Raw genomic sequence first — 57,671 nt, forward strand, 5'->3', positions numbered from 1 at the left:
AGGATCTGAACGAACAAGCTGACGCGGAGATTCGCCGCTTATCGCAAGCCGATAGTCCGAACACGGAAGTTAAGCTCTTGCGCCGATGGTAGTTGGGGGTTTCCTCCTGTGAGAGTAGGACGTCGCCAAGTAAGATGTAGAAAAGATCAGTAGAGATACTGGTCTTTTTTTGTGTGGTTAAAGGTAGTTAAACCGAAGGTTTGAATATAAGAAGAGACAAAGTAAAACTACTAGCCTAAGGCTTGGGAGAAGCAAGAAGGTCAAGGAAGCGCAGAGAGTGAAGACCGGAGTGTGCGGTCTTGGCACATGAGGATCTGAACGAACAAGCTGACGCGGAGATTCGCCGCTTATCGCAAGCCGATAGTCCGAACACGGAAGTTAAGCTCTTGCGCCGATGGTAGTTGGGGGTTTCCCCCTGTGAGAGTAGGACGTCGCCAAGTAAGAAGAAGAAAAGATCAGTAGAGATACTGGTCTTTTTTTTGTGCAGCATTTTAGAGTAGGATTCAGAATTCGAGAAATTTTTCAGAATCGTAGATGATTCCTTCAAAATCGTAGATAAAACAATTTAATCCGTTTTAGTTCAACATTTTTAAATCTTCGTGCCTTTTCTTCCAACTTCTAGAGTTAGATAAGAAGGACCAAAATAAACCATCTTCTAACATTTTACATAGATATGCTATATTAACTAGTATGGAAGTTCAAAGTAAATGATGATGAGGGAAAATTAATGATGAAAGAAATCAATCACTTTCTGTTTTCAGTTTCCGATTTAAATCAATCAATACAATTTTATCAAAATGTATTTGGTGCGAAATTGTTAGTAAAAGGTCGGAGTACTGCTTATTTTGATTTGAATGGATATTGGGTAGCTTTGAATGAGGAGAAATATATTCTAAGGAATGAAATTGTACACTCGTATACACATATTGCTTTTTCTGTAGAAGAAAAGGATTTTGATCAAGTTTACAACAAACTAAGTGAATTAAATGTAACAATTCTTTCGGGACGTCCAAGAGATGAAAAAGATAAAAAATCGATCTATTTTACTGATCCAGATGGACATAAATTTGAATTTCACACGGGAACATTACAGGATCGTTTGAATTATTATAAGAAGGAAAAGAAGCATATGGAGTTTTTTGATTAAATGTACCAATAAATTTAAAAGAAGCAGTATTGAAATATAGAAAACATTGAATGAAGAAGCTCAGAGCTTTAGGTTTTGAGCTTCTTCTTAAGAGTATTAAATGATAAATCCACTTAATACCATTCCAATATTAATGATGATATGAAAGACAATACTAGGATAGATGCTATTGGTTTTAAGTGTAATTAATGCGTAAATTACTCCTGCAACTGAAATGAATAAACTAAGATAAATAGAAAATCCGATTGATAGATGGAGAAGTCCAAAGCCGACACTTGTAACAAAAATAGCAAACCTCGTAGATGTATATTCCTTAAGACTGGAAAGCAGGATCCCTCTCCAAATAACTTCCTCAAAAACAGCATTGATTAGTGAAAAAATTAAGCAAAACAATAGAAGCGATTGGATATATTCAATATCTTTTTGAATGATAAAAAATAAATATATTAACCCATTAACAGCTATTCCGATTATCCAAAACCAAAATGTATGAACTTTATGAAATGGTAGGATAATTGGATTTTGCCAATCTGGCTTATTATTGTACCAAGAAATGGTTTTATTGAAAAAAAGATGATTTAAAATGATTCCTATTATGATAAAAACAAGGAAAAAACGATTAAGGATAATTTTTATGTCCTTTGGTAAATTTATTGTTTCAATGAAATTATTAGTAACCATAGATACAACAAAGCCAATTAGAAATGATAACAGTAGAGAGATAACAAACTTTCTTTTCTTATTAGTTAATAACATAATTAATAATCCAATAATAACAATTGCGGAGAACACGGTTTGTTGATAAGCAATAGAGATAATGCCTGACAAAAAGAAAACGGCAATCATGATTAACAAAGAAAAGTCCTCCTTTAAATTGAGTGAACAAAACCTCCTATAATTCAGGAATAATAATTTTCGAAAATTTTTACTAGCACAGTAATCTTACCATAAATAACCAACTTGTATGATCAAAGGTTGTGCCCCATTTATTATGAATACACGCATGATAATTACTCAAAATGGTACCCTGTTAGCCCTCATCCCCTTTTTTCTTCTTTTAAATGGTATATGTGTATTAAAATTACCCGAAAATAATAAGTAGAGGTATTAAAAAAGTGGTAAAATGAGAGTACTTTTTTTGAAAATGGGATTGTACTTTATGGAGGTTGAAGAATGACAAGTAAGCCAAAAAAGAAAAAATTTATAGTAGAAGAAAATGAAACGATTGATGATTGTTTAGATAGAATGAGTAAGGAAGGGTACTTTCCTGTTAGAAGAACGGAGCAGCCTATCTTTAAGGAAGAAAAACGAGATAATGTTGTTGAACATGTTCCTTGTGGTAGAAGTATTACATTTGAAGGGAAATTAATGTAAAACACGAACATTAATGTGTCAATAAAATAAATCGTTCGATTTTACGTTGACATCGAAAAGCTTCATTGTTAATATAAAACATGTAAATAATTGATGAACGATAAACCTCATATATAATTGGGAATATGGCCCAGAAGTTTCTACCCGATGACCGTAAATCACCGGACTATGAGGGAAAGTCATGTATATACGATTCGGAAATAGACCAATAATCCGAGCTCGATATACTGAACTTTCTCTATGGATTAGAGAGAGTTTAGATATCGAGCTTTTTTAGTATCAGAGTTTATTTAAAATAGGGCTTTCGCCGATGTACTTAGCGACAAGCCAAGTTTTCTAGTTTTGTAAAGGTGGGGAAAAGATGGAGCCGGTTGTAGGAGTTATCATGGGAAGTACGTCTGACTGGGAAACAATGAAAGCTGCATGTGATATTCTTGATGAGTTGAATGTTCCTTATGAAAAGAAGGTTGTTTCAGCGCATCGTACACCAGATTACATGTTTGAGTATGCTGAAAATGCTAGAAAAAGAGGTTTAAAGGTTATTATAGCTGGTGCAGGAGGCGCTGCACATTTACCAGGTATGGTAGCAGCAAAAACATCTTTACCAGTCATTGGAGTTCCAGTACAGTCAAAGGCTCTAAATGGTCTTGATTCATTGTTATCGATTGTTCAAATGCCAGGAGGGGTTCCAGTTGCAACGGTTGCGATAGGAAAAGCAGGAGCAACGAATGCGGGTTTATTAGCCGCTGAGATTCTTTCAACAGGTGATCAATCTCTAGCAGATAAATTAGATACAAGAAGAGAAGAGCTTCGACTAAAGGTGTTAGAAAGCAGTGATGAACTTGAGTAACCAAACGATATTGCCAGGAGGAACAATTGGGATAATTGGTGGAGGTCAGCTTGGCAGAATGATGGCCATTGCAGCTAGACAGCTTGGTTATCGTATCGCGGTATTGGATCCAACAGAAGATTGTCCTTGTGGTCAAATTGCAGATATAGAGATTACAGCAGGTTATGATGATTTAGAGGCAATTAAGAGACTTGCTGAGGTTAGTGATGTTATAACCTATGAATTCGAGAACATCGATTACACAGCACTGCGTTGGTTGGAAGAAAATGCGGCATTACCACAAAAAAGCTCATTGCTTCTTTTAACACAGGATCGTGAAACAGAAAAAGCAGCCATAGAGAAAGCGGGTTGTGAGGTAGCTCCTTATCAAATTATCCATAACGATGAAGAGTTATATAAGGGAGTTGCAAAGCTTGAATATCCGAGTGTGTTAAAAACATGCAGAGGTGGTTATGACGGTAAAGGACAAAGAGTCCTGCGTAGTGATCAAGATCTTGAGGAAGCGAAACAATTACTTTCTCATGGAACATGTATATTAGAAAAATGGGTACCTTTTGAAAAGGAAATATCGGTTATTGTGACAAGATCTGTTAGTGGCGAGACAAAGACGTTTCCAGTGGCTGAAAATGTTCATAAAGACAATATTCTTTATCAAAGCATTGTACCTGCAAGAGTGTCAGATGAGGTTATTCAAAAAGCAGAACAGTTAGCTATTAAACTATCAAATAGTTTTGAGCTTGTCGGAACACTTGCTGTAGAAATGTTTTTAACGAAAAATGGAGATATCTATATTAATGAGCTTGCACCTCGCCCGCATAATTCAGGTCATTATACAATCGACTTATGTGAAACAGATCAATTTGAACAACATATCCGTGCTGTCTGTGATTTGCCTTTAGGGCGAACAACATTACTTCAAAGCGGTATGATGGTGAATTTGTTAGGAGAAGATTTATCGATAGTGAGTGATCATCTCTCATTACTAAAAGATGCAAAGCTTCACCTATATGGGAAGAAGGAACCTGCTGTAAAACGCAAAATGGGACATATCACGTTTATTAGTGAAACAATAGAAAAAGATATAGATAAAGTAAATCAAATTTGGGGTTATAAATAGAACGGAGGCAAAAACATGATTGAACGTTATACAAGACCAGAGATGGGTGCGATTTGGACGGAAGAAAATAAATTTAAAGCTTGGTTAGAGGTAGAAATTTTAGCGTGTGAAGCATGGGCAGAGCTTGGAGTTATTCCAAAAGAAGATGTTGCACTTCTTCGTAAGAATGCATCATTTGATGTGAACCGCATTAACGAAATTGAATTAGAAACTCGTCATGATGTTGTTGCGTTCACTAGAGCGGTTTCGGAAACTCTTGGTGAAGAACGTAAATGGGTACATTATGGCTTAACGTCAACTGATGTAGTAGATACTGCTTTATCTTATATACTTAAACAAGCAAACGATATTCTATTAAAAGATATTGAAAACTTTATTCAAATTTTAAAAGAAAAAGCACAAGAGCATAAATACACAGTCATGATGGGACGTACTCATGGTGTACATGCTGAACCAACAACTTTTGGTTTAAAGCTTGGATTATGGTATGAAGAAATGAAACGTAATTTAGATCGCTTTAAGCGTGCTGCAGAAGGTGTTGAATACGGAAAGATCTCTGGTGCTGTTGGAACTTATGCAAACATTGATCCTTTTGTTGAATCATATGTGTGTGAAAAGCTAGGAACAAAACCTGCTCCAATTTCAACACAAACTTTACAACGTGACCGTCATGCAGATTATATGGCTTCTATTGCACTAGTTGCAACGTCAATTGAGAAGTTCGCTGTAGAAATTCGTGGTCTACAAAAGAGTGAAACACGTGAAGTGGAAGAATCGTTTGCAAAGGGTCAAAAAGGATCTTCAGCAATGCCTCATAAACGTAACCCGATCGGTTCAGAAAATATGACAGGCCTTGCACGTGTTATTCGTGGATATATGTTAACAGCTTACGAAAATGTTCCTTTATGGCATGAAAGAGATATTTCTCACTCTTCAGCTGAACGTATTATCTTACCAGATGCTACGATTGCTCTTAACTATATGTTAAATCGCTTCGGTAATATCGTGAAAAACTTAACAGTATTCCCTGAAAACATGAAGCGTAATATGGATCGTACACAAGGTCTTATCTACTCTCAACGCGTGTTATTAGCGCTAATTGATACGGGTATGACAAGAGAAGAAGCGTATGATCTTGTTCAACCTAAAGCAATGGAAGCTTGGGAAAAACAAGTACCTTTCCGTGGATTAGTAGAAGCCGAAGAAAAAATTACTTCTCGTCTTTCAGCGGAAACAATTGCAGATTGCTTCGATTATAACTACCACTTAAAAGGTGTAGATGCAATTTTCGAACGTCTAGGATTATAAAAAGCAAATAGCAAGGGCTAAAAAGTCCCTTGCTATCTATTTGATAAAAAAATATGGTTAGAAAATCTAACAAATAGTTTGTATATACTTAAGGTTCCCAATATTCAGTTTAGGAGGGCTTTCATTGAGTACAGAAAAGCTTGAATTACTATATGAAGGTAAAGCAAAAAGAATTTATAAAACAAACGAACCTACTATTTTATGGGTCTCATACAAAGATTCTGCAACAGCCTTTAATGGTGTGAAAAAGGAAGAGATCACAGGTAAAGGTCGTTTAAATAATGAGATTTCTACATTGATTTTTGAAAAGCTAACAGCAAACAACATTGAAAATCATTTTGTTAAAAGACTTTCAGCTACTGAGCAACTTGTCAAAAAGGTAGAAATTATTCCTTTAGAAGTAGTGGTAAGAAATGTTGTGGCAGGCAGCCTTTCTAAACGTATTGGAATTGAAGAGGGAACAGAAATTAAACATCCACTAGTAGAGTTTTATTACAAAGATGATGATTTAGGTGATCCATTAATTACCGAAGATCATATCGCTCTATTAGAAGTTGCAACACCAGAACAAGTTGAAACATTAAAAACTCTAGCTAAAAAGGTGAATGAAGTGCTTAAAGCTCATTTCCTTGCATGTGACATCCGCCTAATTGACTTTAAATTGGAATTTGGCTTAACAGAGGATGGGAACATTATACTTGCTGATGAAGTATCACCAGATACATGTCGTTTATGGGATATCAACACAAACGAGAAGTTCGATAAAGATGTTTTTCGTCGAGAAATTGGTAGTTTAACAGATGCATATGAAGTTATTTTAACTAGACTTGGAGGCCAATCAACATGTACAAAGTAAAAGTTTATGTCACGTTAAGAGAAAGTGTATTAGATCCACAAGGAAGCGCAGTGAAAAGTGCTTTACACAGCATGGATTATAAAGAAGTTCAAGATGTACGTATCGGAAAGTATATGGAACTTACAATTGAAAAATCAGACCGTGATTTAGATGTAGCTGTTCGTGAAATGTGTGAAAAATTACTTGCTAATACAGTGATTGAAGACTTTAGCTACGAGGTACAGGAGGTTGTCACAAAGTGAAATTCGCTGTGATCGTTTTCCCGGGGTCTAACTGTGATGTTGATATGTACCATGCAATTAAAGATGAGCTTGGTGAAGAAGTAGAATATGTTTGGCATGATGAAACTGACTTAAGCGGGTTTGATGGCATTCTTCTACCAGGTGGCTTTTCTTACGGAGACTACTTACGCTCAGGTGCGATTGCGCGCTTTTCAAATGTCATGAAAGAAGTTGTTAAAGCAGCTGAAGCTGGAAAGCCTGTTCTTGGTGTATGTAATGGATTCCAAATTTTATTAGAAGTTGGTTTACTGCCAGGTGCAATGAAGAGAAATGAAAATTTAAAGTTTATGTGTCGACCAGTTAATTTAAAGGTTGAGAACAATGAAACAGCCTTTACTTCAGCTTATGAAAAGGATGAGGTTATCTCAATTCCGATTGCACATGGAGAAGGGAACTATTATTGTGATGAGCAAACACTTCAAACGCTTAAAGAAAACAATCAAATCGTGTTTACGTACGAAAAAAATCCAAATGGCAGCTTAGTTGATATTGCAGGCATTACAAACGAGCGCGGAAATGTATTAGGGATGATGCCTCACCCTGAGCGTGCAGTTGATGAATTATTAGGAAGTGCTGACGGATTAAAATTATTTCAATCGATCGTAAAAAACTGGAGGGAATCTCATGTCACTACTGCTTGAACCAACAAACCAGATGATAAAAGATGAAAAGATCTACAGACAAATGGGTGTAAGTGATGACGAGTTTACCCTGATTGAAAAAATTATTGGACGTCTTCCAAATTACACAGAAATCGGTATTTTTTCGGTTATGTGGTCGGAGCACTGCAGCTACAAAAACTCTAAACCAATTCTAAAGAAGTTTCCTGTTACAGGTGAAAAAGTACTACAAGGTCCTGGTGAGGGAGCTGGGATCGTTGATATTGGAGACAATCAAGCGGTTGTATTCAAGATTGAGAGTCATAACCATCCTTCAGCAATTGAGCCTTACCAAGGTGCAGCAACTGGTGTAGGTGGAATCATCCGTGATGTATTCTCTATGGGAGCTAGACCTATTGCGATTTTAAATTCTTTACGTTTTGGAGAACTAAAAACTCCTCGTGTGAAATATTTATTTGAAGAGGTTGTTGCAGGTATCGCTGGTTACGGTAACTGTATTGGTATTCCAACTGTAGGTGGAGAAATCCAATTTGATGATTCTTATGAAGGAAATCCACTTGTTAATGCAATGTGTGTTGGGTTAATTAACCATGAAGATATTAAAAAGGGTCAGGCAAAAGGTGTTGGCAACACAGTTATGTATGTTGGTGCCAAAACTGGCCGTGACGGAATTCATGGTGCAACTTTTTCTTCTGAAGAATTAACTGACGATTCTGGTGCAGATCGTTCTGCTGTGCAAGTAGGCGATCCATTCATGGAAAAACTTTTATTAGAAGCTTGCTTAGAAGTAATTAAGAATGACGCTTTAGTTGGAATTCAAGACATGGGTGCAGCTGGATTAACAAGTTCATCAGCAGAGATGGCAAGTAAAGCTGGTTCTGGTATTGAAATGGACTTAGATCTCATTCCACAACGTGAAACAGGAATGTCCGCTTATGAAATGATGCTTTCTGAATCACAAGAAAGAATGCTGCTTGTTATTGAAAAAGGAAGAGAGCAAGAAATCGTTGATCTTTTTGAGAAATATGATTTAGAAGCTGTTTCAGTTGGTAAAGTAACAGATGATAAAATGCTTCGTCTTTTCCATAAAGGTGAAGTGGTATGTGAGCTTCCAGTTGACGCTTTAGCAGAAGAAGCACCTGTTTACCACAAACCATCTAAAGTACCTGCTTATTATGAAGAGTTCCAACAAATGAACGTAGCACCTCTTCAAGTAGATAACTATAAAGAAACACTTGTGAATCTATTAAAGCAACCAACGATTGCATCTAAAGAATGGGTTTACGATCAATATGATTATATGGTTCGTACAAATACAGTTGTAGCACCAGGTTCTGATGCAGCAGTAGTACGTATTCGTGATACGAAAAAAGCTTTAGCGATGACAACTGACTGTAACTCTCGTTATCTTTATTTAGATCCTGAAGTTGGTGGGAAAATTGCGGTAGCAGAAGCAGCTCGTAACATCGTATGTTCTGGTGCAACTCCACTTGCGATTACAGATAACTTGAACTTCGGTAACCCGGAGAAACCAGAAATTTTCTGGCAAATTGAAAAAGCGGCTGATGGAATTAGTGAAGCTTGCCGTGTATTAAATACACCAGTTATCGGCGGTAACGTGTCTTTATATAACGAAACAAATGGAACAGCGATCTATCCAACACCTGTTATCGGTATGGTTGGATTAATTGAAGATACAGATCATATTACAACTCAAGACTTTAAAGCAGCTGGAGATCTAATCTATCTTGTTGGTGAAACAAAGCCGGAGTTTGGTGGTAGTGAGCTTCAAAAGTTAACACAAGGCGAAATCTTTGGTCAATCACCGGAGCTAGATTTAGAGAAAGAAAGCAAAGTTTTAGGACAAATTTCTGCTGCGATTCGTGCGAAGTCAGTAGCATCTGCTCATGATGTATCTGAAGGTGGTGTAGCGGTTGCGCTAGCTGAACCATTATTTGGTCATGAAGGACTAGGAGCTACTGTTACTCTTCAAGGTGATGCAACGGCAGCATTATTTAGTGAATCTCAAACAAGATTTATCCTTTCTGTGAAAAAAGAAAACAAAGAAGCCTTTGAAAGTTTAGTAGATGCAGTTTGTATTGGAGAAGTAACGGATTCTGGCAAACTTATCATTTCAAATGAGAAGAACGAAACACTTGTCGATGCATCTGTTGAAGAATTAAAGGATGCATGGAAAGGAGCAATCCCATGCTTGCTGAAATCAAGGGATTAAACGAAGAATGTGGCGTCTTTGGAATTTGGGGTCATCCTGAAGCAGCACAAATCACTTATTATGGTCTTCACAGCTTACAGCACCGTGGACAAGAAGGCGCTGGGATTGTAACAAGTGATGGCGAGAAGCTTACAGGAATGAAGGGGTTAGGCCTCATTAACGAAGTATTTGCGGGCGGAAAATTAAATGAACTGTCAGGTAAAGCAGCAATCGGTCACGTTCGTTATGCAACAGCTGGTGGAGGCGGATATGAAAATGTCCAGCCTTTGCTTTTCAAATCACATAGTGGCGGATTAGCTCTTGCTCATAACGGTAACTTAGTAAATGCGACACAGCTTAAGCATCAGCTTGAGAGCCAAGGAAGTATTTTTCAAACAACTTCTGACACAGAGGTGCTTGCCCACCTTATTAGAAGAAGTGGTTATCAAGATTTGAAAGAAGCTGTGAAAAACGCATTAACGATGATTAAAGGAGCGTACGCCTTTTTAATCATGACAGAAACAGAAATGATGGTTGCTTTAGATCCTAATGGTTTACGTCCATTATCGATCGGAGTTATGGGTGATGCATATGTAATTGCATCTGAAACTTGTGCGTTTGATGTTGTCGGAGCGAAATATGAAAGAGATGTTCAGCCTGGTGAACTGCTTATTATCAATGATGAAGGTATTCGTTCTGAACGTTTTTCAATGAATATTAATCGTTCTATATGCAGTATGGAATATATTTATTTCTCTCGTCCGGATAGTAATATTGATGGAATTAATGTTCATACTGCCCGTAAAAATTTAGGAAAACGATTAGCTGTTGAGTCTGAGGTAGATGCAGATGTTGTAACAGGTGTACCTGATTCAAGTATTTCAGCTGCGATTGGTTTTGCAGAGTTAACAGGTATTCCTTACGAATTAGGGTTAATTAAAAACCGTTATGTAGGTCGTACGTTTATTCAGCCATCTCAATCTCTTCGTGAACAAGGGGTTAAAATGAAGCTTTCTGCTGTACGTGGTGTTGTTGAAGGAAAGCGCGTTGTAATGGTTGATGATTCGATCGTTCGAGGAACAACAAGTCGACGTATTGTTAATATGCTTCGTGAAGCAGGTGCAACTGAGGTTCACGTGCGAATTAGTTCACCACCTATTGCAAATCCATGTTTCTATGGAATTGATACGTCAACACATGAAGAGCTCATTGCCTCTAACCATTCAGTCGAAGAAATCCGTCAAATCATTGGAGCAGACAGCTTAGCATTCCTAAGTGTCGAAGGTTTACTCGAAGGACTAGGCCGCCCATATGAAGGTGAAACAAGAGGTCAATGCTTAGCTTGTTTCACAGGACGCTACCCAACTGAAATTTACGCGGACACGGTACTGCCGCATGAGAAGGCGTAAATAGAAAATGCTGATAGGAATCGAGTGGTCGATTCCTGTCTTGTTTTCGGTACGTGTTTTTGTGGTGCCTGGCACCACCCGAAATTTGTCGAATTAATAAGGAGGATCACACACATGTCTGACGTTTATAAGCAAGCTGGTGTTGATATAGAAGCAGGATATGAAGCTGTTTCAAGAATGAAAAAGCATGTTGCCAAAACAATGCGCACAGGTGTATTAGGTGGCCTTGGTGGCTTTGGTGGGATGTTTGATTTAAGTGAACTAAATTATAAAAAGCCTGTACTTGTTTCAGGTACAGATGGTGTTGGGACAAAATTAAAGCTTGCTTTTATGGCTGATAAGCATGATTCAATTGGAATTGATGCAGTTGCAATGTGTGTGAATGACATCTTAGCTCAAGGAGCTGAGCCTTTATTTTTCTTAGATTATTTAGCCCTTGGCAAAGCAAAGCCTGAAAAAATTGAACAAATTGTAAAAGGGATCGCTGATGGCTGTGAACAATCTGGCTGTGCATTAGTCGGTGGAGAAACAGCGGAAATGCCTGGTCTATATGAAGAAGATGAATATGATGTTGCTGGTTTCTCTGTGGGTGTTGTTGAAAAAGACAACATTGTAACAGGAGAGAACATTAAGCCAGGGCATGTGTTAATCGGACTCGCATCAAGCGGTATTCATAGTAACGGGTTTTCTTTAGTTCGTAAAATTCTCCTTGAAGATCAAAAACTTGATTTGAATGGGGTATATGCACCGTTTACACAAAGCTTAGGAGATGTATTATTAACTCCAACAAAAATTTACGTAAAGCCTGTTCTTGAAGTAATTAAGAAATATCAAGTAGATGGAATGGCTCATATTACTGGTGGTGGATTTATTGAAAACATTCCTAGAATGCTGCCGGAAGAAACAGCTGTTGAAATCGACCTTGGTGCTTGGCCAATGCTTGATATTTTTAACTTCCTGAAGGAAAAAGGACAATTAAGCAGTGACGATATGTATAATGTGTTCAATATGGGAATTGGTTTTGTACTTGCTGTAAAAGAAGAGCTTTTACAAGATGTTATGCAAGAGTTAGAAGCTAACAATGAAAAAGGTTATGTCATTGGGCGTGTTGTAGAAGGTTCTGGTGTTACGTTTAATGGAGGAGCACGTTAATGAAGAAAATAGCCGTATTTGCGTCAGGGAATGGCAGTAATTTTCAAGCAATCCTTGATCAAGTTAAGCTTGGTGCAGTAGATGCAGAGATTGGTTTTGTTTTTTGTGATAAGCTTAAAGCAGGTGTCATTGAGCGTGCAAAATCAGCTAACATTCCTGTTTTTAGTTTTGTACAAAAAGACTTCGAAAACAAAGCGCAATTCGAAGAGGAAATTTTGACTCATTTGCGTGATCACCAAATAGATTTCGTTATCCTAGCAGGTTATATGAGATTAATTGGGGATACGTTATTACAGGCTTACGAAAATAAAATTGTGAATATACATCCATCTTTACTACCAGCTTTTCCAGGTAAAGATGCGATAGGACAAGCTTATCGTGCAGGAGTGAAGGTAACTGGTGTTACCGTACATTATGTGGATGCAGGAATGGATACAGGCCCGATTATTGCTCAACAAGCAGTCGAGGTTGCTTATGGTGATACAGAAGATATGATTGCAGAAAAAATCCATAAAGTTGAACATCTTTTATATCCGAAAGTCATTCAAGAATTAGTATCAAAATAATGTGTAGAGGTGAAAATTGATGGCAGTGAAACGTGCGCTAGTTAGTGTGTCAGATAAAGAGAATCTTGTCCCATTTGTAAAGGAATTAATTGAATTAGGCGTTGAAGTTATTTCAACTGGAGGAACAAAGAAATTACTTGAGGAAAACGGCTTAAATGTTATTGGGATTTCTGAAGTAACTGGATTTCCGGAAATCATGGATGGTCGTGTAAAAACTCTTCATCCAAACATTCATGGTGGTTTACTAGCGGTACGTAATAACCCTAGTCATATGGATCAATTAAAAGAAAATAACATTGAAACAATCGATATGGTTGTTGTAAACCTTTATCCTTTTAAAGAAACAATTTCTAAGCCGGACGTTCAATTTCAAGATGCGATTGAAAATATCGATATTGGCGGACCATCAATGCTTCGTTCTGCAGCAAAAAATCATGAAGATGTAACAGTTCTTGTTGATCCACAAGATTACAGTACTGTTTTAGAAGAGCTAAAAGCTTCAGGTGAAGTATCACTAGCTCAAAAACAACGTTTAGCTGCAAAAGTTTTCAGACACACAGCTGCTTATGATGCTTTAATTGCAGAATTTTTAACAAAAACAGTTGGTGAAGAAGATCCTGAAACAGTTACTTATACATTTGAGAAAAAGCAATCTCTTCGTTATGGGGAAAACCCTCATCAAAATGCTACTTTCTATCAAAAACCATTCGTTCCAGTAGCATCTATTGCAAACGCGGAGCAGCTTCATGGAAAAGAGCTTTCTTTTAACAATATTAAAGATGCCGATGCAGCTCTTCAAATTGTTCGTGAATTTACAGAGCCAGCTGCAGTAGCAGTTAAACATATGAACCCATGTGGAGTAGGGGTAGGTACTTCAACATTAGAAGCCTTCACTCGTTGCTTCGAAGCAGATCCAACGTCAATTTTCGGTGGTATTGTTGCACTGAATCATGAAGTTGATGTAGAAACAGCTAAAAAGCTACACGAAATCTTCCTTGAGATTGTCATTGCCCCATCATTCAGTCAAGAGGCATTAGATGTTTTAACAGCTAAGAAAAACCTACGTTTATTAACAATTGATGTGTCAGCTGCTTCTAAGCCTGAAAAAGTTCTTCAATCTGTTCACGGTGGCTTACTAGTTCAAGATGAAGACACACTATCTTTAGATGATGTGGAAGTAACAATCCCAACAAAACGTGAACCATCAGAAGATGAATGGAAAGACTTAAAATTAGCTTGGAAAGTTGTTAAACATGTAAAATCAAACGCCATTGTATTAGCAAAAGATGAAATGACAGTTGGAGTTGGTGCAGGGCAAATGAATCGTGTTGGCGCTGCTAAAATTGCAATCGAGCAGGCTGGTGAAAAAGCACAAGGTAGCGCAATGGGCTCTGATGCTTTCTTCCCAATGTCAGACACAGTTGAAGCCGCTGCAAAAGCAGGTGTAACAGCAATCATCCAACCTGGTGGCTCAATCCGTGACGAAGATTCAATCCGCATGGCTGATGAATATGGAATTACAATGGTGTTCACAGGAGTACGTCATTTTAAACATTAAAATACTTAATCTAGCAATTGGCTGTTTGCCAATTGCTTCTATTCTAACCTCTGATATCTAACTTCTGTAGAACAAGATATTAACAAGAGGATAATAGCTTTTAGCAGATAAACATAAATCAAAGTGCAATAAAATATATGTGGGGTGTATTCATGAAGGTACTGATTATCGGACAAGGCGGACGTGAGCATGCGTTAGTTTGGAAGGCAGCACAAAGCAATCTTGTAGAAGAGGTCTTTGTTGCACCTGGCAATGATGGAATGAATGAGTTTGCAACAAGAGTAGCTATTAGTGAAAATGATAATGAAGCACTAGTTGCCTTTGCAAAAGAGCAAAATATCGATTTAACAATCGTAGGCCCAGAAGTTCCATTACTAAACGGAATTGTGAATGACTTTGAACGTGAAGGCTTAAAAATATTTGGTCCAAGAAAAGAAGCTGCACTTATTGAAGGTAGCAAGAATTTCGCCAAAGAACTTATGATTAAATATAGAATTCCTACAGCGGAGTATCAAACGTTTACGAATGTAGATGAAGCAAAATCTTACGTTGAACAAAAAGGTGCACCTATTGTTATTAAAGCTGACGGGTTAGCAGCTGGAAAAGGTGTAACTGTTGCTGAAACACTAGATGTTGCTTTAGACAGTGTGACAGATATGCTTGAAAATGCAAAATTTGGTGATGCTTCAAGCTCTGTTGTTATTGAGGAATTTCTTGCTGGGGAAGAATTTTCATTAATGGCATTTGTGAAGGGTGAAAATGTTTATCCAATGGTCATTGCTCAAGATCATAAACGTGCTTATGACAATGATGAAGGGCCAAACACTGGTGGAATGGGTGCATATTCTCCTGTACCACAAATTTCAGATGAAGTAGTAAATACCGCAGTTGAAACAATATTGAAGCCTGCTGCAAAGGCTCTTGTAAGTGAAGGTCGTTCATTTACAGGAATTTTATATGCTGGTCTTATTTTAACAAATGATGGCCCTAAAGTGATTGAATTTAATGCTCGCTTTGGTGATCCGGAAACTCAGGTTGTTTTACCAAGGTTGAAATCGGATTTAGTATCATCATTATTATCAATTTTGAATGAAGAACCTGTGGAATTAGAATGGTCAGAAGAAGCTGTTCTTGGTGTCGTACTAGCTTCAAAAGGCTACCCTAATGATTATGAAAAAGGTCTTCCAATTGGACAACTTTCTGAGAAGCATGAAAAGGCAGTCATTTTCCATGCGGGAACAAAGAAAGTTGATGATCAGTTTGTGAATAACGGTGGACGTGTGCTTGTTGTTTCTGGATATGGTGAAACAATTAGTGACGCACAAGAGCAAGCATATGCGTTAGTTGAAAAGATTTCTGTACCAGCTTTATTCTATCGTAAAGATATTGGCAATAAAGCGATTAAGCACGGCGTTTCTTAATAAAGACGAAAAGTAATGCAACAATCCCGCCGATTAGTGCAATAAGAATAAAAGACATATCTGTTAAATATTCTAAAAACATTTTATACACCTCCTGTTTAAATAAGGGACTGGCTACTAATGGCCAGTCCCATTTTTCATTTTTCAAAGTCGTTATGAAGGGTTGTACGTAACAGCATCTTCTTCATCGTCAAAGTAATCTTCTTCATCATCATCAAAGAAGAAAGTTGATGATGAATTTTCAAATAAATAGGTGATCGGACAGAAGCGTAAAATACCTTCACCAACCTTCATTGCACCTAGGATGATGGCAATAAGGTAGGAATCTCTCCATGGCTTTTTACAATATTTAGAAGTAGCCCATGATAAAACAGAAAGGCCACATGTTATACGAATTAAAGCATTAACGATACCTATATTTGGTCGCACCATAATAAATCATTACCTCCCATATTTGTCATTAAATTGAAATAAAACTTTAATGCGTTAATAAGTTTCCTGTGTTAACATAGAATTTATATAGTCTTACAAAAATTGGAGGGATTTTTTATGCCCGAACAAAAATTTCTATGGAAAAACAGTCAAATACGAAAGCAGATAGATGTATTATCGAACAAATTATCATCTACAACAATTTTGAAAAACGTCACATATCTTAACTCATATTTAAGACAATGGATTAAAGCTAATATCTGGATCTACGATGATCGTATCGTCTATGTGGGAGACAATTTACCTGAACAAACAACAGAAACAGAAGTAATTGATTGTTCTGCTAAAGTGGTAGTACCAGGATATATTGAGCCACACGCTCATCCATTTCAGTTATATAATCCCCACACATTAGCAAAGTATGTGTCACAAACGGGTACAACAACCTTAATAAGTGATAACCTTTTTCTGCTATTACGTTGCAACAAAAAGAAAGCGCTTACTTTTATTGATGATATGGATAAGTTGCCTTACCATTTTTATTGGTGGGCAAGATTTGATCTACAAACAGAAGTACATTCTGAAGAAAAAATCTTTTCACATGATTTTGTGAAAAAATGGTTAGAGCATCATTCAGTCTTACAGGGTGGTGAATTAACGGGCTGGCCTAAGCTTAGAGATGGTGATGATTGGATTCTTTATTGGCTACAGGAAACAAAGCGAAAAGGTAAAAGGCTCGAAGGACATTTTCCTGGTGCCTCGGAAAATACATTAACAAAAATGAAATTATTTGGTGTTGATAGTGACCATGAATCAATGACCGGAAAGGATGTTATGAACCGGTTAAAAATGGGGTACACAGCAGCGTTAAGGCAATCATCTATAAGACCAGACTTAAGTAAGCTGATAAAAGAGGTTCAGGATGAAGGTCTCACAACTTACGATCATTTATACTACACAACAGATGGAGCCAACCCTGACTTTTATGAAAAAGGTATGATTAACCGTTGTATAGAAATAGCGCTTGATAGCAATGTTCCTGCAATTGATGCTTATAATATGGCGGCCTTTAATGTTGCAAAATATTATCAAATAGAAGACAGAATCGGGGTTATTGCCCCAGGAAGGGTAGCAACGCTTAATATTCTTGAATCAATAGACCGTCCTGACCCAATAGCGGTCATGACAAAAGGAAAATGGATCATGCAAGATGGAATTCCTCAACAAGAGGACCATGAAGTCGATTGGAATCAATATGGTCTTGAACCGGTTGATTTTAAATGGGATTTAACAATGGACGATCTACAATTTTCTATGCCACTAGGTATGAAAATGCGAAATGCGGTCATCATGGAACCATACTCTGTTACTATTGATAGTTCAGCAAATGATTTGTCCGAAAAACATGATGAAAGCTTTTTAGCTTTAATTGACCGTAATGGTGAGTGGCGAATTAATACGGTGATAAAGGGCTTTGCCAACCATGTTCAAGGCTTTGCAAGCTCCTATTCAACAACTGGAGATATTATTATCATTGGAAAACAAAAAACAGAAATGCTTGCTGCTTTTGAAAGAATGAAGGAAATGGGTGGAGGTATTGTCCTGACAGAAAACAATGAAGTGATTTTTGAAATGCCTCTTCAATTAAACGGGGGAGCTTCAAATGAAGAGCTTACACATGTTATTGATAAGCAAGCAAAATTGACCTCTTTATTACAAGAAAGGGGATACAGTTTTGATGATCCTATTCATTCATTGCTATTTCTGTCATCCACTCATTTACCATATATACGAATTACACCAAGAGGGATTTTTGATGTGATGAAAAAAACGGTACTCTTTCCATCTATAATGCGTTAAAATATAAAAGTGTAATAATAAGATAAGGTTGTGTTAGTTTGATTAAGGGTAAGTATTCATTGGTTATCGTATCATTACTTGTTTTCTTAAGTGCATGTAATCAAAACGAGGACCAAGCCGAAAGCATTGTTAAAAAAGATGATGTTGTTCAGCAAGAAGATGAACCAGTCGTTGCAGAGGTTGAAGTTGAAGAAAGCGTTATCTATCCTCTAACCGGAATAGCAACAGAAGAGCAGAATATTACACAACGTCCAGTTGCTGTGATGATTAATAATCATCCTAAAGCGAGGCCGCAATCCGGATTAACGAAAGCAGACGTTGTATATGAAGTACTTGCAGAAGGGAATATTACAAGGTTTTTAGCTGTATTTCAAAGTGAAGTACCTGATATAATAGGACCGGTTAGAAGTGCTAGGGATTATTATATTGATATAAGCAAAGGATTTCATGCCCTATATATTAGCCATGGATGGAGTCCTTCGGCAAAAGAGAGGCTTGTAAGTAATGAGGTTGATCATATAAACGGCATGTTACACGATGGCACTCTTTTTTGGAGGGCAGATCATCGTAACGCGCCTCATAATTCATATATCTCAAAGGACAATATCTTACAAGGTGCAGAGTTAAAACAATATACAATGACGGAAGATGTTATCCCATTCAATTTTCTTACTGAGGAAGAAATGAAGGAGATAAAGGGAGAGCAGGTAAACAAGTTTGTTATAAAATATGACAAATCTGAAACATGGCAAAGCACATACGAGTATAATCAAACTGAACAAACCTATAAAAGATATAGTGGAAATGAAGAAACGGTTGACTTAGAAAGTGGAGATTCTCTAGAACTAACAAATATCTTTGTTGTTCAAATGGAACATAAGGTGATTGATAAAGAAGGCAGGCGTACAATCGACATAACATCAGGAGGAAAAGCTCTACTACTGCAAAAGGGTATGATGCAGGAGGTAGAATGGGAGAATCATGATGGTCGAATTCTACCGGTAAAAGATGGGGAAATTGTAAAGATGGTGCCGGGAAGAACATGGGTAAATGTCGTCCCATCTTTGGATCAATTTCTAATTCAATCGTAATAGTAAAAGGAGAATGAATAGATTATGCAAATAGAAAAGCTTCGTGGAAAAGAATTAGATCAACTTTTTCAATCTATTTTGTCATTAAAAGATTTAGAGGAATGCTATCGTTTCTTTGATGATTTATGTACTGTAAACGAAATCCAATCACTTGCACAACGACTTGAAGTAGCTAGAATGCTGCGTGATGGATATACGTATCATAAAATTGAAACAGAGACTGGAGCAAGTACAGCAACGATTTCCCGCGTTAAACGTTGCTTAAATTATGGAAATGATGCTTACACAATGGCTCTTGAACGTGTTCATGGAGAAAAGGAAATAGAAGAAGAATAAAGTGAAAGCACCGATTATAACGGTGCTTTTATTTTTTACTAAAAATTAAGGCTTTCGCCATTAGACTTGGTGAAAGCCTTAGTTTTCTAATCTTCAAGTATCTTCCTCCCCTTTTAAGTTTTTTGCCTTCATGTAATTTGTTATAATAGGGAAATGGATGTTTTTGAATGGAGGAGTCCTGTAATGTATGATATTACCGAGTGGAAACATGTTTTTAAACTCGATCCTGATAAAGATATAAGTGATGAAGATTTAGAAAAAATATGTGAGTCTGGAACAGATGCGATTTTAGTTGGTGGAAGTGATAATATATCAGAAGAAAATGTGTTAAACCTAATGTCCCGGGTTCGCCGTTATCTTATTCCTTGTGTGTTGGAGGTTTCCACAACAGAATCTATTATTCCTGGTTTTGATCTATATTTTATTCCAACAGTCTTAAATAGTCGTAAAACGAAATGGATGATGGACCTTCATCAAGAAGCTGTGAAGGAATATGGAGATGTCATGAACTGGGATGAAATTATTGTAGAAGGATATTGCATCCTAAATCAAGATTGTAAGGCTGCAGCTTTAACAGATGCTAATACTGAGCTTTCGATTGAAGATGTAAAAGCTTATGCCCGTGTAGCGGAAAATCTGTTTCATCTTCCAATCTTTTACCTGGAATACAGTGGGATGTTAGGGGACCTTGCTGTTGTTGAAGCAACAAAAAAGGTACTTACCAATACAAAGCTATTTTATGGTGGAGGAATTACCTCACCGGAAGAAGCTAAAAACTTTGCTAAATATGCTGATGTAGTGGTTGTAGGGAATGTTATCTATGATGACTTAAAGTCAGCACTAAAAACGGTTGATGCAGTGAAAGAAGCAAAATAAAATTCTCCTTTAGCATTATTGAATGATAATAGAAATGACGATAAAATAGAACATATGTTTTAGAATAGGGTGGTGGATTGGTTGCAATTTTTATCAAATCAGTTACTTGAAGGTTTGAATGATAGGCAACAACAAGCGGTAAAAACAACAGATGGTCCTTTATTGATTATGGCTGGAGCCGGGAGTGGAAAAACAAGAGTACTAACTCATCGAATTGCTTATTTAATGACAGAAAAGCAAATAGCTCCGTGGAATATACTAGCGATTACGTTTACAAATAAAGCAGCAAGAGAAATGAGAGAGAGAATTCAAGGAATTCTTGGTTCTGGCGGAGATGAAATCTGGATTTCAACGTTTCACTCCATGTGTGTAAGAATTTTACGTCGAGATAGTGACAGAATGGGAATTAATCGTAACTTTTCTATTCTTGATACGACAGATCAATTGTCGGTTATTAAAACCATTTTAAAAGAGAAAAACCTTGATCCGAAAAAACATGATCCTAGAAGCTTACTAGGGTCCATTAGTAGTGCCAAAAATGAACTGATTACACCTGAGGAATTTGAAAAACAAGCGGGAAGTCATTATGAACAAATTGTTAGTGATATTTATAAAGATTATCAAAAGAAGCTACGTAAAAACCAGTCACTAGATTTTGATGACCTCATTATGACCACTATTCAATTATTTCAACGTGTACCAGAAGTACTGGAATCGTATCAACGAAAGTTTCAATATATTCATGTTGATGAGTATCAAGATACGAATAGAGCCCAATATATGCTTGTAAAGCTATTAGCTGCTCGTTTTCAAAATCTTTGTGTTGTTGGTGACTCGGATCAATCGATTTATCGCTGGCGTGGTGCTGACATTGCGAACATCCTTTCATTTGAAAAAGATTATCCTCAAGCAAATGTGATTTTACTGGAACAAAACTATCGTTCTACACAGTTAATCCTACAAGCAGCAAATGAAGTGATCAAACAAAACTCAAACCGTAAAGCAAAAAATCTATGGACTGAGAATCAGCCTGGCTCCAAAATTACCTATTATCGTGCTGACAGTGAATCGGCAGAAGGTCAGTTCGTTGCAGGAAAGATTAAGCAGTTAGTTGATTCAGGTCAAAGAAAGCTTTCTGACATTGCCATTTTATATCGTACGAATGCTCAATCTCGTATTATTGAGGAAGTTCTGCTGAAGTCAAACTTGAATTATACAATTGTTGGAGGCATTAAGTTCTACGATCGTAAAGAGATTAAAGATTTACTAGCATACCTTCGATTAATTGCTAATCCAGATGATGACATAAGCTTAGCTCGTGTTATAAATGTGCCAAAACGTGGTGTAGGTTCAACTTCATTTGATAAAATCGCAAATTACGCGATCGCTCATGATTTATCGATTTTTCAGGCTTTAGATGAAATTGAACAAATTGGTGTGAGTGCTAGAGTGATCAATGCTCTTACAGATTTCCGGGAAATGATCCGTAATCTTGGGAATATGCAGGATTATCTATCAGTAACAGAGCTTGCAGAAGAAATCATTGAGAAGAGCGAATATAGAGAAATGCTGAAGCAGGAAAAAACGTTAGAGGCACAAAGTCGCTTAGAGAATATCGATGAGTTCTTATCTGTTACCCAAACATTCGAAAAGCAAAATGAAGATAAAAGTCTTGTTGCTTTTTTAACTGATTTAGCACTTGTTTCAGATATTGATAAACTAGATGAAGATGAGCAAGAACAAAGTGATGCCCTTGTCTTAATGACGCTTCACTCTGCAAAAGGTCTTGAATTTCCTGTTGTCTTTTTAATCGGTCTTGAAGAAGGTGTTTTCCCACATAGTCGTTCCTTAATGGAAGAAGATGAGATGGAAGAGGAGCGCCGTCTCGCCTATGTTGGAATTACAAGAGCAGAGCAGGAACTTTTCCTTTCGAATGCCCAAATGCGTACGTTATTTGGTAAAACAAATATGAATCCAGAATCTCGTTTTATTAGAGAAATTCCAAGTGAATTAATTGAAAACTTGAATGAACAAGCAAAGAAATCTGTTTCTTCCTTTAGTGCAGCTCGTCGCCAAGAACGTCAAGAAAAGCGACCACCGGTATCTCGACCTGTAGTCACACCTTCATCAACAGGAGGAGAAGCTATTTCTTGGGCTGTTGGTGATAAAGCTGAACATAAAAAATGGGGAATTGGTACAGTTGTAAGTGTAAAAGGCTCGGGAGAAGGAAAGGAATTAGATATTGCTTTTCCAAGCCCAGTCGGCATAAAACGACTATTAGCTGCATTTGCACCTATTAATCGGGTTTAATAATATAGAACCTAGAAACCAATTTCCGGTAGAAAGGATTGGATATCTTAATGGATAAACAATCAGCACAAGAGAGAGCTCATGCGCTTCATGAGTTATTAAACACATATAATTATGAATACTATATACTTGATCAACCAAGCGTTTCAGATGCAGAATATGATCGGCTTATTCAGGAACTTTCAAAACTTGAGGAAGAGTACCCAGAACTGAAAACGCCAGATTCACCAACACAGAGAGTAGGCGGTGGTGTGCTTGAGTCTTTTCAAAAGGTTGAGCACAGAACACCAATGCTTAGCCTTGGAAATGCCTTCAATGACCAAGACTTACGTGATTTTGACCGCAGAGTAAGACAAGCTGTTGGTGGTGATGTTCAATATGTTGTGGAATTGAAGATTGACGGCTTGGCCGTTTCTCTTCGCTATGAAAATGGGCTGTTCATTCAAGGAGCAACACGAGGAGATGGAACAACAGGTGAGGATATTACAGAAAACTTAAAAACAGTTCGATCTATCCCACTAAGACTTAAAACAGATGTTTCTCTTGAGGCTCGTGGAGAAGTATTTATGCCAAAGGCTTCCTTTGAACGATTAAATGAGCTCCGTTTACAGCTTGAAGAGGAGCCGTTTGCGAATCCGAGAAATGCAGCTGCTGGATCTATCCGACAGCTTGATCCTAAAATTGCTGCGAAAAGAAATTTGGACATCTTTGTTTATAGCATTGCGGACTTAGGTGGAACAGGTATTGACAGACATAGCGAAGCGTTAGATTTTCTAGAAAAAGAAGGGTTTAAAACAAATAAAGAGCGAAGAAAATGTGAAAGCATTGATGAAGTTATCACTCTTATTGAAAACCTTCAAGAAAAAAGAGCATCTTTACCTTATGATATTGATGGTATTGTGATAAAGGTGGACTCTCTAGCGCAGCAAGATGAATTAGGATTCACAGCAAAAAGTCCTCGTTGGGCTGTTGCTTATAAGTTTCCTGCAGAAGAAGTCACAACGAAGCTGTTAGATATTGAATTGAGTGTAGGAAGAACAGGTGTGATCACACCAACTGCTATTTTAGAACCTGTCCGAGTTGCGGGCACAACGGTTCAACGTGCTTCTCTTCATAACGAGGATTTGATTAGAGAAAAAGATATCAAAATTGGTGATACAGTTGTTGTGAAAAAAGCAGGTGATATTATTCCTGAGGTTGTTAATGTGTTAGTAGAACAACGTACCGGAGAAGAACAAACTTTTACTATGCCAACGAATTGTCCTGCTTGTGAAAGTGAGCTTGTTCGAATTGAAGGAGAAGTTGCTCTACGTTGCATTAACCCGCAATGTCCAGCTCAAATCCAAGAAGGCCTAATTCACTTTGTTTCTAGAAATGCGATGAATATTGACGGTCTTGGAGAACGTGTTGTTGCTCAGCTGTTCCAAGAAGGGTTAATTAAAGATGTTGCTGATTTATACCGTCTAACAAGAGAACAATTACTTGAGCTTGAAAGAATGGGTGAAAAATCAACAGACAACTTATTACATGCGATTGAACAATCGAAGGAGAATTCTCTTGAACGACTGCTTTTTGGGTTAGGAATTCGTCATGTTGGGGCGAAAGCAGCTAAAACTTTAGCGCAGCAATATGAGACAATTGAAAATCTTCAACAAACGACTTTGGAAGAATTAGTAGCCATAAATGAAATTGGTGAAAAAATGGCAGATGCCATTACAACATACTTCCAAAATCCTGATGTGCAGCATCTTATTAGTGAGCTTCAGTCACTAGGTGTTAATACAGCCTATAAAGGACCAAAGCTAGTGAAGCCCGAGGATAGTGACTCATATTTTGCTGGAAAAACAATTGTCCTAACAGGGAAGCTAGAGCAATTATCAAGAAATGAAGCAAAAGAAAGAATTGAAGCCTTAGGTGGTAAAGTTACAGGAAGTGTTAGTAAAAGCACTGATCTTGTCATTGCAGGCGAAGCAGCAGGAAGCAAGCTCAAGAAAGCAGAAGATTTAAAGATAGAAGTATGGGATGAAAACAGACTAGTAGAAGAATTAGATAACGAGAGTCAGTCATCATAACAAACAGTCCTAACGAAATGTATAAAATAAGAGGTGTGGACTTAAATTGAAAAAGAAACTATTTATGGTGTTAACAAGCATGTTTCTATTAACTGCCTGTGCACCTAACTTTGGAGAGCAAGAGGAAATCGTGCAGGAAACAGAGGATGAATCAAAGGAAAAAGCGATCATCCCTAAATATAATATTTCAGATTCGTACTACAAAATGATACTGCCTTTCAAGTCAGGGGAAGCGAGAGGACTAGTTTCACAGCAGTTAAACACACGCTTGGATATAGATGAATTTGAAACGGGATTAATGAGAGTAGCGCAGGATACATTCCCAACTGAAAAGGAATATCTATACCAAGAGGGACAGTATTTAAAAGGTGATGTAATAAACAGCTGGTTAAAAAGAAAGCTAACCGGAAAAGCACTAGAAGAAGCACAAGCTGCAGCCAAAGAAGATGAAAAAGAATATGTGGAGCTTGGCTTAAACCCAGCACTTCCTGAGGGAAATGACAATCTGGAACAAAAAAATAAAGAAAACCCAATTTATTTAGCTCATATGCTTGAGCATAACTACTTAATTCGTAATGATGATACAGTTGAATTAGGAGGTGTTGTGATCGGATTAGCGATGAATTCTGTTTACTATTTTAAACAAGAAGACGGATATGCTAGAGAGCACAAAATAAGTAGAGAAGAAATTCTATCTAAAGGAAACGAAATAGCGCAGGAAGTTATTAATCGAGTGAGAAAAACAAAAGGATTAGAAAATGTTCCAATTGTGTTTGCTTTATATGAACAAGAAGAAAAATCCTCGATTGTACCTGGTAACTTTGTTGCTAAAAACGTCGTAAAACAAGGTAGTAATTCTTTAGCGAAATGGGAAGAAATAGATGAAGAATACTACTTTTTCCCATCAACAGAGGGAACGAAAGCTTACCGTGATGATGCGCAAATGTTTAATCGATTTAAACAGGATATTGAAGAGTTTTTCCCTAATTACACTGGGGTTATCGGAAAAGCTTTCTATAAAAATGGGGAGTTAAACTACCTGGATATTGAAATTCCAATGCAATTTTATGGAAAAGCCGAGGTTGTTGCTTTTACTCAATTTGTTACAGGAAAGGTCATGGATTACTTCCCAGATTACATTTCTCTTGAAGTGAATATCATGTCCAACTCTGGACAAGAAGCTCTTGTTCTAAAAGAACCAAATCAGGAAACTCCAACAGTTCATATATATAAATAAAAAAACAAGCTAAGATTCGTTCTTAGCTTGTTTTTTTCTGCTTAACATTAGATTTGAGGTATTAATCATTTCTATATATTTGGCTGCATACGAATGAAGCATGAATGGTTAAAGACATGGAAATGTTTTTAACTATTCTTTTTTGGTCTAAGAGATTTCAAATATTTCCCCTAGGAGGCGAAGGAATATGGTAGTACCTTACAAGCACGAACCGTTTACTGATTTTTCTGTGGAAGAAAATAAACAGGCGCTAGAGGAAGGCCTTAATGTTGTTCAATCTTATTTGAATCATGATTATGATTTAGTGATTGGTGGAAAGCGCTATTCTACAAACGATAAGATCGTTTCAGTGAATCCGGCCAATAAGCAAGAAGTAATAGGTACCGTCTCAAAGGCAACGAGGGAACATGCAGAGAAAGCGATGCAAATTGCGGATCAAACATTTAACACATGGCGTAAAACAAAGCCTGAAATGAGAGCGGATATTTTATTTCGTGCAGCAGCTATTGTTCGCAGACGTAAGCATGAGTTTTCCGCATTATTAATAAAAGAAGTAGGAAAACCATGGAATGAAGCGGATGCTGATACAGCTGAAGCCATTGATTTTATGGAATATTACGGACGGCAAATGCTAGATTTAAAAGATGGTATTTCTGTAGAAAGTCGCCCAATTGAATACAACCGATTTAATTACATACCACTTGGTGTTGGTATCGTGATTTCACCATGGAATTTTGCCTTTGCTATTATGGCAGGAATGACAGCAGCAGCTCTTGTTTCTGGTAACACAGTATTATTGAAGCCTGCAAGTACAACACCTGTTGTTGCAGCAAAGTTTATTGAGGTTCTAGAGGAAGCTGGTTTACCTGCTGGTGTTGTTAACTATGTACCTGGAAGTGGTTCAGAAGTTGGTGACTATTTAGTGGATCATCCTTGTACTAGATTCATTAGCTTTACAGGCTCTAGAGATGTAGGTGTGAGAATTTATGAACGAGCGGCCAAAGTACATGAAGGGCAGAAATGGCTCAAGCGTGTGATCGCCGAGATGGGTGGTAAAGATACAATAGTTGTTGATCAGTCAGCTGATTTAGAATTGGCTGCACAATCCATTGTGGCATCTGCATTTGGCTTTTCCGGACAAAAATGTTCTGCATGTTCTCGTGCAGTCATTCTTGAAGATGTATACCAACCTGTATTAGATCGAGTGATTGAACTAACTAAAAATCTATCAGTAGGCGAAACAAAAGATCGTTCCGTGTATATGGGACCTGTTATTGATCAAGCAGCCTACGATAAGATAATGAGTTATATTGAGATTGGAAAAGAAGAAGGACGTTTAGTAGCCGGAGGAAAAGGTGATGATTCAAAGGGCTATTTCATTGAGCCGACAGTGTTTGCCGACGTAGATGAAAATGCGCGGCTTATGAAGGAAGAAATCTTTGGCCCTGTTGTTGCTTTCTGTAAGGCTAAGGATTTTGATCATGCCCTTGAAATTGCTAATAACACTGATTATGGTCTTACAGGTGCAGTGCTTACAAATAATCGAGAGCACATTGAAAAGGCGCGAGAAGATTTTCATGTTGGCAATCTTTATTTTAACCGTGGCTGTACAGGAGCCATTGTTGGTTATCAACCGTTCGGTGGATTTAATATGTCTGGAACAGATTCTAAAGCAGGTGGACCAGATTATTTACTTCTTCATATGCAAGCAAAAACAACTTCTGAAATGTTATAAAAACAAAGGGGCTGTCCACTTCTACTGGACGCCCCTTGTTATTTTCTATATTATTATCCATTCCAATAAAGTCGTTCTTCTCGGCTCTCTTGTTGGGGATAGAGTTCATATTCCTCAGTCTCATCTTTTTGCTCTTTAGCCTGTGGCTGTAATTCTTTGTTGGTCGTTCTTGTTTCTTCTATAGGGGCTAGTCTTTGTGTTGAAAGAGTTCTAATAAGTTCAGAGGTAAGCTCACTACGCTTTTGGTACTCAATAATAAACGCAGCAAGGGCAATAATGATCCCGCCACCAACTAAACAAGTTAAATATGGTCCAAGGGAGCCGATCAATTGTAACAGCATAAATTGAACAGAGCCACCGTACATCTCTCTTTCTTCCTCTACAGCTTTAAATGCCATGGATACATGATTTATGATGCCGCCTGCTCCAAGCAGGATTAATAACCCACCAAAGCCAATTAAAAATTTTTTCAATGCTATCACTCCTGACGGAAATTATCCTTGTCCAATTTTATCACGAATGGAGAGTTTCCTCCAGAAATTCAAAAAAGTCCCATTTAGAAATAAGAAAAAAATGAAAAAATTTCTTCTATAAATCTAACTAAATTAGAAATAGGATAGACAATTCTCATCAAAAATCATGTGCAAAACCTCGAGTTTTGCGAACTTAATTTTATAAATTTTTATGAATAGATATAATCTATAGTAGGATATTTTGCCTATTTGATACGTTTTTGTGAATATTTATTCATTTTCCATTTTTGTTACAATCGGAAAATTTGTTCGGTTTGTCAAACTATGTTACGATATTATACGAGTTTTGCGTTTGGTTGTCCTATTAAACTATTTTATTCATTCATCATGAAATTGCATAAGCCTGCATAAGGATTTGGTGATAGCTCATTTAGGAGGTGAAGCATTCATGGAACATGCATTATCTGGAGCAACGTGGTTTTGGTTATTTGTCCCAATGTTAGCATTAGTGGCACTATCAATCATTACAAACTTTACTGAAAGGGAGTGAGGAATTAGTGGAAACAGGTGTTTTAGTAACATTTATTATTTATTTAGTTGGTATGTTAGGAATCGGGATCGCTGCGTACAAAATGACTAGTGATCTGTCAGACTATGTTTTAGGTGGAAGACGACTTGGACCTGGTGTTGCTGCGCTTAGTGCCGGTGCATCGGATATGAGTAGTTGGTTACTACTAGGTTTACCTGGTGCAGTGTATGCATCTGGTGGTATGAATCAAATTTGGATTGCAGTAGGTTTAGCAATTGGTGCCTATTTAAACTGGCAATTCGTTGCGAAACGTCTTCGTTCGTATACAGAAGTTGCGAATGACTCAATTACGATTCCAGATTTCTTTGAAAATCGTTTTAAAGATGGCTCTAAGCTATTACGTGTTATTTCTGCATTAGTTATTTTGTTATTCTTTACGTTCTATACTTCATCAGGCATGGTTGGGGGAGCGAAGTTGTTTGAAGCTTCATTCGGCCTATCATATACACAAGCACTTTGGATTGGTGCAATTGTTATCATTTCTTACACATTCCTTGGAGGTTTCTTAGCAGTAAGTTGGACTGATTTTATTCAAGGAATTCTAATGTTCTTAGCATTAATTATTGTTCCAATTGTTGCAGTTAACAAACTAGGTGGCTGGGGTGAAACAGTAAACTCAGTTGGTGAAATTGATCCAATTTATCTTGATGCATTTTCTGGTATGTCAGCATTAGCGATTATTTCTTTACTTGCATGGGGATTAGGATACTTTGGTCAGCCTCATATCTTAACTCGTTTTATGGCATTACGTTCTAAAAAAGATGTACCAAAAGCACGTATGATCGGTACAGTTTGGATGGTATTTGCTTTATTCGGAGCGATCTTCACAGGATTTGCTGGTATTGCTTACTTTGCAGATGCACCAATTGCAGATGGAGAGCAAGTATTTATCATGTTCACACAAGTTCTATTTGATCCGTGGGTATCTGGTATTCTATTAGCTGCGATCTTAGCTGCTATTATGAGTACAATTGATTCTCAGCTATTAGTATCATCAAGTGCTGTAGCAGAGGATTTCTATAAAGCTATTTTAAGAAAAGAAGCTTCTGAAAAAGAACTAGTATGGGTTGGTCGTATCTCAGTTGCGGCTATTGCATTGATTGCTATTTTACTAGCTTCAAATCCAGACAGCTCTGTATTAGATTTAGTAAGTTATGCTTGGGCAGGATTTGGCGCTGCATTTGGTCCTGTAATCATTCTCTCCCTTTTCTGGAAACGAATGAATCGTTGGGGAGCATTGGCTGGAATGATCGTAGGAGCAGTTACAGTTGTAGTATGGAAACAATTAACGACTTCAGGGGCTATTTCATTTAGTCTTTATGAAATCGTACCAGGTTTCATCTTAGCATGGATTGCTGTCCTAATTGTCAGCTTAGCGACAGGAGCTCCTTCTAAAGATATTGAAGAAGAGTTCGAACAAGCAAAAGCATAAATTTTTTGAAAAAGTAGGGGCCTCAGTCAGGCTCCTACTTTTTGTTATTGTTTAATAGGGGCAAATTCCTCAATTCTTCATAAGATATAGTAATGATGATTTGAGGAGGGGTGTGCCATGAGGAATAATGATCCGATGAGGATGATCAATGAGTTTTTTCAAAGTCGTCCAAAGCGTACACTTTTAGATTCCATTGATGATGCGTTTCGTAAAACAGCATCAACAGCATGTTTTTCAGTTGATGTAAAAGAAACATCTGAACACTTCAACATTCTTGCTGAATTACCTGGTGTGCCAAAGGAAGATATTAATGTAGAAATCCGGGGTGACGATGTGGTAATTGAAGTAAAAGAACAAAGTCACCAAGACAGGAACGTCGGTGGAGTTCAGAGTGTATCATTGCCTCATTATGTATTGAGACGAAATATGAAGGCTAGTTATAAACATGGCTTGCTGAAGATTCAGCTAGATAAAAAGAAGCCGAAGAAGATTGAGATTGAATAATTGAGGAGCCGCTAGTATGGTGCTAGCGGTTTGTTTGTGACGTGGCGACTTTGTCGAAAAACTATTATATATAGGAATTTGACTAATAAAAGTAATAAAACAGCAAATAAAACTCTTAAGAAACGTCAAATAAAACATTTAAAGAAACAGCAAATAAATCGTATAAATTGGCAAATAAAAATACGGGGAGACAACTTTGCCTCAACTGTGGTTGCTTTTCACTACAATTGTTGATTAACTATATGTTCATTTGGTATCATCAGAGTATTGTGATTGTACGATTTTGTGGAGGTGAGAGGAAAGATGTCTAGAATTTCGACAGATCAAGTAAAACACGTTGCAAATTTAGCTCGTTTAGCCATTACTGAAGATGATGCAGAGCTTTTTGCCAAGCAATTAGATGCCATTATTACGTTTGCTGAGCAGTTAAACGAAGTAGATACAGATAATGTGAAACCAACATCACATGTGTTGGACATGAAAAATGTGATGAGAGAAGATGTTCCGAAAAAAGGTTTAGACAATGAAGAAGTTGTTAAAAATGCGCCAGATCATGAAGATGGATATATTCGTGTACCATCTATCTTAGAATAAGGGAGGGACAAGCATGGCACTTTTTGATCACAAAATATCAGAATTAAAAGAACTTTTACATAAAAAAGAAATCACTGTTTCTGATTTAGTTGACGAATCTTATAAACGAATTCAAGAAGTTGACGATAAAGTTGGTGCGTTTCTTGCGTTAAATGAAGATCAAGCACGTACATATGCAAAAGAATTAGATGAAGCATTAAATAGCCGAAATGAGTTCGGGTTATTATTTGGTATGCCAATTGGTGTAAAAGATAATATCGTTACGAAAGGCCTACGCACAACCTGTGCAAGTAAAATCTTAGAAAACTTTGATCCTATTTATGATGCAACAGTTGTTAAGCATCTTCAAAATGCTGAAGCTGTTACAATTGGTAAATTAAATATGGACGAGTTTGCAATGGGCTCTTCAACAGAAAACTCTAGTATAAAGCCAACACGAAATCCATGGAATCTTGAAACTGTTCCAGGCGGATCAAGTGGTGGTTCTGCGGCGGCGGTTGCAGCAGGGGAAGTTCCGTTTTCATTAGGATCTGATACAGGTGGTTCCATTCGTCAACCTGCAGCATTTTGTGGGGTTGTTGGCTTAAAACCTACATATGGACGTGTGTCTCGTTTTGGGTTAGTAGCATTTGCGTCATCACTAGACCAAATTGGACCTGTAACACGTTCTGTTGAAGACAACGCATTCCTTTTACAAGCCATCTCTGGAGTTGATGAAATGGACTCCACATCAGCAAATGTTGAAGTACCAGATTTTCTTTCATCTTTAACAGGTGATGTAAAAGGCTTAAAAATCGCTGTACCGAAAGAATATCTAGGTGAAGGTGTAAATGAAGAAGTAAAGCAGTCTGTTCTTGATGCTCTAAAAGTATTAGAAGGACTTGGTGCAACATGGGAAGAGGTATCGTTACCACATTCTAAATATGCACTTGCGACTTATTATTTATTATCTTCATCAGAAGCATCTGCCAACTTAGCTCGTTTTGATGGTGTTCGTTATGGTCATCGTTCAGATAATGCAGAGAACTTAATTGAATTATATAAGCAAAGCCGTGCAGAAGGCTTCGGTAATGAAGTAAAGCGTCGTATTATGCTTGGGACATATGCATTAAGCTCTGGTTACTATGATGCTTATTATAAAAAGGCACAAAAAGTTCGTACATTAATTAAAAAAGACTTTGAAGATGTGTTTGAAAAATATGATGTAATTATTGGACCTACTACTCCAACACCTGCGTTTAAAATTGGTGAAAACGTCAAAGATCCAATGACAATGTATGCAAACGATATTTTAACCATACCAGTTAACTTAGCAGGTGTGCCAGGAATCTCTGTTCCATGTGGCTTATCAAACGGATTACCACTTGGATTACAAATTATCGGAAAGCATTTTGATGAAAGCACAGTTTACCGCGTTGCACATGCATTTGAGCAAGCAACAGATCATCATAAAGCAAAACCTGAACTGTAAGGGGTGAGAAAATAATGGATTATGAAACGGTCATAGGACTTGAAGTTCACGTTGAGTTAAAAACAGATTCAAAAATCTTTTCAAGTGCACCTAACCACTTTGGTGCAGAACCAAATACAAACACGACGGTTGTCGAGCTAGGATATCCTGGTGTTTTACCTGTTTTAAATAAAAAAGTAGTTGATTTCGCAATGAAGGCTTGTATGGCCTTAAACTGTGAGGTTGCGACTGAAACAAAATTTGATCGTAAAAACTACTTTTATCCTGATAACCCAAAAGCTTATCAAATCTCTCAATTTGATAAACCGATCGGTGAAAATGGCTGGATTGATATTGAAGTAAACGGTGAAACGAAACGTATCGGGATTACTCGTATTCATATGGAAGAAGATGCTGGTAAATTGATTCACTCAAACGATGGTTATTCTTTGGTTGACTTAAACCGTCAAGGAACACCACTTATTGAGATCGTATCTGAGCCAGATATCCGTACACCAGAGGAAGCATATGCTTATTTAGAGAAGCTAAAAGCAATCATCCAGTATACGGAGGTTTCTGATTGTAAAATGGAGGAAGGCTCACTTCGTTGTGATGCAAACATTTCCTTGCGTCCTGTTGGTCAGGAAGAATTCGGAACAAAAACGGAGCTTAAAAACCTAAACTCCTTTGCGTTCGTTCAAAAAGGATTAGAATATGAAGAAAAGCGTCAAGAAAAGGTTCTTCGTTCAGGTGGTGTGATTGAACAAGAAACACGCCGTTATGATGAAGCAACAAAGAAAACAATCTTAATGCGTGTGAAAGAAGGTTCTGATGATTATCGTTACTTCCCAGAACCAGATCTTGTTGAGCTTTACATCGATGATGAGTGGAAGGAAAGAATTCGTGCTTCCATTCCTGAGCTTCCAGATGCACGTCGTAAACGTTATATTGATGAGCTAGGATTACCTGAATATGATGCTCAAGTATTAACGATGACAAAAGAAATGTCCGATTTCTTTGAAGCAACATTAGCTGCTGGTGCTGAAGCAAAACAAGCCTCAAACTGGGTAATGGGTGAAGTATCTGCTTATCTAAATGCTGAAGGAAAAGAGCTAAACGATGTAGCTCTTACACCAGAAGGTTTAGCTGGGATGATTAAACTCATTGAAAATGGAACAATTTCTTCAAAAATTGCGAAACAAGTTTTCAAAGAGCTAATCGAGAACGGTGGAGATCCGGAGCAGATTGTAAAAGATAAAGGCTTAGTACAAATTTCTGATGATGAAACTCTACGTAAATTTGTAAACGAAGCAATCGATGCAAACCCACAATCTGTTGATGACTTCAAAAACGGTAAACAAAAAGCAATTGGCTTCTTAGTTGGACAAATTATGAAAGCAACTAAAGGTCAAGCAAACCCACCAATGGTAAACAAACTGTTGATGGAAGAAATGCAAAAAAGATAAGAAGAAAGAGAGATCTACAACAAAGTAGATCTCTCTTTTAATTGGAATCATCATGAAATAAGTGGTGAAGAAGTCTTTCTTTATTTGTGAAAAATTGCTTCATGATTGAATAATGATGTGTGTTTTCAAGTGTTGTCTCATGGATTCCGTCTTCGGTTAATTCAAGAATTTTTGCTGAAGGATAAGCCATGATTAACGGTGAATGGGTGGCAATAATAAATTGAGATTGATCTTTGACGAGCTCATCAATTCGTGTGATCATAGATAGCTGACGTAATGGAGAAAGGGCGGCTTCTGGTTCATCCAACAAATAAATGCCTTGTCCGCGAAATCGATTCATAAAGGTAGCGAAAAAGGATTCGCCATGTGATTGCTCATGAAGTGAAACACCACCAAAGGAATCAATAATATGGGGGCCACGACCTTCTCTATCCAGTTCTTCAATACTTGAAGCAACGTTGTAAAAGCTTTCAGCACGAAGGAAGAAGCTATCTTTAGGTTTGACAGTTCCTTTAATTAGCTTAAGGTAGTGATCTAGTTCAGAGTGAGAATCATAAGTAGAAAAGTTAAAGTTAAGCGAACCACCCTCAGCATTAAACCCAATTGCAAGGGCAATGGCTTCTAATAGAGTGGATTTGCCCATTCCATTTTCTCCAACTAAAAAAGTAACATGAGGATGAAGCTCTAACTCATCAAGAGATTTTACACTAGGAAGGTTGAATGGATACTTTCTAAATGAAGGAACTTCCTCTCTTTTTAGTTGAATCCGACGTATATATTGATCATTTAATCCATCCATAGATTTCCCTTCTTTCCGGCTTTAATTGCTTTATATTGTAACAAGTTTAAAATGATTTAGCATGAAAAACTTTACTTTTTATATAAAACATGGTGATAATGGTAGTTGGGTTATCATGTTTCGATAGCATAGAAATGGGAGACAATGATAACAGAACATAATCATAAATGAATTTAACTTATATAAATATCGATACATTTCTTTGAAAATAGGATGATGTGTGAATGAAAAGAGCAAGAATTATTTATAACCCTACCTCAGGCAGAGAGCTGTTTAAAAAACATTTGCCAGAGGTGCTACAAAAATTTGAACAAGCTGGCTATGAAACCTCTTGTCATGCAACAACAGGTGAAGGTGACGCGATACAAGCGGCAAAGGCAGCGACTGAACGTGGCTTTGACTTAATTGTTGCAGCAGGTGGAGATGGGACAATCAACGAGGTTGTGAATGGGATCGCTGAATTAGATAATCGCCCACAGCTTGCTGTAATTCCGGTAGGAACAACTAATGACTTTGCAAGAGCAATTGGTATTCCATTAAATAATGTGATTGCAGCAGTAGATGTTATCTTAGAGGGTGCGCCTATGAAGATTGATATCGGAAAGGTTAATGACCATTACTTTATCAATATTGCCGGTGGAGGTCGTCTTACTGAGTTAACATACGAGGTGCCTAGTAAGCTGAAAACAATGGTTGGACAGCTGGCTTATTATTTAAAAGGAATGGAAATGTTACCATCCATACGCCCTGCTGAGGTAGAAATTGAATATGATGGTAAGCTTTTTCAAGGTGAAATCATGTTATTTCTTGTTTCACTAACGAACTCAGTCGGTGGCTTTGAAAAGCTTGCACCTGATTCAAAATTAGATGACGGGATGTTTGACCTTCTTATTTTGAAAAAGGCAAATCTAGCAGAGTTCATCCGTATTGCAAGCCTAGCTCTAAGAGGCGACCATATAAACGATGAACATATTATCTACACAAAAGCAAATCGAGTAAAAGTAATAAACAAAGATAAAATGCAATTGAATTTAGATGGTGAATACGGTGGCATGCTACCGGGTGAATTCGTCAACATGTATCAGCATATTGACGTAATCATGTCGGCTGAAAAAGTAAGACAAATGGAAGAATAGGAACTTGGCAGAACATAATAGCCAAGTTTTTTTTATTGAAATTGTTATGGTAAAATGAATGAAATAATTTGTACGAAAAGGAAGAACAACATGGCGAAAATTCAAGCACCTGTTATGAAAAATGAATATTACGATGTGACCTTTGAGGACTTAACGCATGAAGGTGCGGGTGTCGCAAAGGTGGAAGGCTTTCCGATCTTTGTTGAAAATGCACTGCCGGATGAACGAGCAAAAATAAAAGTAATCAAAGTAAACAAAGGCTTCGCGTTCGGACGACTAATTGAGCTCCATGAACAAAGTAAAAACCGAATTGATGCACCTTGCCCAATCTATTCTCAATGCGGGGGCTGCCAGCTTCAGCATCTTAGCTATGAAGGACAGCTTGATTTTAAACGAAAACAAGTGGAGCAGGTCCTTGCTAGAATAGGCAAACTAGATTTAAACCAAGTAACTGTACATCCGACTCTAGGAATGGAGAATCCTTGGAATTACCGAAACAAAGCTCAGGTTCCAGTAGGTGAACGTGAGGGCGGTCTAGTAGCTGGCTTTTATCAAAAAAGAAGCCATGACATCATTGATATGGAAAGATGTCTCATTCAGCAAGCTGAGAACGATGACGTTGTTCAAGCGGTGAAAACCATTTGTGAAAAACATGGCATTCGTGCTTATAACGAAGAAAAGCATAAAGGCTGGCTTCGTCATATTATGGTTCGGTATGGACTTGTGACAAAGGAAATCATGGTTGTATTTGTAACAAGAACGGCTGACTTTCCACATAAAAATGAGGTTATCACTGAAATAACAAATCAACTACCGCAAGTGAAGTCAGTTGTGCAAAATATTAATAACAAAAAAACAAATGTTATCTTTGGCGATGAAACAAATGTGCTTTGGGGAGAAGAGTATATTTACGACAAAATTGGCGACGTAAAATTTGCCATATCTGCACGCTCTTTTTATCAAGTAAACCCAGAGCAAACAAAGGTGCTATATGAAAAAGCATTAGAATACGCTGAATTAACAGGTGAAGAATTTGTAATCGATGCTTACTGCGGAATTGGGACGATTTCTTTGTTTCTTGCCCAAAAAGCCAAGAGAGTTTTTGGTGTGGAAATAGTTCCAGAAGCAATAGAAGATGCTAAGCGAAATGCAGAGCTAAACGGCATTTCTAATGCAGAGTTTGCAGTTGGTGAAGCAGAAGTTGTTATTCCTGAATGGTACAAGCAAGGCAATCAGGCAGACGTGATTGTCGTGGATCCTCCGCGTAAGGGCTGTGATGAAGCATTGTTGAAAACAATCTTGGATATGAAACCAAAGAAGGTTGTTTATGTTTCATGTAATCCTGGAACGCTTGCGAGGGATTTGCAGGTGTTGGAGTTAGGTGGATATAAGACGGTTGAGGTGCAGCCAGTGGATATGTTTCCGCATACGACGCATGTGGAGTGTGTGACGCAACTTGTTTTGAATATGTAAACCAATAATAACCTGTGCGACATAACAAGCGATAGAAATATCAAAACAAAGTTCTAATTTGCTTGTGGAAGATGTGTGGATATAAGCAGGAAGAAAAGAAAGAACAAAGAGGGTGGGAATAAGAATCCCATCCTTTTTGCCCGATTGAAAATAAGTGGAAAAAGCCTGATAGAAGCTTGGCCCTATCAATGCTTGAATAAAAGTGTGAGGGGTTCCTAAGAAGCCCAAAAGCCTGAAAAAGAGTGAGAAAAAAGGAAGAAAAGCAAGAAGTAGCACGACATTATTTTGATGGGGCGGCAAATCGGTAATGTATAACCGGAGTGCCGTCTTCTCTTATATCAATTCGATTGATTAGTACCAAAGGGATAAAACATTTTTCCATTAGAAGTTTGCAATACTAAGTATTACGGTTACCTTGATATCATCATTTTAAAATCAGTTTATTATTTAAATTGAATCAAATTCAATCAAGTGTTTTCCGGCGCTCACCAGATATAAAGGTAATGCATAGATATTAGTCGAAATTGCTCCGAAAATTATAGCTAGAACCCAAAATGCAATTTTAGAACCTAAATCTAAATCTGTAAAGCTCATCGCAATTGCAGAAAAAAATAAAAATGCAGTAATAATATACATTAACCAACCGGCAACTGATGTAATTACTATTATACCTTGACCTAAGATTATTAATAAAATACCAACAATTTTAAGTGGGATATTTATTATTGTTTTCATATCATGTTCATCCTTTTAGAAAGTTTAGCTTTCTGCTAGAACTGCCAGATTCAATAAATTATCATTGACCGGTAACAAATAGCAGAATACTGAAAATATTTACTCGGAAATTATTCATTGATTTAATAGCACACACAACTTGATAAAAATTATTAATTTGGTATAAAAATCTTTGTAAATATTCTTGAACTACTTCACAGTATATCATTTGTCCAGATGTTAAGAATGGGACTAACATCTTATTTTATGTATAAATATGTAATATTTGTTAATTATTTCATAAGATGACCAAAGAGTAATTGAATATAGAAACTAAGGCAACACCTCACTGTTTTTCCCTTATTATGGATAACTTTACAGGCGGCATGATGTAATCCTGCCTGCATGCAACGTTCTTCTTTGAAATGTAACTAAAAGTGATGATTTAATAAGTTGTCAATAAAATGTTATTTTCATTAGATTTGTCTCATCCTCATCAACGGGTCTTTACGGATATGAACGATACATTCCTCTTTCGATATATGGTAAACAATATTTCCAGGTTCTACATTGAAAAATTCTTAGATAGCAAAGAGTTTATTATCATAAAAAGTAGGTGATAGATTGGATTATATAATGAATATGGTGGAATCTATTAGAAGTAAAAAAGTGAAAGTAATAGAAATACCTAAGTGGGGAGTATATTTAAGAAAGCAGTGGGAAGAAAGCTTTGCCAATCATCTCAGTAATAAGGAAAAGGAATCTATTTATCTTTATGACGAAGATGGCCTTTGTGGTTACTTATGGCATTTATTTAGTTATGAAAGAAGGAAATGCTTAAAGGAGGAACAGGCTGATATAGCGTTTAATAAAGAGATGAAAAAGTCTTGTTATGTTTTTTATCAGCATTTAGATGATGCTTTTATCCTTGAGAATGCTACATTTATTACAGCTGAAGACTTTGTAAATGAAGAGGATATTTACGTAGTAGATAAAGAGTTTAGTTGGACTTATGTAAAAACTCATGAAACAGGATGGTGCGGTCCATATTTCAGTAAAAAAGACAAAGCTCAATAGATTCCATTAGTAGGCAATTATGATGACAGTGCTTTAGAAATTCGGGATGTTAACACCAAACTTTGATAAAAGGAAATTAACATAAACAACTAAAACCTAGCGGATAGACTAAATAATAAAGAAGCAAAAATTAACAAGTCAAATCAATTTGATAAAAAGTACCCAAGCATGGTATAAGTGTTAAAGGAGCAGAACCATTTGCTTTTTTAATTTTGGGATAAGAGGTTAATCAAACATCCCATTATGAGAGGATTTGAGTTTAAGATGACCGACAATTTTTGGCGTGACTTACCACGACCATTTTTTATATTAGCACCAATGGAAGAAGTGACAGATGTTGTTTTTCGTCATGTAGTGAGTGAAGCAGCAAGGCCGGATGTGTTTTTTACCGAGTTTACGAATTCGGAGAGTTATTGTCACCCAGAGGGGAAAAAAAGTGTTCGTGGGCGTTTGACTTTTACAGAGGATGAACAACCGATTGTAGCCCATATATGGGGGGACAAGCCTGAGTACTTTAGGCAAATGAGTATTGGTATGGCGGAACTTGGATTTAAGGGAATCGATATCAATATGGGTTGTCCAGTACCTAATGTGACACAGCACGGAAAGGGAAGTGGCCTGATTCGTCGTCCAGATGTTGCAGCAGAATTAATACAAGCTGCAAAAGCAGGGGGATTGCCTGTAAGTGTAAAGACAAGGCTTGGATTCTCGGAATTAGACGAATGGCGCGAATGGCTGACACATATTTTAAAACAAGATATTGCCAATCTTTCCATTCATCTGCGTACAAGAGACGAAATGAGCAAAGTACCTGCTCATTGGGAACTAATCCCGGAAATTAAGAAGCTTCGTGATGAGGTGGCTCCAGATACACTCTTGACGATTAATGGAGATATCACAGACTATCAAACTGGCTTAAAGCTTGCTCAGGAATATGGTATTGATGGTGTTATGATTGGACGAGGTATATTCCATAATCCATTTGCCTTCGAGAAAGAACCGAGAGAACATAGTAGTGAGGAATTGCTGGATCTCTTAAGGTTGCATATGGATCTTCATGATAAATATTCAGGTTTAGAGCTTCGTCCGTTCACGGCTCTTCATCGCTTTTTTAAGATCTATGTTAAAGGGTTTCGAGGGGCAAGTGAGTTAAGAAATAGATTAATGAATACGAAATCAACAGATGAAGTGCGTGCATTGCTTGAAAGCTTTGAATCACAAAATTTTGATGGAGTGAAAGAGCAGTAGAGCTAGCGCAATTAAGGTAAAGCGTAGTTAAATGATCAATCAGTCTATAAGAAAAAATTATGCAAAATGCGTCAATAATTCAAATATTGCCTAACAACGGAATCATGTGTTAATTGATTCCGTTGTTTATTTTGTCAGACATTCTTACCTTTATTGATGCTTCAATTGGATAATGTATTAAATTTCATAGATGAAAAGTTTAGAGAGAAAAAAAGATTAACATATCTACTAGTGATGATAAACCTTTCTTACAATACTTAATTTTAATATATATAGCTGTTTACTAATATCCCAAGAGAAAACATTTATGAGATTATAGTTCAATAAGAAAAGATAAAGGCTTTTGCTATTAGGACTTGGCGGTAAGCCTAAGTTTTTTTATAACAATTTAAAAAATAGATCATCTAACTACCAGAAAATCACTTTTGTAGTTTGTTCAGTAGAATTAATAATTCACGAGGTAAGTAGTTTTTGTAATATGCTTGTAATGTTATATAAGAAAAATGAAAACAAGAATTACGAAAAAAAAATTCTATTTTCATTAAAAATATATATTGAATATTGGAAATTGATAGGATAATATCTTTAAGGTAAGCGCTTAACTAAAATTTTGTGAACTTGTATTGGAGGTGTGAAGATGAGAAAAGTCCGATGGGGAATTCTGAGTGCAGCAAATATTGCCTATGATGAATTAGTCCCAGCACTACGACGATCAGATAAGGCAGAATTAGTTGCAGTAGCCTCGAAAAGTAAAGGCAAGACAGAGCGATTCAAAGCACCAGTTACATATAGAAGATATGAACAATTATTAGAAGATAAGAATATCGACGCAGTATATATTCCACTACCAAACTCACTTCATGCTGAATGGGCTGTTAAGGCGATGCAGCATGGAAAGCATGTACTACTTGAAAAACCAGCAGCGCTATCTGAATTTGAAATGCAAGCTATGAAACAAGCATCGGAAGATAATAGTGTCGTGTTCATGGAAGCCTTTATGTACCAATTTCATAGTCAGCATGCCCGCGCAAAGGAATTGCTTTCGTCTGGGATCATTGGAGAATTCCGCCATGTAAAATCTCATTTCTCGTGGATGCTTGAGAATTCCGGAGATATTCGCCTAAATAGTGAACTGGGTGGTGGTGCAATGCGTGATGTGGGGTGTTATGGTTTGCATGCAGTCACTCAAATTGTTGGTTTTAAGCCCTGTGAAATTTCAATGAGTGGAAAAGTACCTGAGGAATATGGCGTTGATACAACCTCCACTTGTGTGATGATCGATGATCAAAAGAGAACGGCGGAAGTATCTGCTTCAATGGAACTTCCATTTACAAATCGATATGAAATCTTTGGACCTAAAGGAGTGATCACGGTTGACTCTTCTTTTCGACCAGATGTATCTGTTGATCAATTTGGGAAAATTACGGTAAAAGATCATGGTGGGAATATCATTCTTTTTGAAAGATGGAAGGATGATCAATATTTAAATCAGGTCGAACATTTTCATAATTGCATTCTTGAGAAGAAACAGCCTGATTACAATGCAGAAAACTCAATTCAGCTTGCACGTTACCTTGAAAAAGCCTACCAATCGTTGCAAAACAATTCTATGAAGATAAAAATCGATCAAAAGGAGAAGGATGCATAATGACTAAAAAGGTCCTTACAGCTGTTTTTGGACTTGGGAGACTAGGATATTGGCATGCTTTAAATGTTGCTAAAAGCCGAAATGCAGAACTTGTTTCTATCTGTGATGTCAACCTTGAATCGGCACAAAAGGTAGCAGCAGATCTAGAAGTACCTAAATTTACGACTAATCCTGATGAGATCTTCCAGGATGACACTATTGAAGCGGTGGTTATTGCGTCTCCAACAAATACACATTTTGACTTGTTAAAAAGAGCATCAGAAACAGGAAAGGCGATTTTTGTTGAAAAGCCGCTTACTATTGATTTGAAAGAGTCGCTTGAAATTAAATCAATCATGGAACAAAACCAAACCATTTGCCAAGTAGGGTTTATGCGACGATTTGACCCTGCGTATGATGCTGCCAAAAAAAGAATCGCGGCGGGTGATATTGGAGAACCGATATATTTCCGTGGGATATCGCGTGACCCAGTTGCTCCACACGAATCGTTTGTTAAACATAGTGGTGGATTATTTATCGACGTTTCGATTCATGATTTTGATATTGCGCGGTATTTAATGAATTCAGAGATACAAAATGTAAGCGCTAACGGAAAGGTGCTAAAATACCCATTTATGGAGAAATACAATGATGTTGATCAAGCCCTAACTTATATTGAGTTTACTTCAGGTGCAGCTGGAGATGTAGAGGCAAGCCGGAATGCTTATTATGGCTATGACATTCGAGCAGAAGTGATTGGGAGAGAAGGGTCCATCTTTATTGGAAACCTTCGTCAGCATGATATCCAGATTTTAACCAAAGCAGGCAATACACATGATATCCTGCCAGATTTCCCAACTAGATTTACTGATGCCTACACACTTGAATTAGAGGACTTTTTTAAAGTGGTTTTAGAAAAAGCAGTTCCGCGTGTGACGGTTGAAGATGGGGTAAAGGCATTAGAGATTGCTTATGCAGCTAGGGAATCTTATCATTCAGGCAATAAAGTGGAAGTTTAAGGGGTAACTATTGGTTAAGTTGTGATAATTAATTGATGTTTTTATAATGTTTTTTTCAAAAGAAGATAAAAAAAGTTCAAAAAAGTGTTGATGTGTTGGTACTAAATGGATATAATCAAAATAAGAAAACGCTTACTTCGCCTATATAGAGGCAGTTAAGGAAAGGGGTCTGTCCATGGTAGCTCATGCAGGGAGCCTTCTCGAAATGAAAGGAATTAAAAAAAGCTTTGGCTCAAACCACGTATTAAAAGGGATTGACTTGGATGTCAAAGCGGCTGAGGTACATGTTTTATTAGGGGAGAACGGTGCTGGGAAGTCCACTTTCATTAAAATACTAACTGGTGCGTATGAAAAGGATGCTGGAGAGATCTACTGGGAAGGGGAAAAAGTCCAGCTCAATAACCCTATCGATGCAATGAACTTAGGAATTGCTACTATTTATCAGGAACTAAATGTTATACCAGAGCTGAAGGTCTATGAAAATATCTTTCTAGGAAGAGAGCTTAAGCAGGGTGGAAAGTTTTCCATGCTTGATCGAAAAGCGATGATTACTGAAGCGAAACGATGTTTATCTCTCTTAGGTCAAAAAACAGAGCTTGCAGAAATGGAACTAGGGGAGTTGGGGATTGGCCAGCAGCAGCTTGTCGAAATTGCGAAAGCGCTTGCCCTTGATGCAAAACTAATCATAATGGATGAACCAACTTCAAGTTTAAGTGCTCAAGAAGTAGAGCAGTTATACAGCTGCGTTGAGGGCTTAGTTGAAAAAGGGATTGCAATTGTTTTTATTTCTCATCGTTTAGAGGAAATTAAACGTATGGGTAACAGGATTACAATTCTAAGAGATGGATATAAAATCGATACACTACCAGTAAAAGATACAGATCCGGACTATTGGATTGAATTAATGGTAGGGCGTTCGTTAGATGAAAAGTTTCCAAAGCAGTCTTTTACACTTGGAGAAGAAGGATTCCGTATTGAAAATATGCTTGTAGAGGGAACGGAACAACCAGTTAATTTCTCTGTTAATTACGGAGAAATAGTTGGGTTCTCTGGACTTGTCGGTGCGGGAAGAACAGAGCTTGCAAGAGCTATTTTTGGCGCTGATCCAAGGAATAAGGATGCGAAAATATTGATTGATGGGCAAGAAGTCCAAATTAAAAATCCTCGTGATGCCATCGATGCAGGGATTGCTTTTATTACGGAAGACCGAAAAAGTGAAGGGCTTCTACTAGATCAGGCTGCAGATATCAATATTGCTTTAGCAAATATGAAAGGGTTTCAAAACAAAGCTAAACTCATTAATTTAAAGGATATTCGAGCGAAGGCAGAAGAATACATTAAAGAATTACAAATTCGTCCAAATAATATTGAACTTCATGCACGCAATTTTAGTGGCGGTAACCAGCAGAAAGTGGTCATTGCAAAATGGCTATGTACACAGGCGAAAGTGTTTATCTTCGACGAACCGACAAGGGGTATTGATGTTGGAGCGAAGGTTGAGGTGTACCGCTTGATGAATCAACTTGTTGAAAACGGTTCCATCGTCATGATGATATCTTCTGATCTTCCAGAAATCCTTGGAATGTGCGATAGGGTATATGTTATGAGCGAAGGGAAAATAACTGCGAATTTACCAATTCATGAGGCTTCTCAAGAAAGAATAATGAAAGCGGCTACGGGGGGATGAAGCAATGAGCCAAATTATAGTAGATAAAAAGCAGGAAAACATAACGGAAAAGAAAACCATTAAAACATACTTAGCTAAACTAGCACCACTACTAGCATTAATTCTTTTATCAGGAATACTTACCTTTTTGTCAGATAAGTTTTTAACAGTTAATAACTTAATGAATATTGCACGACAATCTTCTATTAATGCGCTCCTTGCGATTGGTATGCTTCTTCCAATCCTGACAGCAGGGATTGATTTATCAGTAGGTTCTATTCTTGCTGTATCCATCATGATCATGGGAATTGTCTCAGTTAGTATGAGCTTAAATCCAGTACTTGGAATTATTGTTTGTCTTGCTGTAGGTGCGGGCTTCGGATTGCTTAATGGTGTGCTTTTAACGAAATTACGATTACCACATCCATTTATTTCAACTTTAGGTACGCAGTTTATCGGACGTGGTATTGCTTTACTTGTTACAGCAGCAGCACCAATTGCTGGTTTCCCATACATTATTCAATTCGTTGGACGGGAGTTTGTTGGTCCCATCCCAGTTAGTTTTATCTTGGTTATCTTTGTTTATGTAGTCATGCATATTTTTTTAACAAGAACACAGACAGGTCGATATATTTACGCTATTGGAGGTAACCCTGAAGCTGCAAGACTTTCTGGTATTAAAGTAGACAGAGTATTAATTATCGTATACACCATCAGTGGTTTCATGGCTGGGCTTGCTGGTTTAGTTATGGTGGGACGAGTGAACTCTGCCTTCCCACTCGCTGGTGTTACCTATGAGCTAGATGCAATTGCAGCGGTTATTATCGGTGGGGCTAGCTTCTTAGGAGGCGTTGGAACAGTAGCAGGTACATTAATAGGAGCTATGATTATTGCTGTACTCCGTAATGGTCTCAATCTTCTTAATGTATCAGCCGACTCTCAAATGGCGCTAATTGGAGTCGTCATCATTGCAGCGGTTTATGTTGACGTTTTACGTCAGCGTAAAAAAAGAAAGTAAGAGTCTTCTAGTTAGGTAGTAATTAAATTTAAAATATATCAAACGGGGGTAATTACTATGTTGAAAAAGAAATTCAAACTATTCGGAGCTGCATTGGCTCTATCAGCAATGACATTAGCAGGTTGTTCAGGTAGTGGGGAAACTGGTGGAAGTTCATCAGGTGACAGCAATGGTGGAGGAGGAGAATCTGTTTCGGTTGTATTAAAAACTTTATCCAGCCCATATTGGAAGTATGTAGAAGCGGGTGCCAAGGCTGCAGGGGAAGAATTTGGTGTAGATGTAACTGTTGTTGGACCTGCTGCAGAATCAGAAGTTATCCAACAGGTCAATATGCTTGAGGATCAGGTTAGTCAGTCACCGGGTGCGATATTAGTGGCTCCTTCTCAGCCAGAAACTGTTGTCCCGGTATTAGAAAATGCTTCAAGTTCTGGGCTTCCAGTTCTATTGATTGATACAGATGTAGAGTTTGAAGGAAAAACAACTTTCATTGGAACAGAAAACTTTACAGCAGGTCAAGAAGGCGGTAAGCTCCTTGCTTCAATGCTTGAAAAAGGAGATAAAGTTGTACTTATTTCCGGAGCTTTAGGAAATCCAGCAACTGATGAGCGTATTAAAGGTGCGAAAGAAGCTCTTGAAGCAGCAGGTATGGAAGTAGTTGCCGAACAACCGGCAGATAGCGATAAAGCAAAGGCAATGTCTGTAATGGAAAACATCCTTCAGAATGATAAAGATATAAAAGGTGTATTTGCTGCTAACGATGACATGGCAATTGGTGTATTGCGTGCAGTGCAAGCAGAGAATCTGGATGTGAAGGTAATTGGTACAGATGGTACTGAGGAAGCTGTTCAATCAATTTTAGATGGAAAGCTTGCTGGAACAATTGCTCAATCTCCATATAACATGGGATACCAAGGTGTTGAAAATGCCTTGAAGGTAATGAAAGGTGAGTCAATTGATGAAAGAATCGATGCAGGTATTGACATTATTACGAAAGAAAACGCCCAAGAACAATTAGACTTCTTAAAGAGCATCTCCGAATAAGTGTTACCTAAATAAAATTCTTCATGCTAATATAGAAGAAGGAATTAACTTTTAAGGAGTATGAAGATTATGAAGCCCACTATATATGATGTTGCTAAAAAAGCAGGGGTTTCGATTGCAACTGTGTCTAAAGTGATTAATAATACTGGCAGAATTAGTGAAGAAACACGAAAAATGGTTACGAAGATTATGGAACAATTGGAATACCAACCAAGTAGTGTGGCGGCTGCATTAACTGGGAAGAAAACGTATACAATCGGTGTGCTCATCCCAGATATTGCGAACCCCTTCTTTGCGGAAGTTTCCCGTGCATTAGAAAACAGTGCACGGGAAACTGATTACGCCATTATATTATGCAGCACTGATTACCAAACAGAACGGGAGCATGAATATTTGGAGCTTCTGTTAAAAAAACAGGTAGACGGTATTATTATTGCAACGGAGCCAAAAGATCTTAATGTGTATAAAAAGCTAGCTAGTAAAAAAATTCCACATCTGTTTTTCACTATCGACCATCCTTCTTTTATTTCACATGTCGTAACAACGGATGATGTTCGAGGAGGATATCTTGCTGGCCGATACTTATTAGAAAAAGGTCACCACCATATAGCTGTAATTGCAGAGACTAATCGCACGAGTGGAAGATTGAGGATTCAAGGCTTTATTCAATCCCTTCAGGAAGAAGGAGTTGAGTTTGATGAAAACCTATTGATTCATTCTAAATCAAAGATAGAAGATGCGAAAAATGCTGCACAAATCATATTAGGTATGGAAAATAGACCAACAGCCGTTTTTGCTGGAACCGATTTAATTGCAACTATTTTCGCTAATGAATCAAGAAAAAAGCAGGTTTCCATCCCAGATAAAATTTCAATAATTGGTTTTGATAATACGATCCAAGCAGAATTGGCCGACCCGGGATTAACCACAATTGCTCAACCAATCGATGAGTTGGCTCATTATGCAATTCAAAATTTATTAAAATCAGTTGAAAACCCAGCAATGCCTGGACATAGAATTATGTTAGTTCCAGAACTGATTGAACGGCATTCAGTAAAGGATATAAAAGTAGAACCACCATCTTGAGCAAGTGACCAGTATATAAGGCTGGTTATTAAAAATTGGTTAAGCGCTTTACTTTTTTAGGGGAATTTTCTGAATTCCCTTGTTATTATAGATATATCATGTATATAATATTAGGTGAGAAAACGCTTAACCTTTATTTACCTTAGGAGGAAATGTTGAAATGCAAAAGTTAACTTTGGGGATTATTGGTGCAGGAAGAATTGGGAGATTACATGTTGACAACTTAAAATTAGTGCCAGAAATCAAAATAAAAGGTGTTTCCGATGTTGTAATTGATCATCTTGAAACATGGGCAACAGAGAAGCAAATTGAAGTTTTAACAACAGATTACAAGGTTTTGTTAAATGATCCAGAGATTGACGCGGTGTTTATTTGTTCACCTACAACTACGCACGCAAATCTAATTAAAGAAGCAGCAGCAGCTGGTAAGCACATATTCTGTGAAAAACCAGTAAGCTTCTCAGTTGAAGAGACAGAAGAAGCGCTTGCTGAAGTCGATAAGGCTGGGGTTAAACTTCAAGTAGGTTTTAACCGTCGATTCGATCCGAATTTCAAGAAAATTCGTTCTCTTGTTCAAGATGGAACGATTGGGATACCTCATATTTTGAGAATCACATCACGTGACCCTCAACCACCAGGTGTTGATTATATAAAAACTTCAGGTGGTTTGTTCATGGATATGGCGATTCATGATTTCGATATGGCAAGGTATGTGATGGGGAGTGAAGTTGTAGAGGTATCTGCCCATGGTGCGGTACTGGTTGACCCAGCTATCGGTGAAGCGGGAGATATTGATACAGCGATTGTTACTTTGAAATTTGCCAACGGTGCACTTGGGGTAATTGATAATAGCCGCCAAGCAGTTTATGGGTATGATCAGCGCCTAGAAATCTTCGGAGACAAGGGTGCAGCCCAAGCTGATAATAACCGTGCTACGAATGTAGAGGTATCTACTGCTGAATCTGTATTAAAAGAGAAACCGCTTTACTTCTTCCTTGAACGTTATACTCAAGCCTATATTGATGAAGTAACTGAGTTCGCAAAAGCAATTCTTGAAAATGGTGATTTAACTTGCACGGGCTTTGATGGTTTGCAAGCAGAACGTATTGCAAAAGCTGCAAAACAATCGCTTGAAACTGGGGCTCCAGTTACGTTAGAACAAGTAACTGAGAAAGTAGCAAACTAGTAGGACGAAAGGAAGGATAGTATGAACCCGCTTAAGTTTGAACAAAATCGGCTGCTTGATATTATTGCTATTGGGCGCCTATGTATCGATTTAAATGCGAATGAAACAAACCGGCCAATGGAAGAAACTAGTACTTTTACAAAATATGTTGGAGGATCACCTGCTAATATCGCAATCGGTTCTGCAAGATTAGGTCAGAAAACAGGTTTTATTGGAAAAGTATCTGACGACCAAATGGGTCGATTCATCACAAATTACTTAGAGGAAAACAATATTGATACAAACGGTGTAACAGTTGACAAAACAGGTGCAGTTACTGGGCTTGCATTTACAGAAATCAAGAGCCCAACTGATTGTAGCATTTTAATGTACCGCGATAACGTAGCAGATTTGAAACTTCATCCTTCTGAGGTAGATGAAGAATATATTAAACAATCAAAAGCACTATTAATCTCTGGTACTGCCCTAGCAAAAAGTCCATCTCGTGAAGCTGTATTTTTAGCACTTGAATATGCAAACAAACATAATGTGACTTGCTTCTTTGACCTTGACTACCGTCCTTACTCTTGGACAGACGAAGCAGAAACAGCAGTATACTACAACTTGGCTGCTGAAAAATGTGAAGTGATTATCGGTACTCGTGAAGAGTTCGATATGATGGAAAAACTACTTAATATCGATAAATCTGATGATTCCTATACAGCATCCCGATGGTTCTCTTACCGAGCTGACCTTGTGGTAATCAAACACGGAGGGGAAGGTTCTATCGGTTATACGAAAGATGGTAACTCTCACCGTAGCGGGATCTTCCCTGCAAAAGTCCTTAAAACATTCGGGGCAGGTGATTCATATGCTTCTGCATTCATCTATGGATTGATGAACGGAAAAGAGGTTTCTGAGGCAATGAAGATGGGAAGTGCATCTGCTTCTATTGTTATCTCACGTCATAGCTGTTCTGATGCAATGCCGACAAATGAAGAGCTAAACCAACATATGGAAACAGCAGTTTACGAACCAGCTAAGTAATCAGATTTCTAAAATAATAACCTGGGGCTTGTTCTCATTAAATTATCTTTATTTTGAAAGCAAACATTATCTTGAATAATAGAAAGGGAGATTTTAAATGACACAAACAACAGTAAAAACATTAAAGAACTACATTGGTGGCGAATGGGTAGATTCAAGTTCAGAACAAAGAGAAGTCGTATATAATCCAGCGACAGGAGAAGAAATTGCGATTGTTCCTCTTTCGACAAAAGAAGAAGTAGATCAGGCTGTTCGTGTAGCAGATGAAGCATTCAAAACGTGGTCTCAAACAGCAGTACCAAAACGTTCTCGTATTCTTTTCAAGTATCAACAGCTTTTGGTTGAAAACTGGGATGAGCTTGCTAAATTGGTTACCATCGAAAACGGAAAAAGCTTCAAAGAAGCACAAGGTGAAGTTCTTCGTGGGATTGAGTGCGTTGAATTCGCAGCTGGAGCTCCAACTTTAATGATGGGTAAGCAACTTCCAGATATCGCGAGTGGACTTGAGTCTGGTATGTATCGTTACCCAGTTGGGGTTGTAGGGGGAATCACGCCGTTCAACTTCCCAATGATGGTTCCATGCTGGATGTTCCCGCTTGCAATTGCTTGCGGTAACACATTCGTATTAAAACCATCTGAGCGTACTCCACTTCTTGCACAGCGTCTAGCTGAACTATTTGAAGAAGCTGGTCTACCAAAGGGTGTTCTTAACATTGTAAACGGAGCTCATGACGTAGTTAACGGACTTTTAGAGCACAAGCTTGTTAAAGCTATCTCATTCGTAGGTTCACAACCAGTCGCAGAATATGTTTATAAAACAGGAGCCGCTAACCTTAAGCGTGTTCAAGCACTTGCTGGTGCAAAAAACCACTCTATTGTATTAAGTGATGCAAATCTTGATAATGCAGTAAATCAAATTATCGGTGCAGCATTCGGCTCTGCTGGTGAGCGTTGTATGGCAGCTGCAGTTGTAACAGTAGAAGAGTCAATTGCTGACGAGTTAATTGAAAGATTAAAGAAAGCGGCAGATGATATTGTGATCGGAAACGGACTTGAAGAGGACGTATTCTTAGGACCGGTTATCCGTGAAAACCACAAAGCTCGTACACTTGGCTACATCGAGTCTGGAGTTGAACAAGGTGCAACTATTGTACGTGATGGTCGTAAAGATGCAGAAGTAACTGGAAAAGGATACTTCGTTGGACCAACAATTTTTGATAATGTAACTCAAGAAATGAAAATTTGGCAGGATGAAATCTTCGCTCCAGTTCTTTCGATTGTCCGTGTGAAAGATTTAGCGGAAGCGGTTGACGTTGCAAACAACTCTAACTTCGCAAATGGTGCTTGCTTATATACTGATAGCGCAATTGCTGTACGTCAATTCCGTGAAACAATAGATTCCGGCATGCTTGGAATCAACATTGGTGTTCCAGCCCCAATGGCATTTTTCCCATTCTCTGGCTATAAGGATTCCTTCTATGGAGATCTACATGCTAATGGTACAGACGGTGTTGAATTCTACACTAGAAAGAAAATGCTAACTGCTCGTTACATGAAGTAATTGAATCTATAAAAAGGGAAGTGGTGGGATGAAGTAGCTCGTCCACTTCCTTTTATTATGTGAAAATAAAGGCCATCAAATCTTCAACACCATAATCGAGAGGAGAATAGATTGTGAATAGCATTCGTTTAACAACAGCTCAGGCACTTGTGAGATTTTTAAATGCACAATATGTAGAATTTGACGGGAAACAAGAAAGATTTATTAAAGGGATTTTTACAATTTTTGGTCATGGAAACGTGGTCGGTCTTGGTCAAGCACTTGAAGAAAACCCAGGAGACCTTGAGGTTTACCAAGGACGAAATGAGCAAGGAATGGCAAATGCAGCGATGGCATTTGCAAAACAAAAGCATCGCAAACAAATCATGGCTTGTACTTCATCCGTAGGACCAGGAGCTGCAAACATGGTAACTTCTGCTGCAACTGCAACCGCTAACAATATACCGGTACTCTTATTACCTGGTGATGTGTTTGCAACTCGCCAGCCAGATCCAGTTTTACAGCAAATTGAACAAACACATAATCTATCAATTTCAACAAACGATGCGTTTCGTGCTGTAAGTAAGTATTGGGACCGCGTTTCACGTCCAGAGCAACTAATGTCAGCGATGTTGAATGCGATGCGCGTCTTAACAAATCCAGCTGATACTGGTGCGGTAACCATTGGGCTGCCACAAGATGTTCAAGGGGAAGCATGGAATTTCCCGGTGAGCTTCTTCGAAAAGCGTGTTCATCGTATTGAACGCCGTCAGCCATCCTTGGAAAGCATTAAAGATGCAGTGAAACTTATTCAATCAAAGAAAAAGCCATTACTAATTTTAGGTGGCGGGGTGCGCTACTCAGAGGCTGCGGATGCATTAGTTGAATTCTCAGAGAGGTTCAACATTCCGTTTGGTGAAACACAAGCTGGCAAAAGTGCTGTGGAAAGCAGCCATCCATTAAACCTTGGCGGCGTTGGAGTAACAGGAAACCTTGCAGCAAATCAGATTGCAAAGGATGCTGACTTAATAATAGGGGTAGGAACTCGTTTCACTGATTTTACAACCGGTTCTAAGCATTTGTTTGCCGAAGCAGATGTTTTAACTATCAATATTTCTGAATTCCATGCTGCCAAGCTTGATGCAGTAAAGGTAGTGGCTGATGCAAAAGTAGGGCTAAATGCAATTTCAGAGGAACTAGGTCCATACAAAACGGCTTATGAAAGTGAAATTACAGATGCAAAGCAAGCATGGCAGAGGGAATTGAATCGATTATATGAAATCAAATATGGTGAAGGATTTAAGCCAGAAATAGCTGGCCAGTTAGATGATAAACTTCCAGAATATGTAGAGGTTTTTGGCTCTCAATTAACACAAACATCTGTACTTGGCTTTGTCAACCACCTTGTCGATGATCATGCTATTGTTGTTGGTGCAGCGGGAAGTCTTCCGGGTGACCTTCAACGTATGTGGGTTTCAAAAACCCGTAATACGTATCATATGGAATATGGCTATTCTTGCATGGGTTATGAAATTGCTGGCGCACTTGGTGTGAAGCTTGCTGAACCAGAGCGTGAAGTTTATGCCATGACTGGGGATGGAAGCTACTTAATGCTTCATACAGAGCTTGTTACCTCCTTGCAAGAAGGTAAGAAAATCAATGTTGTATTGTTTGATAACTCAGGTTTCGGCTGCATCAACAATCTTCAAATGGGTAACGGAATGGGAAGTTTTGGTACAGAATTTAGAAAACGTAATCCAGAGACCGGTAAGATGGATGGAAACATCATGACCATTGATTTTGCAAAAGTAGCAGAAGGGTATGGTGTGAAAACCTATTCCGTTCGTACTCTTGAAGAACTAAAAGCAGCGTTGGTTGATGCGAAAAATCAAACCGTTAGCACCCTCATTGATATAAAAGTACTACCGAAAACGATGAGCGATGGCTACGATTCCTGGTGGAATGTAGGGGTAGCAGAAGTCTCAGAAAAAGAAAGTATCCAACAAGCATTTGAAGATAAAAAAATCAATCTAGATAAAGCACGCACATACTAGGAGGAAAGCAGATATGTTCAAAGAGGGTCAAGTAAAATTAGCTATAGCACCAATTGGCTGGACGAACGATGATATGCCTGAACTTGGTGGAACTGTGACATTTGAGCAATGTATTAGTGAGATGGCTTTAGCAGGCTTTTCCGGTAGTGAAGTGGGAAATAAGTATCCGCGTGATCCAGTAATATTGAATAAATACTTATCGATTCGTGGGTTAGAGATTGCCAGTGCATGGTTTAGTTCATTCTTAACTTCTAAACCATTTGAAGAAACAGCTGAGGATTTTAAAGTCCACCGTGATTTTTTACATGCTATGGGTGCAAAGGTTATCGTTGTATCCGAACAAGGCAACAGTATTCAAGGTCAAATGGACACGGCTTTATTTGAAAATAAACCAGTGTTTTCCGAGGAAGAATGGACGGTATTTCTTGATGGAATTCAACGTCTTGGTGACCTTGCAGCTGAAAAAGAAATGAAGCTTGTTTACCATCATCATATGGGGACTGGTGTTCAAACGACAGAAGAAATTACTCGTCTAATGGAAGGAACTGATCCAAATAAGGTTTCTCTTTTATATGATACAGGGCATTTAGTTTTCTCAGGAGAGGATTATTTAGAGGTATTAACGAAGTATATGGACCGTATTCACCATGTTCATTTAAAAGATGTTCGTGCTGATGTAGCTCAGAAGGTTCGTGATGAAAAGGTGAGCTTCCTTCAAGGAGTTAAACAAGGAGTATTTACAGTACCAGGAGATGGTCTAATTGATTTTAAACCTATCTTTAAACTGCTAAGTGAAGCGAATTATGAAGGATGGTTTGTTGTAGAAGCTGAACAGGACCCAGCTATTGCTAATCCTTTTGAATATGCCGTTAAAGCACGTAAATATATTCGTGAGAATTGTGGATTGTAAAATAAATAAGACACCTTAAACCTGTACGCTAGATGTACAGGTTTCTTTATACCTCTTCTGCATTTCAGAAAATGGAAGGAGAAGTGCTATGAAAAATGATAAAAACAGGAAAATAAATCGAAATCTGTTTCAAGCTCATTTTCTGAGTATAGTTTTTTGTTTTTGGTTTTCGATGTTTATTTACGTCCAAACCTTTGGGGTCTATTTAGCATTTCTAGACTTTGGATATTATGCAACCGGCATCATTATGGGGAGTTATGGAATTATGCAGATTATCCTTCGCTTTCCAATTGGTTTTCTTGCAGACCGTTATCAAATCAGCGGCAAGTTTTTAGTAGGAATTGGATTCATTGCTTCACTTGCGAGTGTGCTGTTACTTGCATTATCCACGGAGTTCCTTCCTATTTTTATGGGGAGATTTTTAGCAGGATTTACCGCTGCAATGTGGGTCGTACTTACGATTTGGTATAGCTCATCTTTTAGTAAACAACAGTCATTAAAAGCGATGAGTCAGCTTCAATACACAATGGTTGGCTCCCAATTAATTTCAATGGTGCTTAGTGGCTTAATTGCCGATTTCTATGGTTTTACATATTTATTTTGGGTTGGTGCTGTTTTCGCCTCGCTTGGGTTCATTTTAGTCCTTTTGCTGCCAAACCAAGAACCTAAACGGGCACAAGAATCAATTCAAATGAAACATGCTCCAATTTTTGACCGAATCATAAGGATACGAAAAATTTGGTCATTAAGCATATTGTCACTTATCGGCCATGCCGTTTTATTTACAACGATTTTTGGTTTTTCATCAGTTTATTTCACACAGTTAAATGAACACCAATCTGCAATCATGTTTCTAGTCGTTTCATTTATGCTTCCTCATGGCATGGCTCCATTAATTTTATCTATAAAAAAAAGCCAACTGAAAAATTCTTTTAAATTGCTGATGCTTTGTTTCGTTGTTGGGATTTCTACACTATTATTTTTAGGCTCCATTGATAGTTGGGTCATGTATTGTATCTTACACGGAATACTTGGACTTTCCTTAGGTTTTGTGTTTCCTATTTTATTAGACGAGGTATATAAGGCGGATGAAGTAGGTGCTTCAAAGACGATCATGGGACTCTATCAATCTGTTTACTCAATAGGAATCGTTGCTGGTCCAATCGTTGCTGGCTATTTTGCTTTGAAAGTAGAGATTGGTGCAGTTTTTATTCTTTCGGCATTCTTACTTCTATTAGGTGGAATATTATCATTGGTAGAAAGCGTAAAGCTTAGTAAAGGAAAGGGAGAAATTGGTGAGAAAGTGAAGAGTATTTAAAAGACAGAACGGGAACTGACCAATTTCCTAGCTGCTCTTATTTTAGTAATAATATTGAATATGCAACCAAAAATTTTCCTGTTTGGAAGAGTATAGGGAATTATATAAAAAAGAATATGTAAAAATTACAGGTCTGCTATTGACTGAAAATGCTTTCAATATTATCATATAATCATAAAGTTAACCAACAATTACCCAAATGTTATTAAACAGTTATGATCACTATTTGGGAACATTAATTGTTTAATGGCCTCGATTGTATTTCATATTTTAGCAGTTTAATGAGGGGGAGAAAAATGAGTAAACTTTTACGAAAACCAAACAAAGCAGAGCAAGAATTAACAGTTATTCATAATGTAACGACAGAAAATTCTTCTTTGGAATATGTAGAATTTAAGGTTGTCGATTTAACTCCTGGAGCAAAGTATGCTGAAGAGTTAGATGAAAAAGAGGTATGCATCGTCGCAGTAACCGGACGAATCAATGTTACGGATCAAGAGCAAACTTTCAGAAACTTGGGAACTCGTGAAAGCGTTTTTGAGCAAAAGCCAACTGACAGTGTGTATATATCGAATAATCGCAGTTTTGAAATTGAAGGAGTAAGTAAGGCACGCGTAGCAATATGTTATTCACCTTCTGAAAATCAATTACCGACAAAGTTAATCAAAGCATCTGACATTGGAATTGAACACAGAGGCGTTCAAAACAATAAGCGATTAGTACATAATATTTTACCAGATTCAGATCCATCTGCTAATAGCTTATTAGTAGTTGAGGTTTTTACAGAAAGTGGAAACTGGTCAAGTTATCCTCCCCATAAGCATGATCAAGATAATTTACCATATGAATCTTTCTTAGAGGAGACCTATTATCATGAAATGAATCCAAAACAAGGGTTTGTTTTCCAAAGAGTTTATACCGATGATCGTTCTATCGATGAAACAATGACAGTAGAACATGGAGACGTTGTCATTGTACCGGCAGGTTATCATCCCGTAGGTGTGCCGGATGGCTACGTTTCTTACTATTTAAATGTAATGGCAGGTCCAAAACGAACTTGGAAATTCCATAATGATCCAGATCATGAATGGATACTTAAAAGTCGCCAATAAATATTGATAATGCAAGGTGCTGGTTACATTACAGTATAACTAGCACCTTGATAGGGTCAATAAATGAAATCGCTTTTTTATAAGTATATTATGGTAGCAAATTTTATAGATAAAAAGGGGAATTATGGAACAGGATGCAAAGTCAAAGTGAAAAATTAAGAGTCTATTGACATAAACAAAGGGGTGTAAACTTAATGCTAGTTTCTATAAAAGAAATGCTAATAAAAGCAAAAGAGGATCGGTATGCAGTCGGTCAATATAACATTAATAGTTTCCAATGGGTGGAAGCGATT

Annotated in this window: 51 protein-coding genes and 1 riboswitch (1 of these 52 running past the window's edge); of the genes, 45 read left to right on the forward strand and 6 right to left on the reverse strand. The window is 37.6% G+C overall.

Features of this window, described 5'->3' with window-relative positions; all coding sequences use genetic code 11:
* Positions 1-727: 727 nt before the first annotated feature.
* Positions 728-1,147 (forward strand): FosM family fosfomycin resistance protein, encoded by a 420-nt coding sequence (gene fosM, locus ACEWK1_RS05295; protein ID WP_379053574.1) that lies wholly within the window; start codon positions 728-730, stop codon positions 1,145-1,147.
* A 96-nt stretch (positions 1,148-1,243) separates the two neighbouring features.
* On the opposite strand, the gene ACEWK1_RS05300 is transcribed toward fosM, so the two are convergent.
* Positions 1,244-1,993, reverse strand: a complete 750-nt coding sequence (locus ACEWK1_RS05300; protein WP_247347079.1) for a CPBP family intramembrane glutamic endopeptidase — start codon at positions 1,991-1,993, stop codon at positions 1,244-1,246.
* Positions 1,994-2,320: 327 nt separating this feature from the next.
* On the opposite strand from ACEWK1_RS05300, the gene ACEWK1_RS05305 reads away from it, so the two are divergent.
* From ACEWK1_RS05305 to purD, 13 genes are all read left to right on the forward strand, one after another.
* A complete protein-coding gene (locus ACEWK1_RS05305) occupies positions 2,321-2,521 on the forward strand; it encodes an NETI motif-containing protein (RefSeq protein ID WP_212138186.1) in 201 nt (66 codons plus the stop codon).
* A gap of 87 nt (positions 2,522-2,608) precedes the next feature.
* A riboswitch (purine riboswitch) is annotated at positions 2,609-2,710 on the forward strand.
* A 172-nt stretch (positions 2,711-2,882) separates the two neighbouring features.
* Positions 2,883-3,371 carry a 5-(carboxyamino)imidazole ribonucleotide mutase gene (gene purE, locus ACEWK1_RS05310; protein ID WP_098797715.1) on the forward strand — a complete coding sequence of 163 codons (489 nt, stop codon included), beginning with the start codon at positions 2,883-2,885 and terminating at the stop codon, positions 3,369-3,371.
* Entirely contained in the window at positions 3,358-4,488 is a 1,131-nt protein-coding gene (purK, locus tag ACEWK1_RS05315; protein WP_247347081.1) for a 5-(carboxyamino)imidazole ribonucleotide synthase, read from the forward strand. The genes purE and purK overlap by 14 nt, the downstream gene beginning before the upstream one ends.
* A 15-nt stretch (positions 4,489-4,503) precedes the next feature.
* Positions 4,504-5,796 (forward strand): adenylosuccinate lyase, encoded by a 1,293-nt coding sequence (gene purB / locus ACEWK1_RS05320; RefSeq protein ID WP_247339226.1) that lies wholly within the window; start codon positions 4,504-4,506, stop codon positions 5,794-5,796.
* A 124-nt stretch (positions 5,797-5,920) separates the two neighbouring features.
* The gene (gene purC, locus ACEWK1_RS05325; RefSeq protein WP_212138183.1) at positions 5,921-6,652 is read left to right on the forward strand and encodes a phosphoribosylaminoimidazolesuccinocarboxamide synthase; all 732 of its coding nucleotides are present in this window, start codon (positions 5,921-5,923) and stop codon (positions 6,650-6,652) included.
* On the forward strand, positions 6,640-6,894 hold the full coding sequence (gene purS / locus ACEWK1_RS05330) for a phosphoribosylformylglycinamidine synthase subunit PurS (protein ID WP_098797711.1): 255 nt from the start codon (positions 6,640-6,642) through the stop codon (positions 6,892-6,894). Before purC ends, purS begins: the two co-directional genes overlap by 13 nt.
* A complete protein-coding gene (purQ, locus tag ACEWK1_RS05335) occupies positions 6,891-7,574 on the forward strand; it encodes a phosphoribosylformylglycinamidine synthase subunit PurQ (protein WP_098797710.1) in 684 nt (227 codons plus the stop codon). The genes purS and purQ overlap by 4 nt, the downstream gene beginning before the upstream one ends.
* Positions 7,558-9,786: a phosphoribosylformylglycinamidine synthase subunit PurL gene (gene purL / locus ACEWK1_RS05340; RefSeq protein WP_416635756.1), complete on the forward strand. Its 2,229-nt coding sequence runs from the start codon at positions 7,558-7,560 to the stop codon at positions 9,784-9,786. The genes purQ and purL overlap by 17 nt, the downstream gene beginning before the upstream one ends.
* Positions 9,762-11,174: an amidophosphoribosyltransferase gene (purF, locus tag ACEWK1_RS05345; RefSeq protein ID WP_247339229.1), complete on the forward strand. Its 1,413-nt coding sequence runs from the start codon at positions 9,762-9,764 to the stop codon at positions 11,172-11,174. Before purL ends, purF begins: the two co-directional genes overlap by 25 nt.
* A 114-nt stretch (positions 11,175-11,288) precedes the next feature.
* The gene (purM, locus tag ACEWK1_RS05350; protein WP_247339231.1) at positions 11,289-12,326 is read left to right on the forward strand and encodes a phosphoribosylformylglycinamidine cyclo-ligase; all 1,038 of its coding nucleotides are present in this window, start codon (positions 11,289-11,291) and stop codon (positions 12,324-12,326) included.
* Positions 12,326-12,892, forward strand: coding sequence for a phosphoribosylglycinamide formyltransferase (purN, locus tag ACEWK1_RS05355; RefSeq protein ID WP_247339233.1), 567 nt, complete (start codon positions 12,326-12,328; stop codon positions 12,890-12,892). Before purM ends, purN begins: the two co-directional genes overlap by 1 nt.
* A gap of 19 nt (positions 12,893-12,911) precedes the next feature.
* Positions 12,912-14,450 carry a bifunctional phosphoribosylaminoimidazolecarboxamide formyltransferase/IMP cyclohydrolase gene (purH, locus tag ACEWK1_RS05360; RefSeq protein WP_247339236.1) on the forward strand — a complete coding sequence of 513 codons (1,539 nt, stop codon included), beginning with the start codon at positions 12,912-12,914 and terminating at the stop codon, positions 14,448-14,450.
* 152 nt (positions 14,451-14,602) lie between these two features.
* The gene (gene purD / locus ACEWK1_RS05365) at positions 14,603-15,871 is read left to right on the forward strand and encodes a phosphoribosylamine--glycine ligase (RefSeq protein ID WP_247339237.1); all 1,269 of its coding nucleotides are present in this window, start codon (positions 14,603-14,605) and stop codon (positions 15,869-15,871) included.
* Here purD and ACEWK1_RS05370 read toward each other — a convergent pair.
* Together ACEWK1_RS05370 and ACEWK1_RS05375 are read right to left on the reverse strand one after the other, a co-directional pair.
* On the reverse strand, positions 15,852-15,953 hold the full coding sequence (locus ACEWK1_RS05370) for an EYxxD motif small membrane protein (protein WP_331275793.1): 102 nt from the start codon (positions 15,951-15,953) through the stop codon (positions 15,852-15,854). The genes purD and ACEWK1_RS05370 overlap by 20 nt on opposite strands.
* Before the next feature lie 71 nt (positions 15,954-16,024).
* On the reverse strand, positions 16,025-16,303 hold the full coding sequence (locus tag ACEWK1_RS05375) for a DUF2892 domain-containing protein (RefSeq protein ID WP_176551100.1): 279 nt from the start codon (positions 16,301-16,303) through the stop codon (positions 16,025-16,027).
* A 117-nt stretch (positions 16,304-16,420) separates the two neighbouring features.
* Between ACEWK1_RS05375 and ACEWK1_RS05380 the strand changes: the two genes are divergently transcribed.
* The 8 genes from ACEWK1_RS05380 (at position 16,421) to pruA (ending at position 27,820) form a co-directional block, all read left to right on the forward strand.
* Positions 16,421-18,163, forward strand: a complete 1,743-nt coding sequence (locus ACEWK1_RS05380; RefSeq protein WP_247339242.1) for an adenine deaminase C-terminal domain-containing protein — start codon at positions 16,421-16,423, stop codon at positions 18,161-18,163.
* A 38-nt stretch (positions 18,164-18,201) separates the two neighbouring features.
* Entirely contained in the window at positions 18,202-19,254 is a 1,053-nt protein-coding gene (locus ACEWK1_RS05385; RefSeq protein WP_247339244.1) for a DUF3048 domain-containing protein, read from the forward strand.
* 24 nt (positions 19,255-19,278) lie between these two features.
* A complete protein-coding gene (locus tag ACEWK1_RS05390) occupies positions 19,279-19,590 on the forward strand; it encodes a YerC/YecD family TrpR-related protein (RefSeq protein WP_098797700.1) in 312 nt (103 codons plus the stop codon).
* A gap of 183 nt (positions 19,591-19,773) precedes the next feature.
* On the forward strand, positions 19,774-20,466 hold the full coding sequence (locus ACEWK1_RS05395) for a heptaprenylglyceryl phosphate synthase (protein ID WP_247339246.1): 693 nt from the start codon (positions 19,774-19,776) through the stop codon (positions 20,464-20,466).
* A gap of 81 nt (positions 20,467-20,547) precedes the next feature.
* Positions 20,548-22,776 (forward strand): DNA helicase PcrA, encoded by a 2,229-nt coding sequence (pcrA, locus tag ACEWK1_RS05400; RefSeq protein WP_379053566.1) that lies wholly within the window; start codon positions 20,548-20,550, stop codon positions 22,774-22,776.
* A 50-nt stretch (positions 22,777-22,826) separates the two neighbouring features.
* Positions 22,827-24,848 carry an NAD-dependent DNA ligase LigA gene (gene ligA / locus ACEWK1_RS05405; RefSeq protein ID WP_379053564.1) on the forward strand — a complete coding sequence of 674 codons (2,022 nt, stop codon included), beginning with the start codon at positions 22,827-22,829 and terminating at the stop codon, positions 24,846-24,848.
* A gap of 46 nt (positions 24,849-24,894) precedes the next feature.
* Positions 24,895-26,085, forward strand: coding sequence for a CamS family sex pheromone protein (locus ACEWK1_RS05410; RefSeq protein ID WP_247339248.1), 1,191 nt, complete (start codon positions 24,895-24,897; stop codon positions 26,083-26,085).
* Positions 26,086-26,272: 187 nt separating this feature from the next.
* Positions 26,273-27,820: an L-glutamate gamma-semialdehyde dehydrogenase gene (gene pruA, locus ACEWK1_RS05415; RefSeq protein ID WP_247339250.1), complete on the forward strand. Its 1,548-nt coding sequence runs from the start codon at positions 26,273-26,275 to the stop codon at positions 27,818-27,820.
* A 53-nt stretch (positions 27,821-27,873) separates the two neighbouring features.
* On the opposite strand, the gene ACEWK1_RS05420 is transcribed toward pruA, so the two are convergent.
* Positions 27,874-28,293 (reverse strand): hypothetical protein, encoded by a 420-nt coding sequence (locus tag ACEWK1_RS05420; RefSeq protein ID WP_247339252.1) that lies wholly within the window; start codon positions 28,291-28,293, stop codon positions 27,874-27,876.
* A gap of 557 nt (positions 28,294-28,850) precedes the next feature.
* Between ACEWK1_RS05420 and putP the strand changes: the two genes are divergently transcribed.
* The 5 genes from putP (at position 28,851) to gatB (ending at position 34,328) form a co-directional block, all read left to right on the forward strand.
* Positions 28,851-30,314, forward strand: a complete 1,464-nt coding sequence (putP, locus tag ACEWK1_RS05425) for a sodium/proline symporter PutP (protein ID WP_247339253.1) — start codon at positions 28,851-28,853, stop codon at positions 30,312-30,314.
* A 117-nt stretch (positions 30,315-30,431) separates the two neighbouring features.
* Entirely contained in the window at positions 30,432-30,818 is a 387-nt protein-coding gene (locus ACEWK1_RS05430) for an Hsp20/alpha crystallin family protein (RefSeq protein ID WP_247339254.1), read from the forward strand.
* A gap of 303 nt (positions 30,819-31,121) precedes the next feature.
* A complete protein-coding gene (gatC, locus tag ACEWK1_RS05435; protein ID WP_212138174.1) occupies positions 31,122-31,412 on the forward strand; it encodes an Asp-tRNA(Asn)/Glu-tRNA(Gln) amidotransferase subunit GatC in 291 nt (96 codons plus the stop codon).
* 13 nt (positions 31,413-31,425) lie between these two features.
* On the forward strand, positions 31,426-32,883 hold the full coding sequence (gatA, locus tag ACEWK1_RS05440) for an Asp-tRNA(Asn)/Glu-tRNA(Gln) amidotransferase subunit GatA (RefSeq protein ID WP_416635757.1): 1,458 nt from the start codon (positions 31,426-31,428) through the stop codon (positions 32,881-32,883).
* Positions 32,884-32,897: 14 nt separating this feature from the next.
* Positions 32,898-34,328, forward strand: coding sequence for an Asp-tRNA(Asn)/Glu-tRNA(Gln) amidotransferase subunit GatB (gene gatB / locus ACEWK1_RS05445; protein WP_416635758.1), 1,431 nt, complete (start codon positions 32,898-32,900; stop codon positions 34,326-34,328).
* A 37-nt stretch (positions 34,329-34,365) separates the two neighbouring features.
* Here gatB and ACEWK1_RS05450 read toward each other — a convergent pair whose 3' ends face one another.
* Positions 34,366-35,127, reverse strand: coding sequence for an AAA family ATPase (locus tag ACEWK1_RS05450; RefSeq protein WP_212138171.1), 762 nt, complete (start codon positions 35,125-35,127; stop codon positions 34,366-34,368).
* A gap of 224 nt (positions 35,128-35,351) precedes the next feature.
* Between ACEWK1_RS05450 and ACEWK1_RS05455 the strand changes: the two genes are divergently transcribed.
* Both ACEWK1_RS05455 and rlmD read left to right on the forward strand, forming a co-directional pair.
* Positions 35,352-36,263 carry a diacylglycerol kinase gene (locus tag ACEWK1_RS05455; RefSeq protein WP_212138170.1) on the forward strand — a complete coding sequence of 304 codons (912 nt, stop codon included), beginning with the start codon at positions 35,352-35,354 and terminating at the stop codon, positions 36,261-36,263.
* A 90-nt stretch (positions 36,264-36,353) separates the two neighbouring features.
* Positions 36,354-37,736, forward strand: a complete 1,383-nt coding sequence (rlmD, locus tag ACEWK1_RS05460; protein WP_416635759.1) for a 23S rRNA (uracil(1939)-C(5))-methyltransferase RlmD — start codon at positions 36,354-36,356, stop codon at positions 37,734-37,736.
* A gap of 447 nt (positions 37,737-38,183) precedes the next feature.
* Here rlmD and ACEWK1_RS05465 read toward each other — a convergent pair whose 3' ends face one another.
* Entirely contained in the window at positions 38,184-38,471 is a 288-nt protein-coding gene (locus ACEWK1_RS05465; RefSeq protein ID WP_247339263.1) for a hypothetical protein, read from the reverse strand.
* Positions 38,472-39,086: 615 nt separating this feature from the next.
* Here ACEWK1_RS05465 and ACEWK1_RS05470 point away from each other — a divergent pair.
* The 16 genes from ACEWK1_RS05470 to fba form a co-directional block, all read left to right on the forward strand.
* Positions 39,087-39,527, forward strand: coding sequence for a DUF4275 family protein (locus tag ACEWK1_RS05470; protein WP_247347082.1), 441 nt, complete (start codon positions 39,087-39,089; stop codon positions 39,525-39,527).
* A 264-nt stretch (positions 39,528-39,791) separates the two neighbouring features.
* Complete coding sequence (locus ACEWK1_RS05475; protein WP_379053557.1) at positions 39,792-40,775, forward strand: tRNA dihydrouridine synthase; 984 nt, start codon at positions 39,792-39,794, stop codon at positions 40,773-40,775.
* Positions 40,776-41,412: 637 nt separating this feature from the next.
* Positions 41,413-42,423, forward strand: a complete 1,011-nt coding sequence (locus ACEWK1_RS05480) for a Gfo/Idh/MocA family protein (protein ID WP_379053555.1) — start codon at positions 41,413-41,415, stop codon at positions 42,421-42,423.
* Entirely contained in the window at positions 42,423-43,421 is a 999-nt protein-coding gene (gene iolG / locus ACEWK1_RS05485) for an inositol 2-dehydrogenase (RefSeq protein ID WP_247339268.1), read from the forward strand. The genes ACEWK1_RS05480 and iolG (ACEWK1_RS05485) overlap by 1 nt, the downstream gene beginning before the upstream one ends.
* Before the next feature lie 205 nt (positions 43,422-43,626).
* Entirely contained in the window at positions 43,627-45,108 is a 1,482-nt protein-coding gene (locus tag ACEWK1_RS05490) for a sugar ABC transporter ATP-binding protein (RefSeq protein WP_379053553.1), read from the forward strand.
* A gap of 4 nt (positions 45,109-45,112) precedes the next feature.
* Positions 45,113-46,105 (forward strand): ABC transporter permease, encoded by a 993-nt coding sequence (locus ACEWK1_RS05495; RefSeq protein WP_379053551.1) that lies wholly within the window; start codon positions 45,113-45,115, stop codon positions 46,103-46,105.
* Between the two features lie 57 nt (positions 46,106-46,162).
* The gene (locus ACEWK1_RS05500) at positions 46,163-47,146 is read left to right on the forward strand and encodes a sugar ABC transporter substrate-binding protein (protein WP_379053549.1); all 984 of its coding nucleotides are present in this window, start codon (positions 46,163-46,165) and stop codon (positions 47,144-47,146) included.
* 69 nt (positions 47,147-47,215) lie between these two features.
* Positions 47,216-48,232 (forward strand): LacI family DNA-binding transcriptional regulator, encoded by a 1,017-nt coding sequence (locus tag ACEWK1_RS05505; protein ID WP_247339273.1) that lies wholly within the window; start codon positions 47,216-47,218, stop codon positions 48,230-48,232.
* Positions 48,233-48,392: 160 nt separating this feature from the next.
* On the forward strand, positions 48,393-49,418 hold the full coding sequence (iolG, locus tag ACEWK1_RS05510) for an inositol 2-dehydrogenase (protein WP_247339275.1): 1,026 nt from the start codon (positions 48,393-48,395) through the stop codon (positions 49,416-49,418).
* 21 nt (positions 49,419-49,439) lie between these two features.
* Positions 49,440-50,444 (forward strand): 5-dehydro-2-deoxygluconokinase, encoded by a 1,005-nt coding sequence (iolC, locus tag ACEWK1_RS05515; protein WP_379053546.1) that lies wholly within the window; start codon positions 49,440-49,442, stop codon positions 50,442-50,444.
* A 97-nt stretch (positions 50,445-50,541) separates the two neighbouring features.
* Positions 50,542-52,005 carry a CoA-acylating methylmalonate-semialdehyde dehydrogenase gene (locus ACEWK1_RS05520; protein ID WP_379053544.1) on the forward strand — a complete coding sequence of 488 codons (1,464 nt, stop codon included), beginning with the start codon at positions 50,542-50,544 and terminating at the stop codon, positions 52,003-52,005.
* Between the two features lie 113 nt (positions 52,006-52,118).
* Positions 52,119-54,038 (forward strand): 3D-(3,5/4)-trihydroxycyclohexane-1,2-dione acylhydrolase (decyclizing), encoded by a 1,920-nt coding sequence (gene iolD / locus ACEWK1_RS05525; RefSeq protein WP_379053542.1) that lies wholly within the window; start codon positions 52,119-52,121, stop codon positions 54,036-54,038.
* 13 nt (positions 54,039-54,051) lie between these two features.
* On the forward strand, positions 54,052-54,948 hold the full coding sequence (gene iolE, locus ACEWK1_RS05530; protein ID WP_247339277.1) for a myo-inosose-2 dehydratase: 897 nt from the start codon (positions 54,052-54,054) through the stop codon (positions 54,946-54,948).
* Positions 54,949-55,036: 88 nt separating this feature from the next.
* Positions 55,037-56,266, forward strand: a complete 1,230-nt coding sequence (locus tag ACEWK1_RS05535) for an MFS transporter (RefSeq protein ID WP_247339278.1) — start codon at positions 55,037-55,039, stop codon at positions 56,264-56,266.
* A gap of 296 nt (positions 56,267-56,562) precedes the next feature.
* Positions 56,563-57,378, forward strand: coding sequence for a 5-deoxy-glucuronate isomerase (iolB, locus tag ACEWK1_RS05540; RefSeq protein ID WP_247339281.1), 816 nt, complete (start codon positions 56,563-56,565; stop codon positions 57,376-57,378).
* 194 nt (positions 57,379-57,572) lie between these two features.
* On the forward strand, positions 57,573-57,671 hold the 5' end (the start) of the coding sequence (fba, locus tag ACEWK1_RS05545) for a class II fructose-1,6-bisphosphate aldolase (protein WP_247339283.1). Its footprint extends 774 nt past the window's final position; only the first 99 of its 873 coding nucleotides appear in the window; the start codon lies at positions 57,573-57,575; its stop codon lies beyond the right edge, outside the window.

The organism is Metabacillus sp. YM-086 (assembly GCF_048059995.1).
In the GTDB taxonomy this organism is placed as follows: domain Bacteria; phylum Bacillota; class Bacilli; order Bacillales; family Bacillaceae; genus Metabacillus; species Metabacillus litoralis_B.

Coding starts and splice junctions, on each gene's coding strand:
- fosM (WP_379053574.1), top strand. CDS start 728: ATGATGAAAGAAATCAATCACTTTCTGTTTTCAGTTTCCGATTTAAAT.
- ACEWK1_RS05300 (WP_247347079.1), bottom strand. CDS start 1,993: ATGATTGCCGTTTTCTTTTTGTCAGGCATTATCTCTATTGCTTATCAA.
- ACEWK1_RS05305 (WP_212138186.1), top strand. CDS start 2,321: ATGACAAGTAAGCCAAAAAAGAAAAAATTTATAGTAGAAGAAAATGAA.
- purE (WP_098797715.1), top strand. CDS start 2,883: ATGGAGCCGGTTGTAGGAGTTATCATGGGAAGTACGTCTGACTGGGAA.
- purK (WP_247347081.1), top strand. CDS start 3,358: ATGAACTTGAGTAACCAAACGATATTGCCAGGAGGAACAATTGGGATA.
- purB (WP_247339226.1), top strand. CDS start 4,504: ATGATTGAACGTTATACAAGACCAGAGATGGGTGCGATTTGGACGGAA.
- purS (WP_098797711.1), top strand. CDS start 6,640: ATGTACAAAGTAAAAGTTTATGTCACGTTAAGAGAAAGTGTATTAGAT.
- purL (WP_416635756.1), top strand. CDS start 7,558: ATGTCACTACTGCTTGAACCAACAAACCAGATGATAAAAGATGAAAAG.
- purF (WP_247339229.1), top strand. CDS start 9,762: ATGCTTGCTGAAATCAAGGGATTAAACGAAGAATGTGGCGTCTTTGGA.
- purM (WP_247339231.1), top strand. CDS start 11,289: ATGTCTGACGTTTATAAGCAAGCTGGTGTTGATATAGAAGCAGGATAT.
- purN (WP_247339233.1), top strand. CDS start 12,326: ATGAAGAAAATAGCCGTATTTGCGTCAGGGAATGGCAGTAATTTTCAA.
- purH (WP_247339236.1), top strand. CDS start 12,912: ATGGCAGTGAAACGTGCGCTAGTTAGTGTGTCAGATAAAGAGAATCTT.
- purD (WP_247339237.1), top strand. CDS start 14,603: ATGAAGGTACTGATTATCGGACAAGGCGGACGTGAGCATGCGTTAGTT.
- ACEWK1_RS05370 (WP_331275793.1), bottom strand. CDS start 15,953: ATGTTTTTAGAATATTTAACAGATATGTCTTTTATTCTTATTGCACTA.
- ACEWK1_RS05375 (WP_176551100.1), bottom strand. CDS start 16,303: ATGGTGCGACCAAATATAGGTATCGTTAATGCTTTAATTCGTATAACA.
- ACEWK1_RS05380 (WP_247339242.1), top strand. CDS start 16,421: ATGCCCGAACAAAAATTTCTATGGAAAAACAGTCAAATACGAAAGCAG.
- ACEWK1_RS05390 (WP_098797700.1), top strand. CDS start 19,279: ATGCAAATAGAAAAGCTTCGTGGAAAAGAATTAGATCAACTTTTTCAA.
- ACEWK1_RS05395 (WP_247339246.1), top strand. CDS start 19,774: ATGTATGATATTACCGAGTGGAAACATGTTTTTAAACTCGATCCTGAT.
- ligA (WP_379053564.1), top strand. CDS start 22,827: ATGGATAAACAATCAGCACAAGAGAGAGCTCATGCGCTTCATGAGTTA.
- pruA (WP_247339250.1), top strand. CDS start 26,273: ATGGTAGTACCTTACAAGCACGAACCGTTTACTGATTTTTCTGTGGAA.
- ACEWK1_RS05430 (WP_247339254.1), top strand. CDS start 30,432: ATGAGGAATAATGATCCGATGAGGATGATCAATGAGTTTTTTCAAAGT.
- gatC (WP_212138174.1), top strand. CDS start 31,122: ATGTCTAGAATTTCGACAGATCAAGTAAAACACGTTGCAAATTTAGCT.
- gatA (WP_416635757.1), top strand. CDS start 31,426: ATGGCACTTTTTGATCACAAAATATCAGAATTAAAAGAACTTTTACAT.
- gatB (WP_416635758.1), top strand. CDS start 32,898: ATGGATTATGAAACGGTCATAGGACTTGAAGTTCACGTTGAGTTAAAA.
- ACEWK1_RS05450 (WP_212138171.1), bottom strand. CDS start 35,127: ATGGATGGATTAAATGATCAATATATACGTCGGATTCAACTAAAAAGA.
- ACEWK1_RS05455 (WP_212138170.1), top strand. CDS start 35,352: ATGAAAAGAGCAAGAATTATTTATAACCCTACCTCAGGCAGAGAGCTG.
- rlmD (WP_416635759.1), top strand. CDS start 36,354: ATGGCGAAAATTCAAGCACCTGTTATGAAAAATGAATATTACGATGTG.
- ACEWK1_RS05465 (WP_247339263.1), bottom strand. CDS start 38,471: ATGAAAACAATAATAAATATCCCACTTAAAATTGTTGGTATTTTATTA.
- ACEWK1_RS05470 (WP_247347082.1), top strand. CDS start 39,087: ATGAATATGGTGGAATCTATTAGAAGTAAAAAAGTGAAAGTAATAGAA.
- ACEWK1_RS05475 (WP_379053557.1), top strand. CDS start 39,792: ATGACCGACAATTTTTGGCGTGACTTACCACGACCATTTTTTATATTA.
- ACEWK1_RS05480 (WP_379053555.1), top strand. CDS start 41,413: ATGAGAAAAGTCCGATGGGGAATTCTGAGTGCAGCAAATATTGCCTAT.
- iolG (WP_247339268.1), top strand. CDS start 42,423: ATGACTAAAAAGGTCCTTACAGCTGTTTTTGGACTTGGGAGACTAGGA.
- ACEWK1_RS05490 (WP_379053553.1), top strand. CDS start 43,627: ATGAAAGGAATTAAAAAAAGCTTTGGCTCAAACCACGTATTAAAAGGG.
- ACEWK1_RS05495 (WP_379053551.1), top strand. CDS start 45,113: ATGAGCCAAATTATAGTAGATAAAAAGCAGGAAAACATAACGGAAAAG.
- ACEWK1_RS05500 (WP_379053549.1), top strand. CDS start 46,163: ATGTTGAAAAAGAAATTCAAACTATTCGGAGCTGCATTGGCTCTATCA.
- ACEWK1_RS05505 (WP_247339273.1), top strand. CDS start 47,216: ATGAAGCCCACTATATATGATGTTGCTAAAAAAGCAGGGGTTTCGATT.
- iolG (WP_247339275.1), top strand. CDS start 48,393: ATGCAAAAGTTAACTTTGGGGATTATTGGTGCAGGAAGAATTGGGAGA.
- iolC (WP_379053546.1), top strand. CDS start 49,440: ATGAACCCGCTTAAGTTTGAACAAAATCGGCTGCTTGATATTATTGCT.
- ACEWK1_RS05520 (WP_379053544.1), top strand. CDS start 50,542: ATGACACAAACAACAGTAAAAACATTAAAGAACTACATTGGTGGCGAA.
- iolE (WP_247339277.1), top strand. CDS start 54,052: ATGTTCAAAGAGGGTCAAGTAAAATTAGCTATAGCACCAATTGGCTGG.
- ACEWK1_RS05535 (WP_247339278.1), top strand. CDS start 55,037: ATGAAAAATGATAAAAACAGGAAAATAAATCGAAATCTGTTTCAAGCT.
- iolB (WP_247339281.1), top strand. CDS start 56,563: ATGAGTAAACTTTTACGAAAACCAAACAAAGCAGAGCAAGAATTAACA.